This window comes from Streptomyces sp. NPDC093089 (genome assembly GCF_044754405.1).
Classification (GTDB): domain Bacteria; phylum Actinomycetota; class Actinomycetes; order Streptomycetales; family Streptomycetaceae; genus Streptomyces.
In genome coordinates this window covers 142370-197739 of record NZ_JBIVPA010000014.1, presented here as the reverse complement: position 1 = coordinate 197739, position 55370 = coordinate 142370, and the positions used below count along the sequence as shown (strand labels likewise).

The 55370-nt window shown below is 74.1% G+C and carries 54 protein-coding genes and 1 pseudogene; 18 read left to right on the top strand and 37 right to left on the bottom strand.

Going from position 1 to position 55370, the window contains the following annotated elements; all coding sequences use genetic code 11:
- Window positions 1-78: 78 nt before the first annotated feature.
- Window positions 79-936 (bottom strand): LysR family transcriptional regulator substrate-binding protein, encoded by an 858-nt coding sequence (locus ACIQFX_RS30190; protein WP_402469804.1) that lies wholly within the window; start codon window positions 934-936, stop codon window positions 79-81.
- Between the two features lie 64 nt (window positions 937-1000).
- Between ACIQFX_RS30190 and ACIQFX_RS30185 the strand changes: the two genes are divergently transcribed.
- The 4 genes from ACIQFX_RS30185 (at window position 1001) to ACIQFX_RS30170 (ending at window position 4238) form a co-directional block, all read left to right on the top strand.
- Window positions 1001-1399, top strand: coding sequence for a DUF5997 family protein (locus tag ACIQFX_RS30185; protein ID WP_402469802.1), 399 nt, complete (start codon window positions 1001-1003; stop codon window positions 1397-1399).
- Window positions 1400-1485: 86 nt separating this feature from the next.
- The gene (locus ACIQFX_RS30180; RefSeq protein ID WP_402469799.1) at window positions 1486-2454 is read left to right on the top strand and encodes a universal stress protein; all 969 of its coding nucleotides are present in this window, start codon (window positions 1486-1488) and stop codon (window positions 2452-2454) included.
- A 356-nt stretch (window positions 2455-2810) separates the two neighbouring features.
- Window positions 2811-3311 (top strand): NUDIX hydrolase, encoded by a 501-nt coding sequence (locus tag ACIQFX_RS30175; RefSeq protein ID WP_402469797.1) that lies wholly within the window; start codon window positions 2811-2813, stop codon window positions 3309-3311.
- Between the two features lie 132 nt (window positions 3312-3443).
- Window positions 3444-4238 carry a VOC family protein gene (locus tag ACIQFX_RS30170; protein ID WP_402469795.1) on the top strand — a complete coding sequence of 265 codons (795 nt, stop codon included), beginning with the start codon at window positions 3444-3446 and terminating at the stop codon, window positions 4236-4238.
- Between the two features lie 88 nt (window positions 4239-4326).
- Here the strand turns inward: ACIQFX_RS30170 and ACIQFX_RS30165 are convergent, their stop codons facing one another.
- From ACIQFX_RS30165 to ACIQFX_RS30110, 12 genes are all read right to left on the bottom strand, one after another.
- Window positions 4327-5916, bottom strand: coding sequence for a hypothetical protein (locus ACIQFX_RS30165; RefSeq protein ID WP_402469793.1), 1590 nt, complete (start codon window positions 5914-5916; stop codon window positions 4327-4329).
- A gap of 256 nt (window positions 5917-6172) precedes the next feature.
- The gene (locus ACIQFX_RS30160) at window positions 6173-6367 is read right to left on the bottom strand and encodes a hypothetical protein (protein WP_402469791.1); all 195 of its coding nucleotides are present in this window, start codon (window positions 6365-6367) and stop codon (window positions 6173-6175) included.
- A 119-nt stretch (window positions 6368-6486) separates the two neighbouring features.
- The gene (locus ACIQFX_RS30155; protein ID WP_402469788.1) at window positions 6487-7116 is read right to left on the bottom strand and encodes a hypothetical protein; all 630 of its coding nucleotides are present in this window, start codon (window positions 7114-7116) and stop codon (window positions 6487-6489) included.
- On the bottom strand, window positions 7113-7784 hold the full coding sequence (locus ACIQFX_RS30150; RefSeq protein ID WP_402469784.1) for an ABC transporter ATP-binding protein: 672 nt from the start codon (window positions 7782-7784) through the stop codon (window positions 7113-7115). The genes ACIQFX_RS30155 and ACIQFX_RS30150 overlap by 4 nt, the downstream gene beginning before the upstream one ends.
- Entirely contained in the window at window positions 7777-8787 is a 1011-nt protein-coding gene (locus ACIQFX_RS30145; protein ID WP_402469975.1) for an ABC transporter ATP-binding protein, read from the bottom strand. Before ACIQFX_RS30145 ends, ACIQFX_RS30150 begins: the two co-directional genes overlap by 8 nt.
- A 5-nt stretch (window positions 8788-8792) precedes the next feature.
- Window positions 8793-9629: an ABC transporter permease gene (locus tag ACIQFX_RS30140; RefSeq protein WP_402469782.1), complete on the bottom strand. Its 837-nt coding sequence runs from the start codon at window positions 9627-9629 to the stop codon at window positions 8793-8795.
- A complete protein-coding gene (locus tag ACIQFX_RS30135; protein ID WP_402469779.1) occupies window positions 9622-10614 on the bottom strand; it encodes an ABC transporter permease in 993 nt (330 codons plus the stop codon). Before ACIQFX_RS30135 ends, ACIQFX_RS30140 begins: the two co-directional genes overlap by 8 nt.
- On the bottom strand, window positions 10611-12209 hold the full coding sequence (locus ACIQFX_RS30130) for an ABC transporter substrate-binding protein (protein WP_402469777.1): 1599 nt from the start codon (window positions 12207-12209) through the stop codon (window positions 10611-10613). The genes ACIQFX_RS30135 and ACIQFX_RS30130 overlap by 4 nt, the downstream gene beginning before the upstream one ends.
- A 112-nt stretch (window positions 12210-12321) precedes the next feature.
- Window positions 12322-13422 carry an acyl-CoA dehydrogenase family protein gene (locus ACIQFX_RS30125; protein ID WP_402469774.1) on the bottom strand — a complete coding sequence of 367 codons (1101 nt, stop codon included), beginning with the start codon at window positions 13420-13422 and terminating at the stop codon, window positions 12322-12324.
- A complete protein-coding gene (locus ACIQFX_RS30120; protein ID WP_402469973.1) occupies window positions 13419-14600 on the bottom strand; it encodes an acyl-CoA dehydrogenase family protein in 1182 nt (393 codons plus the stop codon). Before ACIQFX_RS30120 ends, ACIQFX_RS30125 begins: the two co-directional genes overlap by 4 nt.
- A 14-nt stretch (window positions 14601-14614) precedes the next feature.
- The gene (locus tag ACIQFX_RS30115; protein ID WP_402469772.1) at window positions 14615-15583 is read right to left on the bottom strand and encodes an NADPH:quinone oxidoreductase family protein; all 969 of its coding nucleotides are present in this window, start codon (window positions 15581-15583) and stop codon (window positions 14615-14617) included.
- A gap of 69 nt (window positions 15584-15652) precedes the next feature.
- The gene (locus ACIQFX_RS30110) at window positions 15653-16240 is read right to left on the bottom strand and encodes a helix-turn-helix domain-containing protein (RefSeq protein ID WP_402469769.1); all 588 of its coding nucleotides are present in this window, start codon (window positions 16238-16240) and stop codon (window positions 15653-15655) included.
- A gap of 67 nt (window positions 16241-16307) precedes the next feature.
- On the opposite strand from ACIQFX_RS30110, the gene ACIQFX_RS30105 reads away from it, so the two are divergent.
- Window positions 16308-17276 carry an NAD(P)/FAD-dependent oxidoreductase gene (locus tag ACIQFX_RS30105; protein ID WP_402469767.1) on the top strand — a complete coding sequence of 323 codons (969 nt, stop codon included), beginning with the start codon at window positions 16308-16310 and terminating at the stop codon, window positions 17274-17276.
- 98 nt (window positions 17277-17374) lie between these two features.
- Window positions 17375-18148 carry a VOC family protein gene (locus tag ACIQFX_RS30100; protein ID WP_402469764.1) on the top strand — a complete coding sequence of 258 codons (774 nt, stop codon included), beginning with the start codon at window positions 17375-17377 and terminating at the stop codon, window positions 18146-18148.
- A gap of 61 nt (window positions 18149-18209) precedes the next feature.
- Here the strand turns inward: ACIQFX_RS30100 and ACIQFX_RS30095 are convergent, their stop codons facing one another.
- From ACIQFX_RS30095 to ACIQFX_RS30040, 12 genes are all read right to left on the bottom strand, one after another.
- Window positions 18210-18962, bottom strand: coding sequence for a PIG-L deacetylase family protein (locus ACIQFX_RS30095; protein ID WP_402469761.1), 753 nt, complete (start codon window positions 18960-18962; stop codon window positions 18210-18212).
- Window positions 18959-19891: an SIS domain-containing protein gene (locus ACIQFX_RS30090; RefSeq protein ID WP_402469758.1), complete on the bottom strand. Its 933-nt coding sequence runs from the start codon at window positions 19889-19891 to the stop codon at window positions 18959-18961. The genes ACIQFX_RS30095 and ACIQFX_RS30090 overlap by 4 nt, the downstream gene beginning before the upstream one ends.
- 216 nt (window positions 19892-20107) lie before the next feature.
- Window positions 20108-21415, bottom strand: coding sequence for an alpha/beta fold hydrolase (locus tag ACIQFX_RS30085; protein WP_402469756.1), 1308 nt, complete (start codon window positions 21413-21415; stop codon window positions 20108-20110).
- Window positions 21416-21510: 95 nt separating this feature from the next.
- On the bottom strand, window positions 21511-22341 hold the full coding sequence (gene nadE, locus ACIQFX_RS30080) for an ammonia-dependent NAD(+) synthetase (protein WP_402469753.1): 831 nt from the start codon (window positions 22339-22341) through the stop codon (window positions 21511-21513).
- 266 nt (window positions 22342-22607) lie between these two features.
- A complete protein-coding gene (locus ACIQFX_RS30075) occupies window positions 22608-23744 on the bottom strand; it encodes a sulfite oxidase (RefSeq protein ID WP_402469750.1) in 1137 nt (378 codons plus the stop codon).
- A 40-nt stretch (window positions 23745-23784) separates the two neighbouring features.
- On the bottom strand, window positions 23785-25983 hold the full coding sequence (locus tag ACIQFX_RS30070; RefSeq protein ID WP_402469748.1) for an ATP-binding protein: 2199 nt from the start codon (window positions 25981-25983) through the stop codon (window positions 23785-23787).
- 58 nt (window positions 25984-26041) lie between these two features.
- The gene (locus ACIQFX_RS30065; protein WP_402469745.1) at window positions 26042-27631 is read right to left on the bottom strand and encodes a molybdopterin-dependent oxidoreductase; all 1590 of its coding nucleotides are present in this window, start codon (window positions 27629-27631) and stop codon (window positions 26042-26044) included.
- Between the two features lie 151 nt (window positions 27632-27782).
- Window positions 27783-28685, bottom strand: coding sequence for an amino acid ABC transporter permease (locus ACIQFX_RS30060; RefSeq protein WP_402469742.1), 903 nt, complete (start codon window positions 28683-28685; stop codon window positions 27783-27785).
- Window positions 28682-29347, bottom strand: coding sequence for an amino acid ABC transporter permease (locus tag ACIQFX_RS30055; protein WP_402469740.1), 666 nt, complete (start codon window positions 29345-29347; stop codon window positions 28682-28684). Before ACIQFX_RS30055 ends, ACIQFX_RS30060 begins: the two co-directional genes overlap by 4 nt.
- A 10-nt stretch (window positions 29348-29357) precedes the next feature.
- Window positions 29358-30203 (bottom strand): glutamate ABC transporter substrate-binding protein, encoded by an 846-nt coding sequence (locus tag ACIQFX_RS30050; protein ID WP_402469738.1) that lies wholly within the window; start codon window positions 30201-30203, stop codon window positions 29358-29360.
- Window positions 30204-30246: 43 nt separating this feature from the next.
- Entirely contained in the window at window positions 30247-31002 is a 756-nt protein-coding gene (locus ACIQFX_RS30045) for an amino acid ABC transporter ATP-binding protein (RefSeq protein WP_402469736.1), read from the bottom strand.
- A gap of 165 nt (window positions 31003-31167) precedes the next feature.
- Window positions 31168-31863 (bottom strand): alpha/beta hydrolase, encoded by a 696-nt coding sequence (locus ACIQFX_RS30040; RefSeq protein WP_402469733.1) that lies wholly within the window; start codon window positions 31861-31863, stop codon window positions 31168-31170.
- Window positions 31864-32091: 228 nt separating this feature from the next.
- On the opposite strand from ACIQFX_RS30040, the gene ACIQFX_RS30035 reads away from it, so the two are divergent.
- Window positions 32092-32550 carry a Crp/Fnr family transcriptional regulator gene (locus tag ACIQFX_RS30035; protein WP_402469731.1) on the top strand — a complete coding sequence of 153 codons (459 nt, stop codon included), beginning with the start codon at window positions 32092-32094 and terminating at the stop codon, window positions 32548-32550.
- A gap of 53 nt (window positions 32551-32603) precedes the next feature.
- Here ACIQFX_RS30035 and ACIQFX_RS30030 read toward each other — a convergent pair whose 3' ends face one another.
- On the bottom strand, window positions 32604-33272 hold the full coding sequence (locus tag ACIQFX_RS30030) for a Tat pathway signal sequence domain protein (RefSeq protein ID WP_402469728.1): 669 nt from the start codon (window positions 33270-33272) through the stop codon (window positions 32604-32606).
- 427 nt (window positions 33273-33699) lie between these two features.
- Between ACIQFX_RS30030 and ACIQFX_RS30025 the strand changes: the two genes are divergently transcribed.
- From ACIQFX_RS30025 to ACIQFX_RS30005, 5 genes are all read left to right on the top strand, one after another.
- Window positions 33700-34374, top strand: coding sequence for a TetR/AcrR family transcriptional regulator (locus tag ACIQFX_RS30025; protein WP_402469726.1), 675 nt, complete (start codon window positions 33700-33702; stop codon window positions 34372-34374).
- A 196-nt stretch (window positions 34375-34570) separates the two neighbouring features.
- On the top strand, window positions 34571-35230 hold the full coding sequence (locus tag ACIQFX_RS30020) for a DUF6230 family protein (protein ID WP_402469723.1): 660 nt from the start codon (window positions 34571-34573) through the stop codon (window positions 35228-35230).
- A 2-nt stretch (window positions 35231-35232) separates the two neighbouring features.
- On the top strand, window positions 35233-35685 hold the full coding sequence (locus ACIQFX_RS30015) for a DUF6114 domain-containing protein (protein WP_402469720.1): 453 nt from the start codon (window positions 35233-35235) through the stop codon (window positions 35683-35685).
- A 382-nt stretch (window positions 35686-36067) separates the two neighbouring features.
- Entirely contained in the window at window positions 36068-37405 is a 1338-nt protein-coding gene (locus ACIQFX_RS30010) for a carboxyl transferase domain-containing protein (protein ID WP_402469717.1), read from the top strand.
- A gap of 155 nt (window positions 37406-37560) precedes the next feature.
- Window positions 37561-38082 carry an SgcJ/EcaC family oxidoreductase gene (locus ACIQFX_RS30005; RefSeq protein WP_402469714.1) on the top strand — a complete coding sequence of 174 codons (522 nt, stop codon included), beginning with the start codon at window positions 37561-37563 and terminating at the stop codon, window positions 38080-38082.
- On the opposite strand, the gene ACIQFX_RS30000 is transcribed toward ACIQFX_RS30005, so the two are convergent.
- The 5 genes and pseudogenes from ACIQFX_RS30000 to ACIQFX_RS29980 form a co-directional block, all read right to left on the bottom strand.
- Window positions 38045-38440 (bottom strand): sensor histidine kinase, encoded by a 396-nt coding sequence (locus ACIQFX_RS30000; protein ID WP_402469711.1) that lies wholly within the window; start codon window positions 38438-38440, stop codon window positions 38045-38047. The two genes, ACIQFX_RS30005 and ACIQFX_RS30000, sit on opposite strands and share 38 nt — an antisense overlap.
- A gap of 188 nt (window positions 38441-38628) precedes the next feature.
- Window positions 38629-38886: pseudogene (locus ACIQFX_RS29995) on the bottom strand (histidine kinase dimerization/phospho-acceptor domain-containing protein); the annotation flags it as partial.
- Window positions 38799-39386 carry a response regulator transcription factor gene (locus tag ACIQFX_RS29990; protein WP_402469708.1) on the bottom strand — a complete coding sequence of 196 codons (588 nt, stop codon included), beginning with the start codon at window positions 39384-39386 and terminating at the stop codon, window positions 38799-38801. The gene ACIQFX_RS29990 and the pseudogene ACIQFX_RS29995, both read right to left, overlap by 88 nt.
- A 63-nt stretch (window positions 39387-39449) precedes the next feature.
- Entirely contained in the window at window positions 39450-39938 is a 489-nt protein-coding gene (locus ACIQFX_RS29985) for an SAM-dependent methyltransferase (protein WP_402469705.1), read from the bottom strand.
- 116 nt (window positions 39939-40054) lie between these two features.
- Window positions 40055-40537, bottom strand: a complete 483-nt coding sequence (locus tag ACIQFX_RS29980; RefSeq protein WP_402469702.1) for a hypothetical protein — start codon at window positions 40535-40537, stop codon at window positions 40055-40057.
- Between the two features lie 157 nt (window positions 40538-40694).
- On the opposite strand from ACIQFX_RS29980, the gene ACIQFX_RS29975 reads away from it, so the two are divergent.
- Window positions 40695-42404, top strand: coding sequence for an FAD-dependent monooxygenase (locus ACIQFX_RS29975; protein ID WP_402469699.1), 1710 nt, complete (start codon window positions 40695-40697; stop codon window positions 42402-42404).
- On the opposite strand, the gene ACIQFX_RS29970 is transcribed toward ACIQFX_RS29975, so the two are convergent.
- The 4 genes from ACIQFX_RS29970 to ACIQFX_RS29955 all read right to left on the bottom strand — a co-directional run bounded on the left by ACIQFX_RS29970 (window position 42345) and on the right by ACIQFX_RS29955 (window position 46200).
- Window positions 42345-43991 (bottom strand): glycosyl hydrolase family 8, encoded by a 1647-nt coding sequence (locus tag ACIQFX_RS29970; protein ID WP_402469696.1) that lies wholly within the window; start codon window positions 43989-43991, stop codon window positions 42345-42347. The genes ACIQFX_RS29975 and ACIQFX_RS29970 overlap by 60 nt on opposite strands.
- A 275-nt stretch (window positions 43992-44266) precedes the next feature.
- Window positions 44267-44989 carry a 4'-phosphopantetheinyl transferase family protein gene (locus ACIQFX_RS29965; protein WP_402469693.1) on the bottom strand — a complete coding sequence of 241 codons (723 nt, stop codon included), beginning with the start codon at window positions 44987-44989 and terminating at the stop codon, window positions 44267-44269.
- Between the two features lie 10 nt (window positions 44990-44999).
- On the bottom strand, window positions 45000-45257 hold the full coding sequence (locus ACIQFX_RS29960) for an acyl carrier protein (protein ID WP_402469690.1): 258 nt from the start codon (window positions 45255-45257) through the stop codon (window positions 45000-45002).
- Between the two features lie 82 nt (window positions 45258-45339).
- Window positions 45340-46200 (bottom strand): hypothetical protein, encoded by an 861-nt coding sequence (locus ACIQFX_RS29955; protein WP_402469687.1) that lies wholly within the window; start codon window positions 46198-46200, stop codon window positions 45340-45342.
- Window positions 46201-46644: 444 nt separating this feature from the next.
- Here ACIQFX_RS29955 and ACIQFX_RS29950 point away from each other — a divergent pair, with 444 nt between their 5' ends.
- The 4 genes from ACIQFX_RS29950 to ACIQFX_RS29935 are packed head-to-tail and all read left to right on the top strand — an operon-like array spanning window position 46645 to window position 52265.
- Window positions 46645-47847 carry a phytanoyl-CoA dioxygenase family protein gene (locus ACIQFX_RS29950; RefSeq protein WP_402469684.1) on the top strand — a complete coding sequence of 401 codons (1203 nt, stop codon included), beginning with the start codon at window positions 46645-46647 and terminating at the stop codon, window positions 47845-47847.
- Window positions 47829-49133, top strand: a complete 1305-nt coding sequence (locus ACIQFX_RS29945; RefSeq protein WP_402469681.1) for a DUF6271 family protein — start codon at window positions 47829-47831, stop codon at window positions 49131-49133. The genes ACIQFX_RS29950 and ACIQFX_RS29945 overlap by 19 nt, the downstream gene beginning before the upstream one ends.
- Window positions 49130-50905, top strand: coding sequence for a condensation domain-containing protein (locus ACIQFX_RS29940; protein WP_402469679.1), 1776 nt, complete (start codon window positions 49130-49132; stop codon window positions 50903-50905). Before ACIQFX_RS29945 ends, ACIQFX_RS29940 begins: the two co-directional genes overlap by 4 nt.
- A 1-nt stretch (window position 50906) precedes the next feature.
- Complete coding sequence (locus ACIQFX_RS29935; protein WP_402469677.1) at window positions 50907-52265, top strand: MFS transporter; 1359 nt, start codon at window positions 50907-50909, stop codon at window positions 52263-52265.
- A 10-nt stretch (window positions 52266-52275) separates the two neighbouring features.
- On the opposite strand, the gene ACIQFX_RS29930 is transcribed toward ACIQFX_RS29935, so the two are convergent.
- Together ACIQFX_RS29930 and ACIQFX_RS29925 are read right to left on the bottom strand one after the other, a co-directional pair.
- The gene (locus ACIQFX_RS29930; protein ID WP_402469675.1) at window positions 52276-53691 is read right to left on the bottom strand and encodes an amidase; all 1416 of its coding nucleotides are present in this window, start codon (window positions 53689-53691) and stop codon (window positions 52276-52278) included.
- 93 nt (window positions 53692-53784) lie between these two features.
- On the bottom strand, window positions 53785-54582 hold the full coding sequence (locus ACIQFX_RS29925; RefSeq protein ID WP_402469672.1) for a polysaccharide deacetylase family protein: 798 nt from the start codon (window positions 54580-54582) through the stop codon (window positions 53785-53787).
- A 220-nt stretch (window positions 54583-54802) separates the two neighbouring features.
- Here ACIQFX_RS29925 and ACIQFX_RS29920 point away from each other — a divergent pair, with 220 nt between their 5' ends.
- Window positions 54803-55237: a hypothetical protein gene (locus tag ACIQFX_RS29920; protein WP_402469670.1), complete on the top strand. Its 435-nt coding sequence runs from the start codon at window positions 54803-54805 to the stop codon at window positions 55235-55237.
- Window positions 55238-55370 lie beyond the last annotated feature (133 nt).

Sequence of the window (55370 nt, the reverse complement as noted above, 5' to 3'; positions counted from 1 at the left end):
CAGCGGGCCCCGCCTCGCGGGCAGGGGCCCGGCCGCCGCGGGACCTCGCGGCCCGGCCCGGCCCGTACGGGAGACGGTTCAGCCGCGGCCGCGGCGGGGCTTGGCGCTCTTGCCGCGAGCCGCACCACCGGTGGCGCCGCCGCCCTTGCGGGCCGCCCCGCCCTTCCCTGCCGTACGGGCTCCGCCCTTGGCGCCGCCCTGCTTGGCGCCGCCCGACTTCGCACCGCCGGGTCGCGCGGGCTTCCGCTGGTCCTTGCGTGGCTGCTTCTGGCCCTTCATCTCCTCGGCGCGGCGGCCCCGGGTGCTGTTCACCGTGCGGCCGCGCACGATCCCGATGAACTCCTCCACCAGGTCCGGGGCCTCGTCGGCCGCCGGCCACGAGAGGGCCACGCGCGACTGCGGGACGCCGTCGAGCGTGCGGTACGTCAGGTCCTTGCGGTGGTGCAGCCGGGCGAGGGACTGTGGGACGGCGAGCACGCCGACGCCCGCCGCGACCAGCTCGATCGCGTCGGCGGTCGTCTCGGGGCGCTCCATCGCGGGGCGGCCCGGCGGCTGCTCCCAGCCGAGGGTGTCGTCGAGGGGGTGGAGGACGAGCTCGTCGGCGAGGTCGCCCACCGAGATGAGCTCGACCTGCGCGAACAGGTGGTCCTTGGGGACGACGACGACCGTGGTCTCCTCATAGAGGGGAATGGCGCTGAGGTCGTCCCCGTCGACGGGCAGCCGGACGAGTCCGGCGTCGGCGGCACCCTCCCGCAGCAGCCCGAAGGCCTCGGCGGGGGTGGCCGACAGAAGCGTCAGGGGTACGTCGGGAAGGCGCTCGTTCCAGATCCGCACCCACTTCGAGGGCGTCACGCCCGGCACGTACACGAGCCGGAAGGAGGGGGTCGAGGGGGATTCCGCGGGGGAATCCGGGAGGGAAACGTCCGAGCCTGTCACCCCGCAAGGCTACCGGTAGCGGACGTGGTCGGAGGTCGCCCGCATGCTCGATACCCTTGACACCATGACGTCGCACCAGAACACCCAGACGATGAAGCCCGCGACCGCGGCGAAGAAGCTGGGTGTGTACCTCGAGGCCACCCCCGCCGACTTCCAGGAGGGTGTGGTCTCGCGCGCCGAGCTGACCGAGCTCCAGGCCAACCCGCCCGCCTGGCTCCAGGAGCTGCGCGAGAAGGGTCCGCACCCCCGCCCGGTCGTCGCCAACAAGCTCGGCGTCTCCATCGCCGGTCTCGCGCGCGGCGGGATCACCGAGCCGCTCACCACCGAGCAGATCGAAGCGATCAAGCAGGAACTGCCCGAGTGGCTGAAGAAGGAGCGCGCCACCCAGTCGGAGGTCCGCAAGGAGACCGTCCGCATCAAGGAGCGCGACGCGGAGCGCGCGCGCCGCAGCCAGGACGCCTGACCCGCACCCACGCCGTGCCACGCCGGTCCGGACCGAGGAGGTCCGGACCGGCGTGGCGCGTGTCCGGGTGAGGGAGGCATCCCCCCATGAGTGACACGAGCAGCACGTACGGCGCGAACACCGCGGCCGAGCCGCCGGTGGTCGTCGGCGTGGACGGGTCCGAGCACAGTCTGCGCGCCCTGGAATGGGCCCTGAGCGCGGCGGAGAGCCTGGGGGCTCCCCTGGTCGTCGCCCACGTGCGGTCCGACGCGCTGCAGCTGGGCGCGGCCCGGATCGCCTCCCTCGGCGCGGACCCGGAGCTCCCCGACACCGTCCTGAAGGGCGTGCGGAACGTCGTCGAGGGGCGCGGGCACTCCGCTCCGGTGCGGTACGCGTCCCTGGACGGGTCCGTGACCGACGCCCTGCCTGCGGCCGCGCGCGGCGGCCGGCTCCTGGTGACCGGCTCACGGGGGCACGGCGGCTTCGCGAGCCTGCTACTCGGCTCGACCAGCCGGACCCTCGCCACGACCGCGCCCTGTCCGCTCGTCGTCGTGCCGCACGAGGCGCGGGCGGCCGCCCTGGAGGGCGGGGCGGAGGCGGGCCGGGTGCTGCTCGGCCTGCACCCGGAGGAGACCCCGGACGAGGTGGTGGACTTCGCCTTCGAGGCGGCGCACCACCGGGGCGTGCCGCTGGAGGCGGTGACCGCGCTCCGGCTGCCCCCTCAGCCCGGCGCCCTGATGGCGGCTCCGTCCCCGGCGCTCCAGGTGCCGCCGCCGCTCCCGATGGCCGACGACGGCGCGGAACTCGTACGGGAGGCGGAGCGGGAGCAGGAGGATCGGCTGCGGCCGTTCGCCGAGCGGTGGCCGGGGGTCCGTCTCGTCCCCGTGGTGGAGCCGGGGGACGCGGCGGGGCGGCTCGTGGAGGGTTCGCGGGACGCCGGCCTGCTGGTGGTGGGGCGGCATCACCGGCACCACCTGGGTTCGCTGCTCATCGGTTCCGTGGCGCACGCGGTGCTGCACCACGCGCACTGCCCGGTGGCGGTGGTGCCGTCGGCGTCGGAGGGCTCCGGCGGGTGACCGGGAATACCGGTGGATGACCGAGGCGACCGGTGGGTGACCGAGGTGACCAGTGAGACCAGTGGGACCGGCGGGTGACCGGGGGCGGCAGGCGACCGGGGACATGACAGTCCCCGGCGGTCCGGGTCGGTTCGCGCGGTCGTCGGCCGTCGCCGACGGCTCCGCTCCCGACCGGCCCCGCCGGGGGCCTGGCCAGAGCCTGCTGAAAGGGTCACGCGGGCCTTCGAACGTCTTCTCGGGCGGGTGCGGCTCTCTCCGGTTGTCCGGTGTAAAACATGATTCTCCTCCTTTTTTCGCCCGATTCAAGAGGTTCCTCACTTTTATTACGCTTCAGTGGTGCCTGGTACACAGGGGTCATGACCACCGAAGAAAACGCCGCCACCGCCCGCCGCAACGTCGAGCCGCCGCCCGCCCAGGCCTCCCTGGGCGCGGGGGTCGTGGTCGTCGACGACTCCGGACGGGTCCTGCTCGGCCTCGACCCGTCCGGAGTGTGGGAACTGCCCGGCGGGAAGGTGGAGCCGGGCGAGTCGATCGAGGCCGCGGTCGTCCGCGAGCTGGCCGAGGAGACCACGCTCGTCGCCGACCCCGCCGACGTCGAGGTGCTCGGGCTGGTCCTGGACGCGGTCACCTCGTCGCTGCTGACCCGGATGACCGTGGCGACGGTGGTGCGGACCTTCGGCGGGGCCCCCGCCGTGGCCGAGCCGGACAAGATCGACCGCTGGGAGTGGACGGACCCGGACCGGCTGCCGACGGCCCTCTTCCTGCCCTCCGCCCAGGTACTGCGGATGTGGCGGCCCGAACTCCCGCTGCCCGACGGACCGTTCCACCGGTACGCGATGGGGCGCCTGCCGCACTGACCCTCCGGGGCCCACCTGGCACCGGCTCGCACCGACCACCGGTCACGCTCCGTCACCGAGCGGGGTCCGGCGGCCCTGGTTAGCGTGGCTCACAGGAAACACGTCCTCGACCGGAAGAGAGAGAGTCACGTCATGGCCGCACGACCTGAAGGCACGCCGGTCTGGACCGACGCGATGTTCACCGACGTCGAGGGCGCCAAGACGTTCTACGCCGAGGTGCTCGACTGGACCTTCGGCGAGTCCTCCTCGGAATACGGCAACTACACGCAGGCCTACAAGGGCGGCAAGGCGGTCGCGGCCGTCGTCCCGCCGATGCCGGGACAGGACGGTGAACCGCAGTCGGCCTGGTGTCTGTACTTCGCCTCGCCGGACGTCGCCGCCACGGCGGAGAAGATCCGGAGCGCGGGCGGCACGGTCGTGATGGAGCCGATGCAGGTCGGCGACTTCGGCTCCATGTGCATCGCGCAGGACCCGACGGGCGTGACGTTCGGCGTCTGGCAGGCAGGGTCGCACGAGGGCTTCGAGCTGGAGGGCGAGACCGGCTCGTTCGCCTGGGCCGAGGTCTTCACCCGGGAGCCCGAGAAGTCCGACGCCTTCTTCACCACCGTCTTCGGCTACGGCTCCGAGAAGATGAAGGACATGGACTACCGGGTCTTCGACCTCGGTGGCGAACAGCCCGTGCTCGGCCGGATGAAGATGACGGCGGAGGACTTCCCGCCGGAGATCCCCCCGTACATCCAGCTGTACTTCGCCGTCGACAACTGCGACAAGGCCGTCGAGAGGGCCGAGGCGGTCGGCGGTCGCAAGGTCTTCGGCCCGATGGACAGCCCGTACGGCCGGTTCGCCGCGATCCTGGACCCGCAGGGCGCCGCGTTCGCCGTCATCGACCTGCGGACCACGGTCGGCGACATGCCCGAGATGGAGTGACCGTACGGGACACCGCCTTCGCGCGCCCGCCCCGGGACCCCATGGGCCCGGGGCGGTTCCATGAAACCCCGGGGCAGTTCCGTGCGGGTCAGGAGCCGTCGCGTACGGCGACGATGCCGTTGAACACCCCGACGTACGCGGTACCGTCGGGACCGATGGTGATCGGCGCCCAGTTGTTGTCGTACGCGAGGCCGGTGCCGGTGAAGCGCTTGAAGACCCGCCGCCCGGTGCGGAAGTCGACGGCCGTCAGGTACCAGGCGTCGATGCCGAAGGCGTTGGGCTCCTTCTCGTAGAAGTACAGCAGCCCGTTCGCGGTGGAGAGCTTCGGGACGGTGGAGGGCGAGCGGACGTCGCTCTCCCAGACGGTGTCGCAGCCGCTGCCGTCGGCGCGGACGTCGATCCGGGTCGCTCCCCCGACGACACTGCGGCCGAGGGCGAGCGTGCTCGGGTTCCCGTATCCGTAGTTGTTCTCCACGACCAGGCTGTTGCCCCAGCTGATCAGGGAGTTGTCGGTGGTCGACGCCCCGGCGCGGAACACCGGCACCTTGCAGACGAGCCGCTCCCCGGCGGGCACGTCGGCCCCCCGCCGGTAGACGAGCACGTTCATGCGGTCGTCGGCGTTGTCGGTGACGGCGACGTACTGGTCCCGGTCGCCGAACAGGTCGGGCGTCGTGCCCGAACCCTGGTTCACGGAACCGGGCTTGGTCCCGGTCCCCCGGTCGTACGCCTCGCGCCACCGCACCCGCGGAGTGCCGTCGGCGTCGACACCGAAGGCGTACAGGGCGTGGTCGGTGACGATGGAGACACCGTCCTCGGCGACGGAGAACGAGTTCTGGATCTCCTCCCCGTCGAGCCGGATCGCTCGCAGGGCACCCGTCGCCGGGTCGACGGTGCCGACGCGGCCGAGCCGGGTCACCCACCAGACGCGGCCGCCCCAGTCGGGCATCACGGAGGTGACGGGGTCGCAGACGCCGCTGGGGAAGAGGTTCGTCCAGGTGACGCAGTCGTGCGGGACCAGGGACGCGAGGTCCCAGTCGTCCTCGACGACGAACTCCCAGGCGCCGTCCGCCCGCTGGCGGTGGGCGATGCGCAGGACGTGCTGGCGCGAGTCGGCGAGCACCACCCGGTCCCGGTCGTCGAGGTAGAAGTAGGCGCCGCCCGAGGTGTCCTTGAAGATCTTCTCGAAGTCGAGGCGGGTGACGGCCTCGACGGTCGAGGACCGCTGCGGCAGCTTGTACTCGGCGAGCGTGTCCAGGGTGCGCGGGTCGAGCAGCTTCAGGAGGAAGCCGCTGAACGTGCCGCACACGGTGACGAGCCGCCCGCCCGCGTCGAAGGTGACGGTGGCGCACTCCCCGCCGATCGGGGCGATCTTCTCGCTGACGACCTCCGGATCGCGACCGAGGGGCCCGGAGTACGGGTGGGTGCCACTGCCCGCGCCGTCGGCGTGCATGCCGCTGCGCCCGTTCGGCGCGAGGTACGGGTGCTGGGCCGGAGCCCGCCCGGGAACCGGCCGCGCGGTCGCGGGGGCGCCCTCGTAGTGGTCGACGAGCCGGTGCCCGATGGCCAGGGGTATCTCCTCGGCCTGGGCGACGGGCGCCGCGCCCGCCGACAGGGTCGCCGCCAGCGCGGTGACCAGCACGAGCGCGCGCCTCCTCCCGCGGGACGATGGGGTGGTCAAGGCTTCTCCTCGGGGTCCGTACGTGCGTCGCGCCGGCGCCCGACGGTAGGCCGGGGCAGCGGAGAAGTACATGGAACCGCCTCTGTTCTCATGCGCCGTTCACGAGGTGCGCGCGTCTCCGCCCGAGATCACGAAGCCGATAATGGTGCGATGGCCGGCACAGACCTGCGCGTGGTGCCGGCCGAGGACTCCGTCGTCCTGCGGGACGGGATGGTCGAGTTGCTCACCGCCCGCGGCTGCACACCCGGCGGGGAGGTCAGGGCTTGAGGCTGGAGACCACGTTGGCGGTGGCCGCGACGCCGTTGTGGATGGTGGGCGCCATGCTGGTGCCGGCCAGGAAGAAGCCGAGCAGGGCGCAGACGATCGCGTGGGTGAACTTGAGTCCGCCGCTGCGCAGGAAGATCACGGCCAGCACCAGCAGCAGCACCACGACAGAAATGGAAACGGCCATCGGGTTCACGTCCCTCCGTCGCCGCACCGGAATTGCGGCGTTCGGCGGACAGTGTGGCGGAATGGGCGGTCCGTCCGGGCGTATGGCGGGGCGGCCATACGGGTGAGATTCGGGCGGTGTCAGCCGCGCAGGGTCTCGGCGATGCCTGGCCGGCGCACGGCGTCGACGTCCGGGTCGGCGAGCAGTCCCGCGATCAGCGCCGTGTCGCCGAAGACCTCGGTGGCGCAGAGGTCCCAGTTGGTGAGGATCAGCCAACTCCCGTCGGCGGCCCACCAGGTGGCGGGAAACCAGAGGTCCGGTGCGTCGTCGTGGTGGGCGAGCGCGTCGCCGAGCCGGCCGCGCCGGGCGACGAGCGTTTCCCCCGGCGGGGTCGACACGGGTGCCTGCGCCGCTCCGCACGGGGTGTCCGCACCCTTCGGGCCGTTCCGCACCAGGTGCTCGACGAGGCGGGCCAGGCACGCCCGGTCCATCTCCGCCGGATCGGGCCCTTCGAGGTCGTCCGCGCCCGGCACGCCTTCGAAGACCAGGTGCGAGAGGGTGCCGGGCCAGTCGGCCAGCCGACGGCCCGCCCGGGCGAGCACCTGGTCCCAGCGGAGCCGTACGGGACCGTCGTGGACGGTGTGGAGGATCCAGCAGCTGTCCTCGTAGCCGTCCTGCTGGGGCTCGTAGCCGCAGTCGGCGGCGGCGAGGGCGGCGCGCAGACCGTCGAGGGGGTCGTCCTCGGCGACGCGGGTCCACGGAGGGTTCACGGGTGCTCCTCGGCGGGCAGGCAGTCCTTCCATTCCACCGTACGGTCGCACCAGCGGTGCAGCAGGGTGCGGTCGTGGCCCACGGCGAGGAGGCCGGCGCCGGTCTCCGCGCGGTAGGCCTCGACGGCGGCGACGAGGGCGGCCGTGGTGGAGGCGTCCAGCATGGCGGTCATCTCGTCGCAGATCAGCCAGCGGGGGCGGAGGACCAACGCCCTTGCGAGGCAGGCGCGTTGGAGCTGCCCGTCGCTGACCTCGTGGGGCCGGCGGGCGAGCAGGTCGGGGGTGAGGCCGACGGTCGGGGCGAGTGCGGCGAGGCGCTCCGGGACCTCGGCGCGGCGCCGTCCGGCACGGAGGGGTTCGGAGATCAGGTCCGCGAGGGTCAGCCGGGGGTCGGCGGCGGTGCGGGGCTGCTGGAACACCACGCCGACGGCGGTGCGCTGTTCGCGCGGGGCCCGGTGGCGCCAGGCCCGCACCTCGGTGCCGTCGAGGACCAGTCGGCCGGCGTCGGGGCGGTGCAGGAGCGCGGCGACCCGGGCGAGGGTCGACTTCCCGCAGCCGCTGGGGCCGAGGAGGCCGACGGACTCGCCGGCCGCGACGGTGAGGGTGGCGCCCCGGAAGACGGGGGTTCGGCGGTCGTATCCGGCGGTGACGGCGTCGAGTTCAAGCACGGTGCTGCTCCGGGTGGTGGCAGGCCACTCCGGCCGCCGGCTCGGGTCGGGTGGCGCAGAGGCCGGTGGCGCGGGCGCAGCGCGGGGCGAAGGCGCAGCCGTCGGGCAGGTCGGTGAGTTCCGGCGGCATGCCGGGGACGGGGGTGAACGCCCGGTCGGGCAGGGCGTCGAGGAGGCCGCGGGCGTAGGGGTGGCGGGGTCCCGTGGGGCCGAAGAAGCGGTGGGCGGGGGCGACTTCGACGATCCGTCCGGCGTACATGACGGCGACCCGGTCGGCGACGCGCGCGGCGGCGGCGAGGTCGTGGGTGATGAGGAGCAGGCCGCGGCCCTCGTCGACGTGGCGGCGCAGTTCGTCGACGGTGCGGTCGACGAGTGCGCGGTCGAGGCCGGTGGTCGGCTCGTCGGCGAGCAGCACGCGGGCGTCGCCGATGAGGGCGAGCGCGGTGGCGGCGCGCTGCGCCAGGCCTCCGGAGAGCTCGTGCGGGTACCGGTCGAGGTGTCCGGCCGGGAAGGCGGCCCGCGCGGCGGCGTCCTCGGCCGCCCGGCGGCGGGCGCGGCGCGGGGCCGCGGTGAGGGCCCGTACGGTTTCCTCCAGGTGCGACCGCACGGTCCGCACCGGCGTCAGGTGTGCCGCCGGGCTCTGCGGTACGAGGCCGACGCGTCGGCCCCGCACGGTGCGGGCCAGGGTCTGCTCGCCGGCGGCGAGCAGGTCGGTGGCTCCGTGGCCGTCGCCGGCCGCGAGGACCGCCGTGCCGGAGGCGTCGGCGTTGCCCGGCAGCAGGCCGAGCAGCGCCGAGGCCAGGACGGACTTGCCGCAGCCGCTCTCCCCGACGAGCGCGAGGCACTCCCCCGCCGCGAGGTCGAAGTCGGCGTCGGCGACGGCTTCGACGGTCCTCCCGCCGCGCAGCCGGAAGCGGACCGAGAGGCCGCGGACGCTGAGGAGGGCGTCCTCGGCCCGCTCGGCGGTGACGGCCTCCAGGGCGCGCAGGACCTTGCCGTGCACCGGGTTCACAGCGACAGCTCCGATCGGCGGCGTGGGTTGAGGTGGTCGCGCCAGGCGCCGGCGAGGCCGGCGAGGGCGAGGGTGGGGACGATGAGGAGGAGGCCGGGGTAGACGGTGGGCCACCAGTGGCCGGTGAGGAGGGAGGAGCGGGCGTTCTGGACGAGGTTGCCGAGGCTGGCCTGATGGCTGGGGAGGCCGAGGCCGAGGAAGGAGAGCGCGGACTCGTGCCACATGGCGTGCGGGACCATCAGGACGGCGGCGAGTCCGGCCTGCGGGAGGACGGCGGGCAGCAGGTGCCGGACGGTGACGCGCCACCGGGTGGCGCCGCCGGAGACGGCGGCGTCGACGAAGGGGCGGGTGCGCAGCGAGAGGACCTCGGAGCGGACGATGCGGGCGGTGGAGAGCCAGTGCGTGACGGCGACGGAGGCGATGACGGGCCAGACGCCGGGGCGGAAGAGGGCGACGACGAAGATGCCGAGCAGCAGGTGCGGCACGGAGGAGAAGGCGTCGACGAGCCGCATGAGGGTGCGGTCGGTCCGGCCGCCGAGCGCGCCGGCCGCGGCTCCCACGGCGGTGCCGGCGACGGCGGCGACGAGCGCGGCGACGAGTCCCACGAGGAGGGAGATCCGCAGGCCGTGGACGCAGCGCAGGAGGAGGTCGCGGCCGAGGTCGTCGGTGCCGAAGGGGTGGTCCCAGGACGGCGGGAGGAGCTTGCGGGAGAGGTCGACGGCCTGTTCGTCGAGCGGGACGAGCGGGGGCACGAGCAGGACCGCGAGGGCGACGGCGGCGACCGTCGCTGCGGAGGTCCACAGCCGGACGCGATGGCTGCGGGGGTCAGCCATCGAAGCCCACCCTCGGGTCCGCGAGCCCGTACAGCAGGTCGGAGAGGAGGTTGCCGAGGAGTACGGCTCCGGTGGCGAGGACGGTGAGCGCGGCGAGCAGCGGGAAGTCGACGGAGGTGGCGGCCGTGACGGTGGCCGCGGCGATCCCGGGCCAGCTGAAGACGGTCTCCACCAGCAGGGCGCCGGTGATGAGTTCGGGGACGCGGGAGCCGACGAGGGTGAGTACGGGCAGCATGCCGGAGCGGAGGGCGTGCCCGGTGAGGACGGTGCGTTCGCGCAGGCCGCGGGCGCGGGCGCCGCGGACGGGGTCCTCGTCGAGGGCGTCGCCGACGCCTTGGCGGACGTAGAGGAAGAACCACGGCAGCTGGGAGGTCCCGAGGACCAGGGCGGGCAGCACGAGGTGGCGGGCGACCTGGTCGGCGGTGACGGTGTCGGTGGCGGTGTCGGTGAGTCCGCCGGCGGGCAGCACGCCGAGTTCCAGGGCGAAGAACCAGACGGCGAGCAGGCCGAGCCAGTAGGCGGGGGCGGCTTCCAGGGTGTACGCGGCGGAGCTGACGGCCCGGTCCAGGAGGCCGCCGCGGCGGCGTCCGGCGAGGACGCCGAGGAGGGTGCCGAGGGCGAGGGCGATCAGGAAGGCGGTGGCGGCGAGGAGGACGGACCAGCCGAGGCGTTCGCCGATGACGTCGGCGACGGGCCGGCGCATGACCGCGGAGTTCCCGAGGTCGCCGGTGAGGGCGGCGGTGAGCCACTCCCACCAGCGGGTGAGGAGGGGCAGGTCGGCGCCGAGGTTGGCGCGGAGCTGGTCGAGGTTCTCCTGCGAGGCGGTGAGTCCGGCGGTGCCGGCGTAGGCCTTGACGGGGTCGAGGGGGGAGGCGTCGGCGACGGCGAACACGGCGAAGGTGACGGCGAGGAGGACGGGGACGGCGGCGAGGGCGCGGCGGCCCGTCATCCGCGCCACGGCCGCCCAGGGGAGGCGGCGGCTCACCGCTTCGGCTTCCAGTTCTCGACGTTCCACCAGGGGCCGGAGGCGAGGCCGTGGTCGTGCGGTTCGACCTGGGTGTCCAGGCCGTCCCAGCGGTCGTTCACGACGTACAGGTGGTCGATGTGGGTGAGGAAGGTGTAGCCGGGGTTCTTCGCCAGTTCGCGCTGGACGGTGTCGTAGGCGGCGCGGCGCTCGGCGGGGTCGTTCGTGCGGCGGCCGTCCTCCAGGGCCCGGTCGACGGTCTCGTCGTCGTACCGGGCCATGTTGTTGAAGCCGTCGCCGGCGAGGGAGGACTTCAGGAGGGGGTACTGGTCGAAGTCGGGGTCGCCGGGCGAGCCGCCGCCGGCGAGGACGGCGTCGGTCTTCATCCGGGGTTCGATGACCTCCCAGGTGCCGGCCTGGGTCGTGATGTCGATGCCGGCCTTCCTGGCGTCGGAGGCGTAGGCGAGGGCGTGGTCCTGCCGGAGCTTGTCGCCGGAGAGGTACCAGAGCGGGAACGCGGCGCGGACGCCGTCCTTGACGCGGACGCCGTCGGGTCCGGGCTTCCAGCCGGCCTCGTCGAGCGTCTTCTGCGCGCCGGCGAGGTCGTGGCGGCGTTCGGTGCCCTTCGCGAACCAGGGGCTGTCGGTGGGGACGGGTCCGTAGGCGGGCTTTCCGGCGCCTTCGAGGATCTTGTCGACCATGGCCTGCCGGTCGACGGCGAGGTCGAGGGCGCGGCGGACGGCGGTGTCGCCGGTGACCCGGTGGTGGGTGGGGAGGGTGACGGTGCGGTAGTCGTAGGTCTTCGCGGTGTACGTCTTCTTCGCCGGGTCGTTCGCGAATCCGGCGGCGAGGTCGGGCGGCAGGACGGCGCCGTCGAGGTCGCCGGCGCGCAGCCGGGTGGCGCGGACGTCGTCGTCCTTGACGACGGCCATGGTGAACCTCTTCACCGCGGGCGCGCCGTCCCAGTAGGCGGGGTTGGCCTTGAAGGTGAGCTTCTCGCCCTTGGACCAGCCGGTGAGGACGTACGGTCCGGTGCCGATCGGCTTCGCGGTGAAGGCGCCGGTGTTGACGTCCTGCTTCGCGGCGACGTGTTCGGGGGCGATGGCGTGGACGGTGCGCTCGGCGAAGGGCGCGTAGGGGTACTTGAGGGTGAAGACGACGGTGTCGTCGCCGACGGCCTCGACCTTCTCGACCGCGTCGAGTTCGGTGCGGGAGGCGTTGTTCGTCTTCGGGTCGAGGATCGTCCGGTAGGTGAAGACGACGTCCTTCGCGGTGAAGGGCGCTCCGTCGCTGAAGGTCACGCCCCCGCGGAGGGTGTACGTGTACGTCAGCCCGTCCGCGCTGATGTGCGGCAGCTTCGCGGCGAGGGCCGGGCGCAGCTTCATGTCGGCGTCGAAGGCGAGCAGCCCGTCGAAGATCTTGGAGTTGCCGTCCTTGCCGTAGCCGAGGAGCGGGCTGAGGGTCTCGGGTTCGTGGGCGATGCCGACGACGGCGGAGTCCTCGGGCCCGGCGGAGCCGCCGGCGGTGGCGCCGGGGTTCGAGCAGGCCGCGGTGGCGAGGGCGAGCGCCCCGGTCACGGTCACTGCGGTGGCTCGGCGGACGGGTCGGGCGGCCATCGGGTCCACACCCCTTTTGAAGATCGACTGCTATTGCGAACAGCTCGCAATTAAACAGCAGGCAAAAGGGGTGCGGACACCGGGGGCCCCTTACACGGAGGGTCCGGCTCCGTTACTCGGGTGCCGGAAGGTCCACCATCGCGGCGACCGCGTCCTGGTGGCGGCCCGCCGAACCGAGCGCGATCTGATCGGACTTGGCCCGCTTGAGCGCCAGGTGGGCCGGGTGCTCCCAGGTCATCCCGAGCCCGCCGTGCAGCTGGACGCACTCCTCGGCCGCGCGGACCGCGACCTTCGAGCAGTAGGCCTGGGCGATCGCCACGGTGAGCGGCGCGTCCGGACTGCCGGTGGCCAGGGCGTCGGCGGCGGCCCTGGCCACCGCCCGGGCGCCGACGACGTCCAGCCAGAGCTGGGCCATCCGGTGCTTGAGCGCCTGGAAGGAGCCGACGGGGCGGTTGAACTGGTGGCGCTCGCGGGTGTGCCGGACGCTCTCCTCCAGACACCACTCGGCGAGCCCGAGCTGCTCGGAGGCGAGCAGGCCCGCCCCGGCCAGAAGGCCGCGCCGCACGGCCGCGCGCGCCGCCTCGGCCCCGGCGAGCCGGGTGCCGCTCCCTTCCGGCGCGGTCACCCGGGCCAGCGGCCGGGTGAGGTCGAGCGGCGTCTGCGGCTCGACCTCGGCCTCCGCGGCCGGGACGGCGTACAGCCCGTCGGCGCGCGGCACCAGGAGGACGTCGGCGGCGACCGCGTCGGCGACGCCGGTCACCGAGGGGCCGGACGGCGGCTCCGCGCCGGGCCCCGCCGAGAGGGGCGCCGCGAGCACCGCGACCGTGCCGCCGCCCGCGACGCGGGCGAGCAGCTCGGGGACGGCCGGGGAGCCGGCCTCGGCGCCGTCCTCGACCAGGGCGAGGAGGGTCTCGGTGGCCACCACCGCGCTCGTCAGGTACGGCACCGGGGTCACTGCGCGGCCCAGCTCCTCCAGGACGACCGCCGCCTCGCGGTGGCTCGCGCCCTGGCCGCCGAGCTTCTCGGGGACGAGCAGTCCGGCGGCGCCGATGTCGGTCGCGAGGGCCGTCCACACGCCCGGCACGTAGGGCTGGTCCGCCTCGACGCGGTCGAGCACCGCCCGGTGGTCCGCCCGGTCGGCGAGCAGGGCGCGGACGGCCGCCCGCAGGTCGTCCTCGGTGTCGGAGTAGAGGAGGTCCGGAGAGTGCGTCATCGGGCGAGGTCCTTCCAGGCGACGTCCTTGTCGTTGCGGGGCTCGGGGGGCAGGCCGAGGACCCGTTCGGCGACGATGTTGAGGAGGACCTCGGTCGTGCCGCCCTCGATCGAGTTGCCCTTGGAGCGCAGGTAGCGGTAGCCGGCGTCGCGTCCGGTGAAGTCGACGAGTTCGGGGCGCACCATCTCCCAGTCCCCGTACAGCAGCCCCTCCTCGCCGAGGAGTTCGACCTCGAGGCCGCTGATGGCCTGGTTGAGCCGGGCGAAGCCGAGCTTCATGGCGCTGCCCTCTGGGCCGGGCTGGCCCGCGACGAGCTGCTGGCGCAGCCGTTCGCCGGTGAGGCGCGCCACCTCGGCGTCGACCCAGAGGTCGAGGAGCCGCCGGTGCAGGTCGTGGGTGCGCAGCTCGGGGCGTTCGCGCCAGGTGGCGGCCGCCTTCCCGATCATGCCGCCCTCGCGCGGGATGCGGGCGCCGCCGATGGAGACCCGCTCGTTCATGAGGGTGGTCTGCGCCACGCGCCAGCCGTCGCCGACCTCACCGAGGCGGTGCGCGTCGGGGATGCGCACGCCGGTGAGGAAGACCTCGTTGAACTCGGCCTCGCCGGTGATCTGGCGCAGCGGCCGGACCTCGACCCCGGGGTCGGTCATGTCGCACACGAAGTAGGTGATGCCCCGGTGCTTGGGGACGTCCGGGTCGGTGCGGGCGATGAGGATGGCCCAGCGGGCGACGTGGGCGCTGGAGGTCCACACCTTCTGCCCGTCGACCACCCAGGAGTCGCCGTCCCTGACGGCCCGGGTGCCGAGCGCGGCGAGGTCGGAACCGGCGCCGGGCTCGCTGAAGAGCTGGCACCAGACCTCCTCCCCCACCCACAGGGGCCGGAGGAAGCGGCGCTTGACCTCCTCGGAGCCGTAGGCGAGAAGGGTGGGGGCGGCCATGCCGAGGCCGATGCCGATGCGGCGCGGGTCGTTGTCGGGGGCGCCCGCGGCGGCCAGCTCGGAGTCGACGACGGCCTGGAGGGCGCGGGGCGCGGCGAGTCCGCCGAGGCCCACGGGGTAGTGCACCCAGGCGAGTCCGGCGTCGAAGCGGGCCTTCAGGAAGTCGGTGCGGTCGGTGGTGGCGGGCGGGTGGTCGTCCAGCAACCGCCGGACGAGGGAGCGGAGTTCCTCGGCGTCCGTCACGCGTTCGGTGTCGGTCATGCGGAAGCTCCTTCCGGGAGGACGACGAGGCGGCCGGTCGTGGTGCCGTCGGCGACCCGCTGGACGGCGTCGGCCGCGCCCGCGAAGGGGACGCGTTCGCCGATGAGCGGCTTGATCAGGCCCTTGGCCGCGTAGGCGGTGAGGGTCTCGTGGCAGCGGCCGATGGAGGCCGGGTCCTTCGCGGCGTACAGGCCCCAGTGGAGGCCGAGGACCGAGTAGTTCTTCACCAGGGCGTGGTTGAGGGCCGGGGCGGGGACGGTGCCGCTCGCGAAGCCGACGATCACGATCCGGCCCTCGAAGGCGACGCACTTGGCGGACTGCTGGTAGGCCTCGCCGCCGACGGGGTCGTAGACCACGTCGGCGCCGCGGCCGCCGGTGACGGCCTTGACTGCGGCGACGACGTCCTCGGTGCGCCGGTCGATCACGAGGTCGCAGCCGAGGGCACGGGCGACGGCCGCCTTCTCGGGGCCGCCGACGACGCCGATGACGGTGGCGCCGGCGGCCTTGCCGAGCTGGACGGCGGCGCTGCCGACGCCGCCGGCCGCCGCGTGGACGAGGAGGGTCTCGCCCTCCTGGAGGGCGGCGCGGCGGTGCAGGCCGAACCAGCCGGTCTGGTAGCCGATGTGGAGCGCGGCGGCCTCGGCGTCGTCGAGCGCCTCGGGGGCGGGGAGCAGCCCGGCGGCGTCGGCGAGGGTGTACTCGGCGAAGCCGCCGTGCGGGAGGGCGGTGGTGGTGATGACCCGGCGGCCGTCCTCGGTCTCGGCGCAGACCTCGACGCCGGGGGTGAAGGGCAGCGGGGGCCGCACCTGGTAGTGGCCGCGGCAGAGCAGCGCGTCGGGGAAGTTGACGTTCGCGGCGCGGACCTTCAGGAGGACCCGGCCGTCTCCGGGCACGGGAGGCTCCACCTCCTCGCGGCGCATCACCGCGCCCGGTTCGCCGTTCTCGTACACACGCCATGCCTGCATCCGGAATGCCTCCTCCGTACCGAGCGGTCGGTGGCATACTAAGCGGTCGCTTGCTCCGGAGGGAACGGGTCAGCCGGACTTCTTGGGGCGCGCCCTGACGTGCATCCGCTCCCCCTGCGGCCCGAACAGGCTCAGGAACTCCACCGGCCCGTCGGCCGTCGGCCCGAACCAGTGCGGCACCCGCGTGTCGAACTCGGCCGCCTCCCCCGCCGCCAGGACCACGTCGTGCTCGCCCAGCACCAGCCGGAGCTTCCCGGAGAGCACGTACACCCACTCGTACCCCTCGTGCACCCGCGGCTCCGGGGCCTCGTGCGGCTTCTCCTGGACCACCTTGTACGCCTGGAGGCCGCCGGGCTGCCGGGTCAGCGGGTACATCGTGCGGCCGTGGCGCACGATGGGCTTCGCCCTGACCCGGGGGTCGCCCACCGCCGGGGCGCCGACCAGCTCGTCGAGCGGCACCTGGTGGGCGCGGGCGAGCGGCAGCAGCAGTTCCAGGCTGGGCTTGCGCTGCCCGGACTCCAGCCGGGAGAGGGTGCTCACGGAGATGCCGGTCGCGGCGGACAGCTCGGCCAGGGTCACTCCGCGGTCGCGGCGGACCCGGCGGAGCCGGGGGCCCACCTCGTTCAGCACGGCGTCGATGCGATCGTCTTCGGTCATGCCTCCAGTGTTGCAGAAACGGCAACATTCCTTGCCGCACCCATCCGTCCTGACCGACGCTCGGCCCATGGACACACGCACGAACGACATCGAAGGCCCCTACGACGCGGTGGTGGTCGGCGGCGGCGCGGCCGGACTCAGCGCGGCGCTGATCCTCGGCCGGTCACGGCGCCGGACCCTGGTGGTCGACGCCGGCGAGCCGCGCAACGCGCCCGCGGCGCACATGCAGGGCGTCCTGTCCCGGGACGGGGCGAGCCCGGCGGAGTACCTGGCGGCCGGGCGGGCGGAGATCGCCGCGTACGGGGTGGAGTGGCGGGCCGGCCGGGTGACCGGCGCGGCGGCCGACGGACGCGGCGGCTTCACCGTCGACCTCGCGGACGGGACGGTCGTCGGCGCGCGGCGGCTCGTCGTGACGACCGGCCTCGTCGACGAGGACCTGCCGGACGTCGAGGGGCTCGCCGACCGGTGGGGGCGGGACGTGCTGCACTGCCCGTACTGCCACGGCTGGGAGGTCCGCGACCGGCCCTTCGGCGTGATCGCGCACCCGGAGTCGCCCGTCCACCAGGCACTGGTGGTCGCGCACTGGTCGAAGGACGTGACCCTCTTCCTGCACACCGCCGCCGAACCGTCCGCGCGGGACGCGGCGCTGCTCGACGCGGCCGGGGTCGAGGTCGTCCGGGGCGCGGTGGCGGGGCTGGTCGTGGCGGACGACCGGCTGACCGGCGTGCGGATGGCCGACGGACGGATCGTCCCCCGCTCCGTGGTCTTCGCCGCGGCCGCGCGCCTCGCGCCGCGCGACGGCGTCCTGCGCCGACTGGGCGCCGAGCTGCGGACGACGCCGTTCGGGGAGTTCGTCGCCGTCGACGAGACCGGCCGGACGAGCGTGCCCGGCGTGTGGGCGGCCGGGAACGTGACGGGCCCCCACGAACAGGTGGTCAACGCCGTCAGCCGGGGCTACCGGGCCGGCGTCGCCGTCAACGGCGAGCTGCTGCTCGCCGACCTGGAGGCGAAGGCGGCCGGTCGGCCGACCGGATGAACCCCCGCGGATGCGGCTGCGCCCTCCCGGCGGAAGGACGAGGATCGGTCATGGTGGCCGCACTCGGCCGGCGACGACGGAAGGACGGAACACCTCCCATGCTCGGTACGCAGTTCACCCAGGGCTCCCCCAACTGGATCGACCTCGGCAGCCCCGACACCGTGGCGGCCGCCGCCTTCTACGGCTCCGTCTTCGGCTGGGACTTCGAGTCCGCCGGTCCCGAGGCGGGCGGCTACGGCTTCTTCCGACAGGACGGGATGACCGTCGGTGCCCTCGGCCCGCTCACCGAGGAGGGCGCGCACAGCGCCTGGACGGTGTACTTCCAGACCCCGGACGCCGACGCCACCGCGAAGGCCGCCGAGGACGCCGGCGGCACCGTGCGCGTCGCGGCCTTCGACGTCATGGAAGCCGGCCGCATGGCCTGCCTCACCGACCCGGGCGGCGCCGAGTTCGCCGTCTGGCAGCCGGCGGCCGTCCGGGGCCTGGAGCGGACCTCGTCGACCAACACCCTCGTCTGGGCCGAGCTGCACGTCGCCGAACCCGAGTCCGTACTCGGCTTCTACCGCACCCTGTTCGGCTGGCGCTGGGCGGAGATGGAGGCGCCCGGCATGACGTACCGGGTGATCTCCACCGCCGACGGCGACCAGGAGGACGCCTCGTTCGGCGGCGTCGCCGAGCTCCAGGGCCCGACGCCGCACTGGGTGCCGTACTTCGCCGTCGAGGACGCCGACGCCGTCGCCCGGTCGGCGCAGGGCAACGGCGGCTCGGTGCTCATGCCCGCGGCCGACATCCCGGACGTCGGCCGGATCGCCTGGCTCGCCGACCCCTTCGGCGCGACCTTCGCGGTCCTGAAGCCCGCGCCGATGGGCTGACCGTCCGCCGGGGCGGGCGGGCGCGGCGGCACCGGGTTCACCCGCTCCGGCGCGCGGTCCGTCAGCGGGCGAACAGCTCGAAGGCCACCGCGGGGCGCCCGCCGAACCGGTCCGCCGCGCGCCCCGTCGCCGAGGTGAGGAACGACCTGACGTACTCCTCCGGATCCTGGTCCGTCAGGCCCTCGATGTACGCGCGGTGGCAGAGCAGCGAGCGGACCGCGCGGTCCAGGCCCGGGCCAGCGTCGACGGCGTGCGTCGGGGTGGCGGACGCGGCCACCGCCACCCAGCGCACTCCGCCCCAGGGCTCCAGGCCCTGCTCGGTCAGCTCGGGGAAGATCCAGCGGTTGCCCGCGTCGGCGGCGGCGTCCAGGGTGGCGCGCCCGACGGCGAGGTGGTCCGGCGTGTTCCAGGGGGCGCCCGGGCCGCCGCCCCAGGTGTCGCGGTGGTTGAGGGTGAGGACCAACTCCGGGCGGTGGCGGCGGATCGCGGCCGCGATGTCGCGGCGCAGCCCGAGCCCGTACTCGATCACCCCGTCGCGGTGGTCGAGGAACTCGACCGTGTCCACGCCGACGACGGCGGCGCTGTCGCGCTGCTCCCGCTCGCGCAGCGGCCCGCAGACGTCCGGGGCGAGCGCGTCGATGCCGGCCTCGCCCCGCGTGGCGAGGACGTACACGACCTCCTTCCCGGCATCCGTCCACTCCGCGACGGCCGCCGCGCAGCCGTACTCCAGGTCGTCGGGATGGGCGACCACGGCGAGCGCGCGCTGCCAGTCGCCGGGCATCTCCAGGAGGTCCGTGGCATGGGTGTCGATCATGACCGCAGGATACGGGCCGCGTCCGCCGCCGTCGGGCGGAACGAACCGGAGAGGATCACCGACCGCGAGACGTGCCGGGGGCGGTCGGGGTTGAGGCCGCGCCGGGACGCCAGCGCCACGGCGAGCCGCTGGGCGCGGACCAGCGCGGCGACCGGGTCGATGGCGTCGGCGGCGAACAGGGCGCCCGTGGACTCCACTTCCTCCCGCAGGCCCGAGGGCGCGGGACCGAGGCACCACACGAGGCTGGCCCGGTCGCTGATGCTGATCGGGCCGTGCCGGTACTCCATCGCCGCGTACGACTCCGTCCAGACGCGGGCCGTCTCGCGGAGTTTGAGGGCCGCCTCGTCGGCGAGTCCGACGGTCCAGCCGGTGCCGAGGAAGGTGAACTGGCCGCGCCGCTCCCAGAGCACGGGCAGCCGCTCGTACAGCACGAGTTCGGCGTCCGCGATCGACGGCCCGAGGTCCACCCCGAGCCCCGCCCGCAGGAGTTGGAGGGCCGTGGTGGCGAACCGGGTCTGGACGACGGAACGTTCGTCGGCGAAGCCCAGGTCGACGATCCGGTCGGCGAGCCGCCCGGCGGGGCTCTCCGGCACCCCGGTGAGGACGAGGGCCGGGACGCGGCCGGCGGCCGCGGCGAGCAGGTCGAGGACCTCCGTGGTGGTGCCGGAGCGGGTGAGGGCGACGATCCGGTCGTAGCCGCGGCCCAGCGGGGTGGTGTCCGAGGCGGGGAAGGCGTCGGTCTCCCCCGCCCCCAGGGACTCGCGCAGGGCGGCGTAGGCGCGGGCGATGAAGTACGAGGTGCCGCAGCCGACGACCGCCACGCGCTCGCCGCGGGCCGGCAGCAGGCCGCCGTGCCGGCCGGCGACGTCGGCGGCGCGGCGCCAGCAGTCCGGCTGGCCGGCGATCTCCGCGCTGACGTGGGTGCTCATGTCCGGGTCCTCTCCTCGCGGGCTCCCCTCACGGGGTCCGGACCGAGTTCTACCGGCATCCGTCGGGAGCACACCATGTGCATCGGGTGGTCACCGCTTGGACTTTTGCGCGGCCGTGCCCCGCGGGGTCGGACCCGCCGCGGGTCAGGCCTCGCCGCGGGGTCGAAGCGCGCCGCGGGGTCAGGCCTCGCCGCGGGGTCGAAGCGCGCCGCGGGGTCAGGCCTCGCCGCGGGCCAGGGACAGGAGCCGGTCGAGCACGCGCGGCCCGCCGGCCCGCACCCCGTCGTGCTCGAACTCGTCGGTCACCCAGGTCCGCAGTCCGCGCACGGCCCGCGCCGTCTCCAGGGAGTGCGCGGTGTCCACGTACATGTCGTCGTGGTAGACGGCGGCCGCGACCGGGACCTCGTTGGCGGCGAGGCGCTCCGGGTCGTAGAGCGGTGTCCAGTCGTCGCGTTCGGCGAGCCGCTCGGCGGTCTCGCGGAGCGGGCGCAGGGCGGGGTCGGTGGTGAAGTGCCAGGGGTGGACGGTCTCGCCGGTGAAGAGGAGCGGCGCGCCGGACGCCAGGGCCGCACGGGCGTCGAACTCGGGGTACTCCGCGCGGACGCGTTCGGCGGCCCAGCCGGTGGGCCCCAGGCCCTGGGCGTAGATGGCCTCGTGGAGCACGGCGTAGAGCGGGTGCCCCGCGTACGAGAGGTGCGCCTGGACCTGCTCCAGGAAGGCGTCGGCGAGCGCGGGGCCGGCCGGGGTGGGGACGAAGGCGCCCTCCAGGAGCAGGTGGAGCTGGTGGGTGCCGTCGCCGGAGCCGAGGAGGATGCCGAGGGACTGGAAGGCCTCGGCGGTGAGGAGGCCGCCGCCGGGCAGGGTGACCTCGCGGTCGAGGAGGTGGGCGACGATCGCGCGGGCCCGTTCGGCGTCCTGCGGGTAGCGGGCGAAGTGGGCCTCGTTCTTGCGCCGGACGCGGGGGTAGGCGGCACGGTAGACCTCGTCCGCGGTGGCGTCCAGGGAGGGCAGGCCGCCGGTGACGAGGACGGTGTCGAGGCCCTCGGGCGCGGTGGAGAGGTAGTGGGTGGCGCAGAAGCCGCCGAAGCTCTGGCCGAGGACGGTCCAGGGGGCGCCGCCGGTGAGCCGGCGGCGGATCAGCTCGCAGTCCTTGACGATGGAGTCGGCGCGGAAGTGGGCGAGGTAGTCGGCCTGCTCGGCCGGGGTGCCGCGGAGCGGCAGGGTCTGGCGGTTGGCGGGGGTGGAGCGGCCGGTGCCGCGCTGGTCGAGGAGGAGGACGCGGTACTCCCGGACCGCCCGGCCGAGCCAGGCCTGCGGTCCGATGAAGCGACGGGCGCCGAAGCCGGGTCCGCCCTCCAGGTAGACCAGCCAGGGCAGCCGTTCGCGGTCCTTCTCCGCCGGTCCGCTCGCGACGACCTCGCGGCCGTAGACCTCGATCCGCTCGCCGTCGGGGCGGGCGTGGTCGAGGGGGACGGGGAATCGGTGGTCGGTGAGGACGAGTCCCGGCTGCCGGTAGGTGGTCACGCTGTGCCTGCTCCTGTTCGGTACGCCCCCGCGAGGACAGTGGATCACACGGCGGGGGCGTACCGGGGGCCGGGAGGCCCGGGGAGCCGGGAGTGTCAGGGGGCGATCGGCAGCTGTCGCTTGTGCTCGGTGAGCTCGTAGCGGCGGACGATCGTCGCGTAGGCGGCCTCCGCGACCGGCTTGCCCTCCAGGAAGTCGTCGATGTCGTCGTACGTGACGCCGAGCGCGTCCTCGTCGGCCTTGCCCGGGTCGAGGGTCTCCAGGTCGGCCGTGGGGGTCTTCCACACCAGCTCGGCCGGGGCGCCCAGCTCGTCGGCGATCGCGCGGACGCGCCGCTTGGTCAGGCCGGTGAGCGGGACGACGTCGGCGGCGCCGTCGCCGAACTTGGTGAAGAAGCCGGAGACGGCCTCGGCGGCGTGGTCGGTGCCGACGACGAGGCCGTCGTGGGCACCGGCGACCGCGTACTGGGCGATCATCCGCTGGCGGGCCTTGATGTTGCCCTGCACGAAGTCCTGGTGGTGGGCGTCGCGGAAGGCGACCCCGCCGGCGAGGCCGGCCTCCAGGGCCGCGTCGCTCGCCGCCTTGACGTCGACGGTGAGGACCCGGTCGGCGCGGATGAAGCCGAGGGCGGTCTGCGCGTCCTTCTCGTCGGCCTGGACGCCGTACGGCAGCCGCATCGCGTAGAAGGTGGCGTCGTGGCCGGCGGCGCGGGCGCGTTCCACGGCGAGCTGGCAGAGCCGGCCGGCGGTCGTGGAGTCGACGCCGCCGCTGATGCCGAGGACGAGGGAGCGCAGGCCGGTCGAGGTGAGCCGCTCGGTGAGGAAGGCCACCCGGCGCTCGATCTCGGCAGCCGGGTCGAAGTCGTCGGAGACCTGGAGGTCCCGGGCGATCTGCTGCTGGAGGGCGGTGGGCGCCGGGTCGGTCACGGAGGTCTCCTCGTCAGGGGCGGTCGGCGGCGGACCGGGGTGTTCGGGGCGTACGGGGCGGGCGCGCCGGGTGTACGGCGTGCACCGGGGTCGACTCTACGCGCCGCGCCCGATCGGCCGGCCGACGCGTCCGGGTGCCCGGCGGCGGGCCCCCGGTCCACGGAGGGGTCGCCAGGCGGAGCCGGCGGCAGCGGCGGGCGGAGGTGGGCGGGGCGCACCGCCGACCGGTACGGCGGGCGGAGGCGGTCGGGGCGCGTCCGTCGCCGTCAGTCGGCGGACGCCTCCGGGGTGCACAGCACCTCGACCCGCTGGACGAGGTTGTTGGCGAAGCCGCCCCGGTTCCAGGGCGCGGTGAGCGGCTGGACGTTGCCGTCGGCGTCGGTGGCCCGGACGGTGAGGTGGCGCAGCCCGGGGGTGGCGTTCCAGGTGGTGTGCCAGGCGGACCAGGCCCAGGGGTGGGCGGGGTCCGGTGCGAGCGCGGCGCCGGTCCAGGCCGCCCCGCCGTCCTCGCTGACCTCGACGCGGGTGACCGGGCCGTGGCCGGACCAGGCGCGCCCGGTCAGCGTGACGGGGCCGGGGCGGACGACCCGGGTGCGGGACATGAAGTCCGGGAAGCCGGGAGGGACCATCAGGGCGCGGGGCGCGATGAGGGTGACGGGCTCCCCCGGGTCGGCCGCCTCCTGGCGCAGGCGGTAGGCGACGCTCTGCTGGAAGCCGGTGTACGGGGTGGTGGTGAGCGTGATGTCGTGCAGCCACTTCACGTGGGCCATGCCGTACCAGCCGGGGACGACGAGCCGCAGCGGGCTGCCGTGCTGCGGGGGCAGCGGGGCGCCGTTCATCGCGTAGGCGACGAGGACGTCCCGGGCCGGGTCGGCGGCCGCCGAGAGGGGCAGGGCGCGCCGGTAGTCCTGCTCGACGCCCCGCTCGACGCCGTGGTCGGCGCCCGTGAACACCGCTTCGACGGCGTCCTCGGCGGTGCCGGCCTCCGCGAGGAGCTCGGCCAGCGGGACGCCGGTCCAGTCGGCGGTGCCGACGGCCTCGACGAGCCAGGGCTGGCTGACGGGCCGGGGCGTGAGCCTGGCCCGGCCGTTCCCCGCGCACTCCAGGGTCACCCGGCGGGTGACGGCGGGCCGGGCGCGGAGCGCGTCCAGGTCGAGGGAGAGCGGTCGGAGCACCCTGCCGCCGACGGTGAGCCGCCAGCCGTCGGCGTCCGTGGCGGGGATGTCGTAGTGCACCAGGACGTAGTGCAGTCCGGGCGGGGTGACGTCGTACCGCAGCGCCTCCAGCGGGAGTCCGTGGTTGCGGGTGGCGAGGGCCAGCTCGTGCTCGCCGACGCCCTCCTCGGGGTCGGCCACGCGCCCCGGCGCGCTGATGTCGCCCAGGCCGCTGAGGGATCCGTCCATGCCTTCATGGTGCGCCGCGCCCCCGGGGGTGTCTTGTCGATCAGGCCGTGGGCCGGGCGTGATCGGCGGGACGCTCCCCGGGGCGCGGCGCGCCGGATCGCCAGCCGTGCAGGGGGCCGCGCAGGGCGCGGTCGAGGCCGTCCTGGGGGAGGCCGGTGAGGGCGCGGACGAAGATCTCCTCGTAGACGGGTTCGCCGATCGACGCGCGCACGGTGTCCGTGTACTTCTCGTGGAGGGCCCGCAGGCCGGGCAGGCCGCGCCGGGGCTGGCCGGTGGAGCGCCAGTAGGCCTCGCCGGTGCCGGAGACGTCGGCCGCGCTCTCGCCGTCGCCGGCGGCGGCGAGAGCCGTGGCGAGGACGTCGAGGCCGAGGGCGACGCCGAGGCTGGCGCCGAGGCTGCGGGTCCCTTCGAGCATGGCGCGGGCGTGTCCGGAGGCGGCCGCGGGGTCGCCCTCCAGGAGGCCGGTGAGGGCGAGCTGGTACTCCAGGGCGGTGCGGGTCCAGTGCTCGTCGAGCTCCCGGCACCGGTCGCGGAGGGCGAGCGCCTGGTCCCGGGCCTCGTCGAGCCGGCCGAGGCCGGTGAGGGCGAAGACCCGCACGAGGTGGCAGCGGAGCCGGGCCGCGGAATCGGCGGGGCCGCCCGGCGCGGCGTCGAGGACGTGGCCCACGACGACGTGGGCGGCCATGGCGCGGCCGGTGGTCAGGGCGAGGAGCCCGGCGAGGGCGGCGGCGTCGAGGGTGAGGTCGCCGGGCCGGTCGCGCCCGCCGCCGCGGCCCGGTCCCGCGTGGTCGTCCCAGCCCGTGTCCGGCGCGTGGTCGGCCCGCTCGGCGGATTCCGCGTACCGCGCCTCGCGGGCGCACCGTTCGCTGACTTCCTGGGCGGGCCCGAACTCTCCCTGGAGGACGAGGGTGACGCCGAGGGCCCACAGCGCGCGGGCCCGGACGCGGCCGCGGACGCCGCTGAGGAGCAGGGCCTGTTCGAGGCCGTCGCGGGCCTCCCTGAGGCGTCCTCGGCAGGACCAGGCGAAGGCGACGGAGCCGATGAGGTCGAGGGCGGCATCGGGGTCGGTGCGGAGCAGGCGGTCGAGGGCGGTGCGCAGGTCGGTGTGGTGGGCGTCGACCGTCCGGTACCAGCGCAGCTGGCGGGCGCCGTGCCACTCGGTCTCGGCCCGGCGGGCCAGGCCCCGGAAGTGGGCGGCGTGCCGTTCGGCGACGGCTCCCGTCTCGCCGGTGCGGTCGAGCCAGGTCGCGCCGTACTCGCGGATCGTGTCGAGCATCCGGTGCCGTCCGGCCGCGTCGGCCGCCCGGACCACGGAGGCGCGGACGAGCCCGTCGAGGGCGCCGGGCAGGGTCGCACGGTTCAGCGGGCCGCCGACGCACACGGCGGTCGCCGAAGCGAGGTCGAACGGGCCGCGGAAGACGGAGAGCCGGGCCCAGAGGAGCCGTTCGAGGGGCGCGCTCAGTTCATGGCTCCAGCCGATCGCGGCGCGCAGGGTCTGGTGGCGGCTCGGCCACACCCGTTCCGTGTGGGCGAGCAGGTCGAAGCGGGTGCCGGGCGGGGCGTCGAACCGGCTGCCGAGCTGGTCGCGGACGGCCTCGGCACCCTGGAGGCGGATCTGGGCGGCGGCCAGTTCCAGGGCGAGCGGGATGCCTTCGAGGCGTACGCAGATCTCTCCGGCCGGTCCCGCGGCGGGGAAGTCCTCGCCGGCGGCCCTCCGGAGCAGTTCGAGGGCGTCCTGGCCGGCGGGCGGCAGCGGGTCGAGGGCGATGACGTGCTCGCCGTCGACGCCGAGGGGGCGCCGGCTGGTGGCGAGCACGGTGAGTCCGGGTGCGGCGGCGAGTAGTTCGGCGACGAGCCGCGCGCAGGGTTCGGCCAGGTGCTCGCAGGAGTCGAGGACGAGCAGCAGCCGGTCGTCGGCGAGCCGCCGGCAGAGTCCGGTGGTCGCCATGCCCGGTGTGTGGTCCGAGAGGTCGACGGAGTCGGCGACGAGCGCGACGAGCAGCCGGTCGCCGTCGAGTGGGGTGAGGTCGGTCCACCACGCCCCGTCGGGGTACCGCTCGGCGGCGCGGTGCGCGGCCCGGAGCGCGAGGCGGGTCTTCCCCACTCCGCCGACGCCGGTCACGGTGACGAGGCGGTGTTCCGTCAACGCGACGGATATTCGCTCCAGTTCCGTGCGGCGCCCCACGAAACCCGGGTTCTCGTCCGGCAGATGTCCACGCACGGGAGCAGTGTCCCTCATGAACGGCGCGAACGGGGGTGCGGAGTCCGTTCGTTACCCAGCCTCGACCCTGACTTCGTCACCCGCCCTCGACCCTGACGCCGACCGAGTGCCAGCCCTGTGCCCCGTCCGGCATGGTGGAGGTGCGCCGTTCGGGCTGGGTGGTGCCGGTGCCGTCGGTGGCGCGGACGGTGAGGGTGTGGCTGCCGGGGGTGGCGGCCCAGGGGTAGGTCCACTGGCGCCAGGTGTCGCGGTTGTCCTCGGCGGCCAGGGTGGCGTCGTGCCAGGGGCCGTCGTCGATCCGCACCTCGACGCGGCGGATGCCCCGGTGCTGGGCCCAGGCGACGCCGGCGACCATCACGGTGCCGGCGGCGGGGCGGGCGAAGGGGCGGGGGGTGTCGATGCGGGACTGGGTCTTGACGGGTGCCTGGGCGGCCCAGCCGCGGGGGACCCAGTAGGCGTCGTAGGCGTCGAAGGTGGTGAGCTCGATGGACCGGATCCACTTGCAGGCGGAGACGTAGCCGTAGAGGCCGGGGACGATCATGCGGACGGGGAAGCCGTGGGCGAAGGGCAGGGGCTCGCCGTTCATGCCGAAGGCGAGGAGGGCGTCGCGGCCGTCCATGACCTCCTCGACGGGCGTGCCGATGGTCATGCCGTCGACGGAGCGGGCGACGAGCTGGTCGGCGGGACCGCCTTCGGAGGGCGGGCGGACGCCGGCCTCGCGGAGCAGGTCGGCGAGGCGCACGCCGAGCCAGCGGGCGTTGCCGACGTAGGGGCCGCCGACCTCGTTCGAGACGCAGGCCAGCGTGATGTCCCGCTCGACCGTGTCGCGGGCCGTCAACTCCTGGAGGCTGTACGTGCGTTCCTCGCGCACTCCGCTGCCGTGCAGGCGCAGCCGCCAGCGGTCGGCGTCGACCTTCGGGACCACGAGCGCGGTGTCGACGCGGTAGAAGTCGCGGTTGGGGGTGAAGAAGGGGCCGATGCCGGGCACCCGGAGCTGCGTGCCGGGGGGCACGGGGGGCGCGGGTGAGTCCGGTCGGGGCAGTCGCAGCGCCGCGCGGGAGGCCTCCGCGTGCTCCTGTACGGGGGTGCCGACCGTCCTGCCGAGTGCGGCGGCGCCGGTCGCGGCGAGCCCGGCGGAGCCGGCGACGATCAGGAAGCCGCGCCGGTCCGCGTGGTCCGCGCCGGGCCTCGGGGTGCGGAGGCGGCCGGCCAGGACGTACAGCAGGGCCGCGCCGGCGGCGGCCCCGACGAGGGAGGGCACGGCGTCCAGGGCGGAGTCCGAGTCGGGGCGGGTGACGGCGGCGAGGGCCCCGAGGACGCCGAAGGCGCCGACGGCCGCCGCGCCGAGCGGGCGGTGGCGCAGGGCGAGCAGGCCGACCCCGAGGGCGAGGAGCCCGAGGAGGACCAGGATGCCGAGTTGGAGGACGGCCTTGTCGCTCTCGCCGAAGGCGCGGATCGCCCACTCCTTCAGGCCCGCGGGCGTCCGGTCGACGACGGCGCCACCGACGGCCGGCACGGGGCCCGCCTCGGGCCGTACCCGGGCGGCGACGACGTCGGCGACGGCCAGCGACACGTACGCGGAGACGAGGCCGCCGAGCGCGGCGAGGAGCCGGTCGGTACGGGTGGGTGCGTACTCCGGCTCGCGCGCGGTCCTGGTGGCGTTCATGGTGGGTTCTTCGGCACGGCGGGCCGTCCGGACCGCTCCTCGGGGGGTGCTTCACCCGGGTGGCGGAGCGACCCGGTCGGGCCCGCCCGCCGAGGGGTGTCCTGGCGGTCGGGCCCGCGCGCGGGCCCGGTCCGATCGGCGGGGATGTCCGCTACGGCTTGTCGAGGTGCTCGCCGGGGGTCGCCAGGTCTTCCACCGCTTCGGCTCCGACGACCGCGCCGGTGGACTTCCGGCCGCGGCGGAGCCGGCCTTCGAGCCAGGAGGCGAAGGTGGTGAGGGCGAAGTTGAGGATGACGAAGATGACGGCGACGACGGTGAAGCAGGCGATGGTGTTGGCGCCGTAGTTGGCGCTCATCGGGCGGACGGAGGCGAGGAGTTCGGAGAAGCCGAGCATGGCGCCGCCGAGCGCGGTGTCCTTGACGATGACGACGAGCTGGCTGACCAGGGCGGGGAGCATGGCCGTGACGGACTGCGGGAGGAGGACGTACGTCATGGTCTGGCCCTTGCGCATGCCGATGGCCTTGGCGGCGTCGGTCTGGCCGGCGGGGAGGGCGAGGATGCCGGCGCGGACGACCTCGGCGAGCACGGAGGCGTTGTAGAGGACGAGGCCGGTGACGACGGCGTAGAGGGGGCGGGTGTCCGGGCTGATGTCGGTGAACTCGGCGTACGCGGCGTTGGCGAAGAGCATGAGGATCAGCACGGGGATGGCCCGGAAGAACTCGACGACGACGCCGGCCGCGCCGCGCACGGATCGGTGTTCGGAGAGCCGGGAGATGCCGAGGAGGGCGCCCATGGGCAGCGCGATCACCATGGCGAGTCCGGCGGCGATCACCGTGTTCTTCAGGGCGGGCAGGAGGTACGTCTCCCACACGCGGGCGTCGGTGAAGAAGGGCGCCCACTTGGACCATTCGAGCTGGCCCTGGTCCGCGAGGCTCGCGGCGACCCACCACACGACGGCGGCGAGGGCGGCGAGGAACAGCAGGGTCCACAGGACGTTGCGCCGCCGGGCGCGCGGCCCGGGGACGTCGTAGAGGACCGTCGGCGTCTCCTTCACCGTTTCACCGCCACCTTCTTGGCGACCCAGCCGAGGAACAGTCCGGTGGGCAGGGTGAGGCAGAGGAACCCGACGGCGAAGATCACCGAGATGAGGATGAGTTGGGCCTCGTTCTCGATCATCTCGCGCATCAGCAGGGCCGCCTCGGCGACGCCGATGGCGGCGGCGACGGTGGTGTTCTTGGTGAGGGCGATGAGGACGTTGGCGAGGGGGCCGACGACCGAGCGGAAGGCCTGCGGGAGCACGATGATGCGCAGGACCTGCGGGAAGCCGAGGCCGATGGCGCGGGCCGCCTCGACCTGGCCGAGGGGGACGGTGTTGATGCCGGAGCGGAGGGCCTCGCAGACGAAGGCGCTGGTGTAGGCGGTGAGGCCGAGGACGGCGAGCCGGAAGTTGATGACGGTGAACCGGTCGGCGCCCAGGCTGACGCCGAGGGTCTGGAAGAGGCCGAGCGAGGTGAAGACGATGATGACGGTGAGGGGGATGTTGCGGACGATGTTGACGTAGACGGTGCCGAAGCCCCGCATGAGGGGGACGGGGCTGACGCGCATGGCGGCCAGCAGCGTCCCCCAGACGAGGGAGCCGATCGCGGAGTAGACGGTCAGCTGGACGGTGGTCCAGAAGGCTCCCAGCAGGTCGTAGCCTTCGAGGAAGTCGAACACGACGGCCGGCTCACTTCACGACGACGCCGATCTGCGGGGCCGGTTCGTTCTGGTAGCCGGCGGGCCCGAAGTTCTTCTTGACCGCCGCCTCCCAGGAGCCGTCGGCGACCATCTTCTCCAGCGCCGTGTTGATCTTGGCCTTCAGCTCGCTGCCCTTCTGGACGCCGATGCCGTAGTTCTCGTTGCTCATCTCGAAGCCGCCGAGCTTGAACTTGCCCTTGAACTCGGGCTGCGCGGCGTATCCGGCGAGGATCGAGTCGTCGGTCGTGACGGCGTCGATGACACCGTTCTCCAGTCCGGTCAGGCACTCGCTGTAGCCGCCGTACTCCTGGAGCTGGGCGTCGGGGGCGATCTTGTCCTTGACGTTCTGCGCGGAGGTCGAGCCGGTGACCGAGCAGAGCTTCTTGTTGTTCAGGTCGGACGGCTCCTTGATCGAGTCGTCATCGGCCCTGATCAGCACGTCCTGGTGGGCGAGGAGGTACGGGCCCGCGAAGTCGACCTTCTCGGCGCGCTTGTCGTTGATCGAGTACGAGGCCGCGATGAAGTCCACGTCGCCGCGCTGGAGCAGCGTCTCGCGGTCGGCGCTCTTGGCCTCCTTCCACACGATGTCGGACGGGTCGTGGCCGAGCTGCTTGGCGATGTAGGTCGCCACGTCGACGTCGAAGCCGGTGTAGGTGCCGTCGGGGGTCTTCAGGCCGATGCCGGGCTGGTCGTACTTGATGCCGATGGTGATCTCGTCACCGCCGTGGTCGCGGGGCGCGTCGGCGGCGCCGTGCGCGAAACCGGCGGAGGTGAAGGAGAGGACGACCGCCGCGGCGACGGCCACGGTGGCCTTGCTGGTCCTGAGAGGGTTCATGAGGATCACCCCTGGGGCTGCTGGTCGGGCGGCTTCCGCCGGCTCAGTGGTGGAGGATCTTGGAGAGGAAGTCCTTGGCGCGCTCGCTGCGCGGGTTGCTGAAGAACTCGTCCGGGGTCGTCTCCTCGACGATCTTCCCGTCGGCCATGAAGACGACCCGGTTGGCGGCCGAGCGCGCGAAGCCCATCTCGTGCGTGACGACCACCATCGTCATGCCGTCCCTGGCCAATTGCTGCATGACCTCCAGGACCTCGTTGATCATCTCGGGGTCGAGCGCGGAGGTCGGCTCGTCGAAGAGCATCACCTTCGGTTCCATGGCGAGGGCGCGGGCGATGGCCACGCGCTGCTGCTGGCCCCCGGAGAGCTGGGCCGGGTACTTGTCCGCCTGGTTGGCGACCCCGACCCGGTCGAGCAGGGTGCGGGCCCGCTGCTCGGCGGTCTTCCGGTTCTTCTTGCGGACCTTGATCTGCCCCAGGGTGACGTTGTCGAGGACGGTCTTGTGCGCGAAGAGGTTGAACGACTGGAAGACCATGCCCACGTCGGCCCGCAGGGCGGCGAGTTCCCGTCCCTCGGCGGGCAGCGGGCGTCCGTCGACGACGATCTCGCCCGCGTCGATGGTCTCCAGGCGGTTGATCGCCCGGCAGAGCGTCGACTTGCCGGAGCCGGAGGGGCCGATGACGACGACCACCTCGCCCCGGTGGACGGTGAGGTCGATGGACCGCAGGACGTGCAGGGCGCCGAAGTGCTTGTCGACGCCGCGCAGCACGACGAGCGCGTCACCACCGTCCGGGACGGGCATGGCACCCTCCTGCGTCACGCCCCCGCTCTGCCGCTCCCTCCCACGTTCATGCTCCGCCCTCCCCCCGGCCCGCGCACGCCGGGCGGCGGATGCGGAGGGTGAGCGCGCGGACGCGCGCGCGTGACGCCCGGGAGGGGTTCACGCGCGCGCGGAGGGCGCGGCGGGTCAGCCGGCGGTCGCCTGGACGGCCCGTTCGATGAGGTCGCAGACCTCGGAGGGACGGGAGGCCAGGGAGGCGTGGCTCGCGTCGAGCTCGACCACCTCGCGCGCGTTCGCGCGGCGGGCCATGCGCCGCTCGTTGTCCGGGTGGATCATGCGGTCCTCGGTGGAGACCTGGTACCAGCACGGCTTGGTCCGCCAGGCCGGCTCGGTGACCGCGTCGCCGAAGGTGGAGGCGAGGGGGGCCTTCTGCGTGACGGCCATGACGAGGGCCTCGTCCTCGGCGAGGTCCTGGGCGAAGCTCTCGTGGAACCTGTCCTGCGCGACCCAGAGGTAGCCGTCGGAGTCGGGCGCGATGCTGTCCAAGGCGGCCGGCGGGTTCTCCTCGCTGATCCGGCCGGGGCTCTCGCCCTCGGCGGGGGCGAAGGCGGCGATGTAGACCAGGGCGGTGACGTTGGGCAGGCCGCCCGCCTCGGTGATCACGGCGCCGCCGTAGGAGTGGCCGACGAGGACGACGGGCCCGTCGACCTGCGCGACCATCTTCCGGGTGCGTTCGGCGTCGTCGGCCAGGGACGTGAGCGGGTTCTCGACGGCGTGCAGCTTGTCGTAGCCGCGCTTCCTCAGCTCGACGATGACCTTGGCCCAGTGGGCGGCGCCGCCCCAGAAGCCGTGCACCAGGACGATCGTGGGCTTGTCTGCCATGGGTTCCGTACCGATCTGCGCGAGGGATGGATCCCGCCCCTGGCCCCTCCCCGTGACCCCGGCGGCCACGCTACGGGCAGGGCGGAGGAGCCGCACGCCCGGTCGCCTCCCCGGGCGACCGGGACCCGCCGCCGCACGCTCCCGGGCGCCGCGCCGCCGGATCCCTGCGCACCTGGGCGCCCTGGCGGACACTGGGGGTGGGAATCGAGTGTGCGAGGAGGGTCCGCCATGAGCAGTGCCGCACCCAAGGTCAGCACGTTGCCGCCGGAGCACCGGGAGCGCCTGATGGCGTTCGCCGTGGACGTCTACTTCGATTCCGGCCACCGGCTCTTCGAGGAGCAGCAGTACGCCGACCGGTTCTGGATCGTGAAGACGGGCGCCGTGACGCTCGACGCGAAGGTGCCGGGTCGCGGGTCGCCCGTGATCGAGACCCTGCACCACGGGGAGCTGGTGGGGCTCTCCTGGCTGTTCCCGCCGTATCTCTGCCAGTCGGGGGCCGAGGCGATGACGCCCGTGCGGGCGTACGAGTTCGACGCCCCCGCCGTCCGGTCGATGTGCCGCTCGGACGCCGAGTTCGGCGCGTCGGTGGTGTTCTGGGTGGGGTCGATCCTGGCCCATCGCCTCCATGTGACCCGGGTCCGGCTCCTGGACCTCTACGCCCCGCACGGGAGCGGCGTCCTGGCGTGAGCCGTGCCCCCTTCCTCGTACGCGGAAGGGGGCACGGCCCGGGGCCGGGCGGGTCAGTTCACGAAGACGGCGGGGCTGCCGGCCTGGCTGGTGTCCAGGACGGGCCCGTACTTCGCGGAGAAGTAGCCGCTGCCGGGACAGGTGCCCGGTCCGCTGGTCTTGGTGAACAGCTGGTCGGTGAAGGTGAGCGAGTTGTCGGTGTTGGAGGGCGTGGCGGTGAGGCTCGTGGCCCGGTAGACGCAGGTCGTCAGGCCGAGGATGGTGTTGATCTTCAGGGTGGTCTGGATCGGGCCCGCGGCGCCCGCGGTGACGGTGAGGGACCCGCCGGAGGTGACGGCGGCGGCGAAGGGCAGGTTGTTGACGGTGATGCTCTGGACGCCCGTCGCGCCGACGATGTTGGTGGTGCAGCTGCTCAGCGTGTGAGCGGTGACGGACTCGGTGGCGGTGCCGGGTGCGGCGGGGTTGCCGGTGACGGTGGCGGTGAACGCCGAGGTGTTGCAGGTGATGCCGGTGCTGCCGCCGGCCGTGGTGGCGATCCTGGCCTTGGTCCCGGTGGAGAGCGAGGCGGAGAGGACGTCGCCGACGGCGACGGCGGTGCCGCCCGCGCCGCCGGTGGTGAGGACGTTGCCGGCGGCGGCGCCCGAGGCGCCGGCCTGGGCGGTCGCGGCCAGCGTGGCGGTGACGGCGAGGCCGATGGACACGAGGAGAGCGCGCTTGCGCATGGGGGTGCTTCCTTCCGTACGGAGTGGGGGTGCGGAACTCGGCTGTGCTCGGCGGTGCGCGTGGGTACGCGGGGAGTACGGGGGGCAGCGCGGACCGGTGCGGGGGTGGCACCGAACGCACGTGGGGATGCCCGTGAAGGGGGCCAGCACGAGGGTGCGCGGCTCGACGAGGTGGTGCGCGGCGTGACGTGACGGTGTGCCGCTCTACGGGGTGGTGCGCGGCCGCCGCCGGACGATCCGGCGCCACGGATGTCCGGCAGCGGTGTCGCGAGAGGTGCGGGAGCGTGATACTCGGTGCGGTGCGCGGTGGGGACGCGCCCCGTCCCGCGGGGAGCGGCTCCCCCGCTCGGCGCACCAAGAGGAAAACCCATGAGGGTTGTAATCCTGTCGAGTATGTGACGTCAACAACCCCGGGAGGATGTGGCCGATGACGAGTGCTCGCGGAACCGAGGAGGATCTCGTCCTGCCGGGCGCCCGCTCCGGACGCGAGCCGGAGCGCTCGCTCCGCCCCGGACCGCGCCGGCTGACGCCCGAGGAGGTGGCCTCGCGACAGCGGGAGCGACTGCTCGACGGGATCGCGAGGACGGTCGCGGCGAACGGCTACGCGGGCGCACGCATCAGCGACATCTGCCGGGCCGCCGGAGTGACCCGACCCGTCTTCTACGAGCTGTTCTCCGGCAAGGAGGACGCCGTCCTCGCCGCGTACCGGGGCGGTACGCAGCAGGTGGTGCGGGCCATGCGGAAGGCGTACGAGGAGGCGGGCGGCGCGGCGGACTGGCCGGCCGCGGTGCGCGCCGGACTGCGGGTGCTCCTGACCCTGCTCACCCAGACCCCGGCGTTCGCCACGATGGTGGTCGAGATCGAGTCCCTGGGGCCGGCGGGACGCCGGGCCCGCGCCGAACTTCTGGCCAGTTTTCGCTGGTTCTTCACCGACGCCCCGCCGGGTCCGGCCTGGGTGCCGCGGGGCGAGCTGGTCGACATCGTGGTGGGTGCCGTGCACGCCGCGGTCCACCGGGCGGTCGACGAGGGGCGGTTCACCGACATCCCGCTCCTCCTCGACAGTCTGGTACACGTCGTGGTGGCCCCCTTCACCTCCGAATGATCGATCGCCGACTGCCCAGAAGGCCGTCGATGCAAGGGAGTTGACCCCGGGTAACAGCAAGCCTTACGGTCCGATCGGTCCCCTGCGGCACGTCTGCCTCCGCACCACGCGAGGAAGACCCGGGCGGGTTGGGGGACGGTCCGCGCCAGGACGTCGCCGCGCAGGTCTGTTTCCTCACTCATGTCAGGAGCACCGCATGGCCCTGTCCGAAGGCTCCCCCGACCAGCACACGAACCCCGCCGCGACCGGGGACGGTCCCGGCAGGCGCGGCCGGGTCCGCTACCGCCGCGCGGCGCTGATGGGCGGCCCCGCCCTGGCCGTCGCCGCCACCCTCGTCGTCCTCACCGCGCAAGGGGCGCTCGCCGCCCAGTTCGCCATCTCCGGCATGCCGTTCACCGTCACCGCCGACTCCATGGAGGGCACCGGCTTCGGCCAGTTCGGCGCCCTCGACAACATGGCCGAGGGCAGCCCCAACGCCGGCGACACCGGAGGTCAGGTGCTGGTCATCGTCACCGCGATCCGCGAGGCGAAGCTCACCAACCTCTGCCAGAGCGTGGAGCTCGGCGGCACGTACCTGCACATCACGGCGGGCGGCGAGGGGACCCCGGTCAAGGCCTCGGGGCTCACCACCGACTCCACCGACATCAGCGGCAAGGTCGCCGACTTCGACAACATCGAGATCGGCGGCGACGCGAGCACCTTCGAGAAGCCGCCGATCAAGGGCCCCCTCGGCTCCTTCGGGCAGCAGGCCGACACCGTCACCATCAAGGACCTGCGGCAGACCAACTACGCCACGACCGCCGTCCGGTTCACCCTGCCCGACCTGCACATGCGCTTCAGCTCGAAGGGCTGCTGAGCGTGGCGCCCGGCCGTCCCCGGCACCCCTGGCGAACCTTCCGGCGCTGGCGGCACCGCCGCCCCTTCGGCGCCGGCGTCGCGCTCGCCCTGGGCGGGGCGGAGATCCTGCTGACCCAGCGGGCGAGCATCAACGTGATCCTCACGGCGGGTGCCGACAGCCTGGTGGGCTACGTCCTGCCCGGCCTCATGGTGATCTGCGGACTGCTCGTCGTCCTCAACCCCCGCCAACGGCTCTTCTACTCGGTCGTCGGAGTCCTGGCGTCCCTCGGGAGCTGGGTGACCTCCAACCTGGGCGGGTTCTTCGTGGGGATGATGCTCGGGCTGATCGGCAGCTCGCTCGCCTTCGGCTGGCTCCCGGACCGGCCGCCGCGGCAGCGCCGGCTCTTCCGGCGCCGGAAGCCGGGGACGGCCGGACGCGCCACGGAGGCACCGACGGCGGCCGGGACGGCCTGAACGACCCGCCCGCACCGGTCCGGCCGGGTCCACGCCCGGCCGGCGCCCGGCCTTCGGTGACGACCGACGAGCTCGCAGCCCGCCGCGAGCTGCCACCGCGGACGGACCCGGCCGGGCCCCCGCCCGAGGAGGCGGCCCCGGCGGGGGGGAGCGAGACGGCCTTGCCCGGGGACGGCCTTGCCCGGGGACAGCCCTGTCCGGGGACGGCCCTGTCCGGGAGGGTCTCCGGGGTCGCGCCTCCGCACTCGAACGCCGTACGACCGGCGCGGCCCGGCCCTCGCCCGACCGGGCGGTACGGTGGGAACGCACGACCGGGCCGTGCCTCCGCGCCGGCCCCGACCCCACCCGTACGCACACTCCGGCGACGAGCGGCGAGGCCCCCATGAGCGACCCGAGGACGGCACGCGAGGCGATCGCCCTCGTGGCGGACGACTTCACCGAACTCCCCTACGGGGAGGAGCCTTTGGACGGCGACGGACCGATCGGCTGGCCCGGCTACGCCGACGCCCACGCGCGCGCCGCCGAACGCACCGGCGAGACCGAGTCGGTGGTCTGCGGCACCGGCACGGTGTGCGGGGTACGGGTGGTGCTGATCTCCTTCGAGTTCCGGTTCCTCGGCGGCTCCCTCGGCGAGCGGACGGGAGCGCGCACGGCGGCCGCCCACGCGCTGGCCCGCGCCCGCCGGCTGCCCGTGGTCGTCCTGCCGGCGACGGGCGGCAGCCGGATGCACGAGGGCATGCGGGCGCTCCTCCAGCTCCAGTACCTCGCCCGCGAGTCGGCGCTCACCCGGGCCGCCGGGCTGCCTCAGATCGCGGTCCTGCGGAACCCGACGACGGGCGGTGGCTGGGCGACGCTGGGCGCCGGATCCGACGTCGTGCTCGCCCTGCCGGGGGCCCAGGTCGGCTTCGCCGGCTCGCGGGTGCGCCCGCCGGACGCGGACCCCGCCGCCTACACCGCCGAGGCCCAGCTCGCCCACGGCCACGTCGACGCGATCGTGCCGCCCGAAGCGCTGCGCGCCGCCCTCGGGCGCTGGCTCGGTCTGCTCACCCGGCCCGCCGAGGGACCGGTCCCGCCGCCGCACGCCCTCTCCGCCCCGGGCACCGAGCCCGCCGCGAGCGGCCGGGAGGCCGTGGCGGACGCCCGGCACCCCGACCGGCCCCGGGCCCCCGCGTACCTCGACGCCCACTTCACGCTGCGCGAGGAGATCTCCGGCGACCGCTGCGGCGGCGTCGACCCGGGGATGCGCTGCGGCTTCGGGCGGCTCCCCGACGGCCGTACCGTCGCGTTCGCCGCGCAGTGCGGCACCGCGACCCGCCCGGCCGGCTTCCGTACCGCCGCGCGGCTCGTCCGGCTCGCGGACCGGCTGGGCATCCCGGTCCTCACCCTCGTCGACACCCCGGGCGCCGCCAACGACCCGGCGGCGGAGCACGCCGGAGCCGGCCCCGCGATCGCCGACCTGTTCGCCGCCGTCGCCACCGCCCGCGTCCCCCTCACCTCCCTCCTCATCGGCGAGGGCGGCTCCGGCGGCGCCCTCGCCCTCGCCGCCCCCGACAACCTCTGGGCCACCCCCGACAGCTACTTCTCGGTCATCGCCCCCGAGCTCGCGGCGTCGATCCTGAAGCGCGCGCCGGAGGAGGCCGACGCGACGGCGGACCAACTCCGGCTGCGGCCAAGGGACCTGCTCGACCTGGGGGTCGTCCGCGGCATCGTGAAGCCCTGACGCCGATTCGGTCGGCGCCCGCCGACGGGGATCCTTCCCGAGTCCTGTCCGGGCCCTGGCCGTCCGCTGTGCGGGGCCTGGCCCGGCCGCGGCGAGAGTGGCACCACCCGAACGCGTCCGCGTCCGGGGGAAGTCCCCTCACCTCAGGAGCCCCGATGAACCGTAGGCCCCGTATCCGCGCCGCCATGGCCGGCGGTGCGGCCGTGACCGCGCTCGGCGCCCTCGCCGCCGGCGTGGGCGTGGCCCAGGCCGGCGAGGAGGACCGCGGCGGCGACCGGCAGGGCAGGGTGACCGAGCGCGGGATCGCCGGGCTGTTCGACCGGTGGAACGCGGCGCTGCCGGCCGGCGACCCGGAGAAGGTCGCCGACCTGTACGCCGACGACGCCGTGCTGCTGCCGACCTCGTCGCCCCGGATCCGCACGAACCACGCGGAGATCGCGGACTACTTCGAGCACTTCCTGCGGAAGAAGCAGCGGGGCGAGAAGGTCCGCTCGGTGATCCACGTCCGCGACCGGAACTCGGCGCTCGACGCCGGCGTCTACCGCTTCCACCTCACCGACCCGAGGACCGGGGTCACCCGGGCCGTCGACGCCCGGTACACCTACGAGCACGAGAAGCGGAAAGGCACCTGGCCGATCGTCAACCACCACTCCTCGGTGCTGCCGGCCGAGGGCTGATCCGCCGCGGCGCGTCGGCGTCGGTCCGCAGCACGATCCGCACGCGCAGTCCGCCGCCGGGCGCGTCCCGCAGGGCGACCCGGCCGCCGTCGTCCGTCACCAGCCGTCTGACGATGGCGAGGCCGAGGCCCGAGCCGGTGCGGCCGGTCAGTCCCTGACCGCGCCAGAACCGGTCGAAGGCGCGGGCCTGTTCGGCGGCGGACATCCCGGGGCCCTGGTCGAGGATGTCGATAACCGCCTCCTCGGGGCCGCCCTGCTCCACCCGCACGGTGATGGTGCCCCGGTCCGGGGAGACCTCCAGGGCGTCGGAGAGCACGTTGTCGAGGACCTGGTCGAGGTCGCCGGGCCCGGCCAGCACCCGGGGCGGGCGTCGGGGTCGCCGGTGAGGACGATCGTCACGCCGCGCTCGTCGGCGGCCGGGCGCCACACGTTCAGGCGCTCCTCGACCAGTTCGCGCAGCGCCAGCGGTTCGGGCGCGGACACCTTCGCCTCGGCCCTCGCCAGCACCAGCAGGCCGCTGACCAGGCGGCTCATCCGTACGACCTCGGCGGTCGCCTGGTCGACGTCCTCGCGTACGAACTCGTCCTCCACGCCGTCCGCGATGTTGTCGAGCGAGAGCCGCAGGGCGGTCAGCGGGGTGCGCAGCTGGTGCGAGGCGTCCGCGACGAAGGTGCGCTGCGAGGCGACGAGGGTGTCGAGGCGTTCGGCACCCTGGTTCAGGGTGCGGGCGAGCGTCCGGGTCTCCTGCGGTCCCGTGACGGGGGACCGGGCGGTGAGGTCGCCGTCGCCGAACCGGCTCGCCATGTCGTCGAGTTGCCGCAGCGGCTTGGTGAGGAGTCGGGCCACGATCGCGCCGAGCCCGGCGGCCACCGCGAGAGCCGGACCCGGGCCGCCTTGCGGTCGACGGTGAGCCTGGCCCCGTACCGCTGCGGCCCGGAGGACTGCTCGGCGGGCCGGACCCTGCGCATCACGGCGCGGATCCGGGCGATGACCTCGCGCACCCCGAAGGGCTTGGAGACGTAGTCGTCGGCGCCGATCTCCAGGCCGACCACCCGGTCGGTCTCGTCGCTGCGCGCGCTGATCACGATGATCGGGACGTCCCCGCGGCGCCGCAGCGCCCGGCAGACGTCGGGCCCGTCGGTGTCGGGCAGCCCGAGGTCGAGGAGCACGGGGCCGTACGGGGTGGTGACGGCGAGCCCCGCCGTCCCCGTCGTGACCCACTCCACCTCGAACCCGTAGCGCAGCAGCCCGCGTCGAAGGGATTCCGTAACCGGCTCGTCGTCTTCCACCAGCAGTACGCGCACGGGCAAACCCTGGTTCGCGTTCCGTACGCCGGTGCACCGGGCCGTCCGGCCCCGGACGGCCGCTCAGTAGTAGCGGCGCATGATCTCGTCGGCCCACGCCGGCTGCTCGGTCGGCCCCTGGGGGCCGAACTCCGCCATGTACGGCTTGATGTCGAGCACCGGGGTGCCGTCGACCGCGTCGAGGCCCCGCACGTGGAGGTCGAGGCCGTCCGCGCGGATCAGACGGCAGCGCGAGACGCCGATGCGGTTGGGGCGGTTCTTGCCCCGCTGCGCGAAGATCCCGACCAGCGGCCAGTCCTCGTTGCCGCGCGGGTGACGGGCGCCGGTCTGGACGGCGTCCGGCCGCACCCGGTCGAAGTGGTAGACGACCTCCAGGTGCGAGAAGGCGTCGAGGCCGGCGAGCGCCTCGGGGCCGAAGGCCTCCGCGTCCAGCCGCACGACCGACTCGACGTCGCCCCACTCGTCGTCGCGCACCTCGACGCGCCCGCCGACGACATGACCCACCGGGTACGAGACGACCGCCACCGGGGGGTGCCGCTCCTGTGCCGTCATGGGCTTCCTCGCTCTTCTCTCACGGATCCCGTGGGATGCTCCGGCCGCGCCGCGGCCAGGGGTGCGGCCGCGCCCCCGCACCGTACCCCTTCCGGCGAACGGACCTCGAAAGACCGTCAGATTCCGGGCCCGTAACCGGGATCGGGCCCCTGCGGCGGATTCCAGCCGGCCGCCAGCCCCCAGAGGCCGAGGCCGACGACCGCCGCGCAGAGGAGCGCCGCCTGCCACGGCCGCAGCCACCGGGTGGCCGCCGTGTAGGTGAGCGGCGGTACGACGAGGCCGGCGCACAGGATCAGCGGCAGTTCGACGAGGATCACTCCCCAGTCCCTGGCGTGCGCCTCGAAGCCTCCGTCGATCGTGTACGCGGCCCGGGTCAGTGCGAACGCCCCCACGACCGCGACGCCGGCGACGGCGAGCAGACAGCCGACGGCACTCTCGGCCCGGCCGTCCTCGTCGTCCTCGTCCTCGTTCCCCTCGCCCTCGTCCCCGTGGTCCTCGTACCCCGGCTCCTCGTCCTCGTACGCCCAGCCTCCGTGCTCCTCGGACCCGTGTTCCTGGTCTCCGTGCCGCTCGGCCCCGGGTGAAGGGTTCTCGCTCATGCCGGTGACGGACGCCGGAGGGTCCCGTCCGGTTCCGCACCTCCGGGGCCTCCGGGGCCCGTGGGTACCCCGCCGGGCTCGCCGGGCGGGCGCCACCGGGCGACCATGGACGTACGGGATCCGCACCGGAGGCCGGGAGGCGACACGGGAGGCAGCGATGGTCCACTCCCCCACGGACACCCACGGCGTCGGCGCCGGCACGGACGTGCTCGTCGTGGGCGCGGGGCCGGTCGGCCTGAGCGCCGCCGCCGAGCTGCGCCGCCGCGGGGTGCGCTGCCGGCTCGTCGACCGGCTGCCGGAGCGGCTGCCGTACGCGAAGGCGGTCGGGATCCAGCCGCGCACGCTGGAACTCTGGGACCGGATGGGTCTCGTCAGGGACGTCCTGGAGGCCGCCGTTCCGCTGCGCGGCCAGCTGATCTACGCCGACGGACGGGAGCGGGCGAGGATCGAGCTCGCGCTGCCGCCCGAGGTGCCGTACGGATTCGCCGCGCTGCCCCAGTACGAGACCGAGCGGCTCCTGGAGGCGTACGTCGCCGGTCTGGGCACGGCGATCGAGCGCGGCACCGAACTGCTGTCGTTCGCCCAGGACCCGGACGGGGTCACCGCGCGGCTGCGCACCGCCGCGGGCACCGAGGAGGAGCTGCGGGTGCGCTATCTGATCGGCTGCGACGGCGCGCACAGCGTGGTCCGCAAGACGCTGGGCCTGGCCTACGAGGGGTCGGCGTTCCCGGAGACGTACATGCTCGGTGACGTCGAGGCGGACTGGGACCTGCCCCGGGGGTACGGCGTGCGCTCCAGCGGCCCGTCGCCGGACGGCACCGGCGAGGACCTCCTGGTGTGCATCCCGCTGCCGGGCGCGGGGCGCTACCGCATGTCGATGAAGGCGCCCGCCGCGTCCGCGTCCCCGGACGGCGCCGGGGACGGTGTCGCGCACGGCCTGGAGGGCGGCACCGGTCCTTCGCTCGCCGAGCTCCAGGCCGTCGTCGACCGCCTGGCGCCCCGGCCCGCGCGGCTCTCCGCGCTGCGCTGGTCGTCGGTGTTCCGCATCAGCCACCGCATCGTCGACCGCTACGGGAAGGGGCGGGTGTTCGTCGCGGGGGACGCGGCGCACATCCATCCGCCGGTCGGCGCCCAGGGCATGAACACCGGCGTCCAGGACGCCTGCAACCTGGCCTGGAAGCTGGCCCTCGTCCTCCGCGGCGCCGGACCCGCCCTGCTGGACAGCTACGACGCCGAGCGTCGCCCGGTCGGGGAGGAGGTCGTGGGGCGGACCGTGCGGCATGCCGTCCAGGGCATGGAGCCCGGCCCCGACCAGCGACGGGCCCTCCTGCTCCGCGAGGCCCAGCTGCTCGTCGGCTACCGCGGCGGCCCGCTGTCCGGCGCCCCGTACGGGCCGGACGAGGCGCCCCAGCCCGGCGACCGCGCCCCGGACTGCGCGGGCCTGACGACGCCCGTCGCCGTGTACCCGCTGCGTCTGCTCGACGTCCTGCGCGGCCGGGTGGGACACGTGGTGATCCTGTACGGGGACGACGCGACCGCGCTGGCCCGGGCGGCCGAGGCGGCCAGGACCGTGAGCGCCGTGCCGGTGGTCGCGGTCCTGGCCAGGGACGCGCGGGACGGCGCGCCCGGCGGGCCTCCCGCGGCCTGCTACCGCGACGCCGCCGGGGAGTTCGCACGGCTCTACCTCCCCGACGGCGCGACCGGTCTCGTGGTCCGTCCGGACGGACAGCTCGGCGCCCGGTTCCCGCTCGCGGGGACCGCGGCCGCGCTGTCCGCCTATCTCAGGGGCCTGTCCGTCCCCCGGGGGCTACGGGACCCAGTGGTTGCCCGAGACGGTGATCATGACCTGGAGCTGGATGCTCGCTGAGAAGTAGCTGCTCGTGTCGATCGGCGTGGCCACCATCTTGTTCCAGAGGGCGTCCAGCCAGGCCTGGCTGCCGGAGTCGGTCATCGCCGCCACCGCGAACGGGGCGAAGAAGGCGGCCTCGCTGCCCGAGGAGATCTGGGTGCCGTTGAGCTTGTAGCCGATGGCGATCTTGTTGGGGTCGCCGCCGGTCTTCGTCTTGATCCAGCCGTTGAGCTTGCGCGCGGCCGCGAGGGAGGTGGCGTCCCCGCTGGTCACCGCGTCGTCGGCGATGCGCCACGGGGTGCGGCAGGCGTTCCACCAGTAGGCGCCGTCGTTCGGGTCCTCCAGGACCTGGCCGGGGGCCGGCTTGGGCGTGGTGTTGGTGTCGACGACGAAGTCGGGCAGGAGTCCGGTGCCGGAGGCGTAGGTGGACTGGAGCCGGGAGATCTGGTTCTGGTGCGCGGTGCGCACGGCGTCCCAGGTCGTGTCGCCGGAGGCCGTGCGGAAGGCACGGAAGTGGTCGACCATCCAGTCCGACGTGCGGGTGATCCAGTAGTACTGGTCGCCGGAGCTGCTCCAGTCGCCGAGCTTCAACAGCTTGGTCGTGGGGTTGAGTTCGTCCTTCTTGATCGCGGCGATGTGCTTGAGCGCGAGGTCCTTGTAGTTGTACGTGCCGGTGCTGCCCCACTGCTTGTCGGCGAGGAGCAGGCCGTAGGCCACGTCCATGTCGCCGTCGGTGGCGCCGTCACCGCCGTTGACGCTCCTGCAGGCGGTGTCCTGTTCGGCGGCGAGCAGGTTGGGGTTGATGGACGACGGGTGGTCGATCTTCCACTTCACCAGGCCGTCGAAGATCTTCTTGGCGTCCGGGTCGGCGCCCGCCATCGTCGCGGTCACGACCATGCCGTAGCCCTGCGCCTCGGCGACGTACGGGTGGTCGGCGTCGGGCGAGATGATCTGGTACCAGCCGTTGCCGCAGTTCTGCCGGACGAAGGCGGACTTCCACCTGTTGTAGTAGTCGACCACCTTCTGGTCGTTCGACGCCTGCGTGCCGGAGGGCTTCAGCATGCCCGCGGCGTACGGCTTGAGGTGGCTGCCGAACGGCACGGCCGTCCCGCCGCCTCCCCCGCCGCCGGTCGGCGCGCCGTACACCTCGAACTCCCAGAGCGAGTAGCCGTACGCCGTCCCCCGGCCGGTCCCGTACATCCGCACGTAGCGGCCGCTGCCGGAGACGGTGAGGTCGTCGGTGGCGCCGTCGCCCGCGCTCGTCGAGTAGACGTCGGTCCAGTTCGTCCCGTCGGCCGAGGTCTGGATGCGGTACGTCTTGCCGTACGCGGCCTCCCAGTTGAGCTTGACCCGCGAGATCGCGTGGTTCGCCCCGAGGTCCACCCGGATCCACTGCGGGTCGATCCCTTCGAGGCTGGCCCAGCGGGTTGCCGTGTTCCCGTCCACCGCCAGTCCGGGCCCGAGGGCCGAGGTCTCGACGGACGAGGCCGTCACGGCCTTCCCGCCCGACACGAGCCCGTCCGCCGCCTCCGCCCGGGGCATGACCGTCAGGGGCAACGCCAGCAGACCCGCGAGTCCGAGAAGCGAGGCGCTTCGTCTCCTCATGACAACTCCCTTTCTCTCCCTGGACAATAGATAGGAAGTATTCCTAACCATTGGCGGAGACTAGAGAGCCCCGCAGCCGGGCGCAAGACCCGCGACGCGACACCCTGGTGAGGGTTTGGAGAACTCCCGCACAGTCCGGGAAATCGCACGGTCGACCTCAACGACACTTGAGGTTTCATGGTCGCCCCTGCCCCGCGGGGCCCACGACACCGCACCCGAGACACCGGAGGGGGGACACCTCATGACGAATCATCAGCTCTCCGGCGCCGACCGCGTCACCACCCCGAAGACGCTCCGGCGGCCGATCCTCGACGCGGGCGGGACGGCCCCCTGACGGACCCGGGGACCCCGGCGACCCGGGACCAGGCGCCACCGGGCGCCGGGGAGTAGACGGCGACCGGGGCGGTGGCGGCGACGGCGACGACGGCCGCGCGGCGGGGGTCGGTCCACTCCAGGAGCCGGAGGGCGGGATCCCCGGCCTTGAAGAGGGCTTCGTGGCGCACCCACAGGCGGAGGAGGGCCGCGTCGCGGTCGGGACGGGCCGCGGCGGCCCTGACGTCGACCTCGGGGAGGAGGCGCCGCAGGACGGACACGGGGCCGGGCCGCCGCGCCGAGGGTTCCACGTCGACGCCGACGGCGCCGGGGCCGACGGCCGCGGCGACGAGGCCGTCGGCATGACTGACGCTGAGCCCGAGCCCGGGGCGGCCGGGCAGGAAGGGGCGGCCGTGCCCGGCCCGTCCGCACGCGGCGCAGGACTGGGCCGGGGCGGACGCGTGCGGAGGCCGGCCGGTGAACCGGGCCGCGCAGAGCCGCAGCAGCAGCCGGGCCGCCAGGACGTCGTCGCGGCGGGAGGGCAGCCGGATCGGGTCCAGGCGTCGCAGTTCCCACGGCGCGAGCAGCCCCTCGTGCAGCTCGGGGTGGGCCAGCACCTCCGCGGTGGTCGCCAGCGCGGCCCACACGGGACGCCCCTCCCCCGGCACGGCGGGGCCGCTCGTCACCGGCGGGCGCTCATCCGGCCGCCGCCGGGGCCGCGGCCGGTCCGGTGGTGTCCAGGAAGCGCGCCCGCACCCGGTTCAGGGTGCGGAAGTCGTCGATGGTGACCTCCTGGAGGTCGATGGTGCTGCCGGACATGTCCTCGAGCAGGTCGATGAACTCCAGGAAGTCCATGGAGTCGATGAGCCGGGCCTCGATGAGGTCCTCGTCGGCGTCGATCGGGCCGTCGAGGCCGGGGTTCTTCTCGTGGAGCCAGTCGGAGATGCGTTCCATGGTGCGGGATTGCTCCTGTGTCGTCGTACCGGGGTGGTGCGTCGGATCGGGGGCGGGAGGGTGCGGTGGCCGGGGTCCCCGGTCAGAGCGCGGCGGCGTCGCGGACCCGGTCGAGGGCCCGCTCGGGGGTGCCGTGGGCGAGGACCATGGCGTGGACCCAGCGTTCGACGCCGAAGGCCACGCAGGCGCTGTACGCGGGGCCGTGGGAGCCGGCGCGGATGTCGAGGCGCTCGCCGAAGAAGTTGCGGTGGCGGTTGACGGAGGCGATGGCGGTGCCGTCGGGGGCGCTGAACTCGTGCTTGACCGGGTCGAGCGCCATGAGCCGGGCGCGGGAGCCGCCCTTGTCGTAGAAGGGGTCGTCGGCGGTGGCCCGGGTCAGGGAGAGGCCGAGCCGGCCGGCCAGCTCCCGGACGAACTCGGCGCCGCCCTCCAGGTGCTCGACCGCGCCCTGCTTGGTGCCGAGGTAAAGGACCTCGCGCATGTGGAAGCCCCACAGGCGGCGCAGTCCGTCGTAGTGGGTCTCGTTGCGGAAGCAGCGGCCGGCGGCCGACAGCCGCAGTCCGGCCTCGCCGACGTCCCGGCCCTCCAGGGAGAGGAGCAGTCCGTAGCAGGTGGCGGACGGCAGGAGGTACCCGGTCGGACGGAGCGGCAGCGCTCCCGGCTCCTCGCCGGCCGCGAGGCCGTCGACCGCCTCGGGGGTGAACCGTCCGGCGGAGACGCCGAGGTGGGGGAAGTTCCGGAAGAAGTCGAGGCGCGCGAGGCTCTCGACGGAGAGCAGCGGCGGCCCCGTCACCTCGGGGGCGGAGAGGCGCCCGGCCAGTCCGGTCAGCAGGTCGTCGAGGCCGCGCAGCAGGGCGGTGTGGACCGGGTCCAGCGTGATCAGGCCCGCACCGGGGCTCCTCAGGCCGCCGTCGGGCAGGGCCGTGGTGCCGGGTGTGCTCATGGAAACCGCTCCCTCAGGGCGTGGACGAACAGTCGGGGGCTTCGGAAGCCGGAAAGGGCGCCGGAAGGGCCGGCGCATGCCGGTCCGGCGCGCGGACGCGCTTGGCGGCACAGCGAATTGACGGCTCATCAGGTCAGGGTCCGCACACAGGACCCTAGGCCAGTCGTCGACGAGTTGTCTAGACCAAAGTCGGCCCATCCGGAACCGGCCCGACACCCCCTCACCCCACGCCCGCGCCACGCGAAAGCGACACAACTCCGCATGTCGACCCCCCACTTGACAGAACATATGGTCTACACCAATTCTGCTGAACGACATGGCTTCAGCACCCCGCCGCGGCACGGCCTTCCCCTCTCCGCGGCGCCGGCGCAGCGCCCGCGCGCCCGCCGAACCACCGCCGGAAGCGACCGCCCTCGGCCCTGAACCCCGCCCCGGAGGGACCCCGTGACGACACCCGCCGCCGACCGCCGACCGCGCCGCCCCCACCTCCACCGCGCAGCGACCGACCGCCCCTACTTCAGCGCCGACGGCGAGGCCTACCTGGCGCAGACGACCCTCCGGGAGCTGAAGAAGTCGAGGCCGCTGCGGGTCCTCTCCGAAGAGGACTTCGCGCACTGGCAGACGTACGGCTACGTCGTCGTGCGGGAGGCCGTCCCGGCCGAGACCGCACGGCGACTGCTCGACTTCACCTGGGACTTCCAGGGGCTCGACCCCGAGCAGCCGGACGGCTGGTACGAGGACCGGCCGTTCCGCTCCGCCCTGGACCGGCAGCTCCACGTGTACGGCTTCGTGGAGGCGTACCACCACCAGCTCCTCTGGGACAACCGCCAGGCGCAGCGCGTCTACGACGCCTTCGTCGACGTGTGGGACTGCGAAGAGCTGTGGGTGACCCTGGACCGGCTCAACCTCAACCCGCCCAACGTCCGCAACCGCGACCGCGCCCTGATCGACGCCCGCGACCGCGGCTTCGACATCGAGCTGCACTGGGACATCGACACCACGCTCGGCGTCCCGCCCCAGCGGGTGCAGGGCATCATCGCGCTCAACGACACCCGCCCCGAGACGGGCGGCTTCCAGTGCGACCCGGAGCTCTTCCGCCGGTTCGAGGAGTGGAAGCTCGGCCAGCCCGCCGACCGCGACCCCCTCCGCCCCGCCGTGGACCGCGCCGAGTTCCCCGTCGTCCGGCCCGACCTGCACCCCGGCGACCTGCTGATCTGGAACGGCCTCCTCGCCCACGGCGTCGCGCGCAACGTCTCCACGGACGGCGTCCGCGCCGTCCAGTACCTGTCGATGATGCCGGCGCTCGAAGAGCACGAGCGGCTGCGGAAGTCCCGCGTCGACTCCTGGCGCCACCTGCGCACCCCGCGCTGGAACCGCACCCTCGTCGGCGATCCGGTCCTCCACGAGTCCCAGCGCTACCCCACCGCCGAACTGACCGAACTGGGAAGCCGGTTGCTCGGACTCACGTCATGGAAGGACGCGGGCCGGGGCGCCGCCGCACCGGCCCCCACCGCGGCCGCCGCAACCGCTCCGGCCTCCTCGGCCGTCCCCGCCGCAACCGCCCCCGCCACCACCGCAGCCGTCCCCGCCGCGGCCTCCGCCGTGTCCGCGCAGAGCGGAGAACCGGCGTGCGCCGCGTCTGCCTGACCCTTCCGACCGACCGCGCCTGCGCGGACACGATCGCGGCCGTCGCCGAGGAGGCCGCCCACGGCGCCTCGCACTTCGGCGTCGAGGTACGGCTCCTGATCCTGGACTCCTCCGACGCGGCGGTACGCGCCCGGCACCGGGCGGTGGTGCGCGCGCTGCCCCCGGCCCCGGGCGTGGTCGTCCACCACCTCGACGAGGACGAGCAGCGCGCCTTCCTCCGCGCTTCGCTCGCCGCCTCCGGCGTGGCCGAACCCGAGCGGGTGCTCGGCCTGCTGCTGCCGGACCGGGTGTCCTACGGCGCCTGCACCGACCGCGCGTTCCTCGTCGCGGAGGCCCTCGGGTGCGCGTCGGTGCACCGCCGGGACTCCGACAGCCGCTACCAGTACCTGGACGGGAAGCCGGTCTTCCCCCTCCACCACGAGCTCGCCTCCCTCGGGCGCCGGGCCGCCGACGTGGCCGGCCTGGTGACCCGCGGCCGGCTCGACCCCGCGTGCGCGGACCGGCCGGTGTCCATGGTCGGCGGGTCGTTCGTCGGCGAGATGTCCGTGGACGTCGAGGAGATCCACCGACTCGACCCCGCCGTCTACCGCGACGTCATCGGCCTCTCGATCCCCGACGACACCCCCGGGATCTGGCGCGCGAACCTGATCCAGGAGTCCTTCCGCGGCGCCGGGACCGCCGCGTTCACGGCGGACCGGACCACGCTCACCAGCGTCAGCCCGATGCGGGTCGACATGTGCAACATCGGCTTCGACCGCGAGGTCTACGGCCGGGTCCCGCTCCCCCCGGCGACCGACACCATCGGCAGCGACTACTTCCTCATCCACCTGGTGTACGACGCCCGGCTGCCCGGCGTCCTGCACAACCGGCACATCGTCAACTACCACACCGGCGAACGCCGTTCCGACCAGGGTTTTCTCGCCTACCAGCTGCGGCTCGCGAAGTACCTGCTGTCCACCGCGTACTTCAATGCCGTGTACGCCCGCATGGCGGCGGCCGGCGACGCGCTGCTCGACGAGGCGGGGCACGTCCGCGCCTCCGCCGTCGCCGCGTTCGTCCGGGACAGCACCGGGCTCGACCCCGCCGAGAACGTCGCACGGCTCGACGTGCTCGACCGCTCCTACCGCAAGCTGGGCGGCCGCTACGCCGAGGCCGCGGACGTCTTCGCCGCGCGCGCCGGGCGGCTCCTCGACGAGGCCCGGCAGGACATGGAGGAGTTCGCCCTCCTGATCGACGCCTGGGAGCCCCTCGTCCGGGCCACGCACTCCGTGAAAGGCCTCGCATGAGCCGCCGCCCGACGACCGTCACCGTCCCGTACGCGGGAGGCGAGGCCCGACGGGGCCCCGTCACACGGGGGCAGGCCAACATGATCCGCTGCATCCTGCGCGACGAACCCGTGCAGATCAACATCCACGACGTCTGGCCGGTGCCGGCGGGGACCCGTACGGACGCGGCGATCGACGCCCTGCGCGCCCTGGTGATACGCCACGAGGCCCTGCGCACCACGTTTCCCGCACCCCCGGGCGGAGGCGTACCGCACGAGCAAGTGGTCTCTTCGGAGGGGGAGTTCACGCTCACCCTCCTCGACCACGACGAGCTGCCGCCCGACGCGGCGGGCTACGCGGAGTCGGTCGCCCGCGCGGCCCGCACCGACCGCTTCCACCTCGACCGGGACTTCCCCCTGCGGGTGTCCCTGGTATCCGCGGCCGGCGCACCGGCGTTCGTCGCCCTCGCGGCGAGCCACGCGGTGACCGACGTCGGGGCCCTCGCCGTGCTCCGCGAGGAATGGCTCGCGCTGCTGGCCGGCTCACACCTGCCGGACGTCACGGCCCTCACGCCGCTCGACCTGGCCGCCGAGGAGGCGACCCCGGCCGGAGTGCGCAAGTCCCTTGCCGCGCTCGCCCATTGGGAGCGGATCATCCGCGGCGGGCCGCAGGCGATGTTCGCGGAGCCGGGCGCCGAGGGCACCGACGTGAAGACGCCGTCGGTCGTCCTGAGGTCCCGGCGGGGCGCCCGGGCGCTGGCCCGCGTCGCGGAACGCACCGGCGGCCTGCCCGCCACCGTGCTCCTGACGGCCTGGTGCGCGCTCGTCGCCCACCGCGCCGGCCAGACCGCCTGCGTCACCGCCGTGCCGACCTCCAACCGGTACGAGCCCCGGCTGGCCCGCTCCGTGAACACGCTCTCGCAGGACGCGCTGCTCTGCCTCGACCTGCGCGTGCCGTCCTTCGACGCGCTCCTCGGCAAGGCCTGGGGCGCGGCGCTCAACGCCTACCGGCACAGCCGCTTCGACGCCGTGGCCCTGTGGGAGATGATCGGGCGGACCACCTTCGAGCGCGGCAGCGCGTTCGCGCGCGACGTCGTCTTCAACGACGTCAGCACGCTCCCCGCGAGCCTCGCGGCCCCGCCGGCGTCCCCGGTGGACGAACCCGGGCCCGACCTGGAGCTGGGCCGGGGCCCCGACCAGGTCCTGCCGACCCGACTCCTCGCCTTCGTCCACCAGGCCGACCCCCTGCTCCACCTCTCGCTGTGGGCGGACCCCGCGCTGTTCCCCCGCGCCGAGGCCGAGGCCTTCCTCACCGGACTCGTACGGCTCCTGGAGGCGGCGGCCGACGCGGACGTGCCGCTCGCCCGGCTCACCGACGTCACGGGCGTCCGCCCCGTCGAGCGCGGCCCCGACTGGAGCGTCGTCGACGGCTCCTGGGTCTCACCGCCGGCCGTGGCGGACGCCCTGGGCCGGGCCCTCGGCGGCCTGCCCGTCCACGTCGTCCTCGACGCGGCGCCCGGGGACGGCGACGGAGCGGACCGCGCGGCGCACGACGCTTCGTCCGGGGGCGGCGACGGGCCGGGCCTCACGGCGTACATCGCCGGCGGCGACGCGCCGCCGACCCCGGCGGACGCCCACGCGGCGCTGATGAAGACCCTGCCCGGCCGTCCCGGAGTACTGGCCCCGCGCCGGTACGTGATCGTCCAGGACCCGCCGGCGGACACCGAGCCGAGCAGCGCGTGGCTGCGTCGGCGGACACTCGTGGAAGGGACCGGCCGCGACCGGCGGATGTGACATGACGATGGACGACACGACCGTCCGGCGGAAGCCCGACGCTCTCCCCAGCCCCTGGCGGTCCGGCCTGTTCCGCCGCTTCTTCACCGCCCGCAGCACGTCGCTCCTCGCCGACGGCATGCTGATGGTCTCGATCACGACGACCGTTCTGGCCGCCGGATACGGCGCCGGCGGCGTCGGCTACACGCTGGCCGCGTGGATGGCCCCGATCGTGCTGCTGATCCTCTTCGGCGGGGCGCTGGCCGACAAGTTCACCCCCCAGGTGATGATGGTCGGCGCCGACGCGGTGCGGATGGCGACCATGCTCACCCTCGCCGGTCTGCTGGCGGGCGGCGGGATACGGCTCTGGCACGTCATGGCGCTGATGGCGGTCAGCGGCGCCGCCACCGCCATGTTCCAGCCCGGCCTGGCGGCCCTGGTCCCGCAGGTCGCCGAGGACATCCAGCGGGCCAACGCGCTGCTGCGGATCTCCGAGGCGATCTGCACCCTGCTCGGCCCCGGTCTCGCCGGCCTCCTCGCGGCCTACTGGAACGTGGCGGGCTCCTTCCTGGTCATCGCCGCGGCGTACGCGATCAGCGCCCTCGGCCTGCTGTCGCTGCGCCACCTGAGCGGCGCCGGGGAGAACGGCGACGACGGCGACGACCCGCTGCTGCGGCGGCTGGCCACGGGGTGGCACGAGTTCCGGTCCCGTTCCTGGCTCTGGGGCGTCATCGTCGTCTGGGCCGTCTACGGCCTGTTCGTCTTCGGCCCGTCGGTGCCGCTCGGCGCCGCTCTGCTCACCGAGCAGCACGGCGCGGGCGGCTACGGCTGGATCGCGTCCGCCGACGGCGCCGGCACGATCGTCGGCGGCCTGCTCGGCATGCGCGTCCGGCCCGCGAGGCCGCTGGTCGCGGGGGCCTGCGCGATGTTCTTCTTCACCCTCAACCCGCTGGCCCCCGCACTCGGCTGGTCGTTCACGGTGACCGCGCTCACCGGCGTCGTGGCCGGCTGCGGCTTCGCCTTCTGGGGGGTGATGTGGGCGACCAGCGTGCAGTCCCACATCCCGCTGGCCGTCCTCAGCCGCGTCTCCGCCTACGACATCGCCGGGTCCATCATCGTCATCCCGCTCGGCCGCGTCCTGGCCGGCCCGGCGGCGGACGCCTTCGGAGCCGACCGCGTGCTCCTCTTCTCCTCCGTCATGGGCGTCGTCTGCCTCACCGCCATGCTCGCCCTGCCCGCCGTCCGCGGCCTCGGCCGGGCCCCTGCCGAGGAGGCCGGGGATCCGGCGGGGACCACCGGGGCCCCGGCGGCGAGGACCGCGGGTGCGGAAGAGAAGGCCGCGCGACCGGCGGACCGGGCGGCGGAACCGGCCGGACCCTGAGGGCGTGCCGTCAGGCGTCCTGGACGCGCCGGAAGGGACGGTCGGCCTCCAGGGCGAAGGCCACCTCCAGGAGCGTGCGCTCGCTGCCCGGACGGCCGGAGAACAGGACACCGACGGGCAGCCCGTCCTCCGTCGCGTCGGGCGTCGGCACCGAGATCGACGGCGTGCCGACGATGTTGTCGACGGGGGTGAAGGCGACGTACCCCAGGATCCGTTCGACGAGCTCCGGGTACGGGACGGCGGGACTGAGCTGCCCGATCGGCGGTGCCGGGTGGGCGAGGACGGGCGAGAGCAGGAGGTCGAAGCCGCGGAACGCCGCCGCGTACGCCTCCTTCGTCCGCCTCAGCCGGCGCAGCACGCCCGGGGTGCCCCGCCAGTTCTTCACGTACGTCTCGTGGAGTCCGCGGCTCAGGCCGTCCATCCGGCGCCGGTCGAAGTCCGGGCCGAAGGTGCGGCCGGTGCGCCCGATGAGGAACGAGAGGAGTCCCCAGTAGGTGAGGAAGTCGTCGGTGAAGCGGGGGTCGATGGCCGGCGCCACCGGTTCCACGGTGTGGCCGAGCCGTTCGAGCGTCGCCACGGTGCCGGTGACGGCCGCCCGGGTGACGGCGTCGGACCGGACCCCGTTCGGCGAGTCCAGCATGAAACCGACGCGCAGCCGCCTCCCCGAGGGGCCTTCCACCAGGCCGACGGGCGGCAGCTTCGGGTTGCGCCAGTAGGTCTCGGCGGCGGCGAGGAAGGCGGCGGAGTCCCGCACGGAACGGCTCACGACGCCGTCGGAGACGATGTCGAGGGGCAGTCGGCGGCTCTGCGCGTTCGCCACCACCCGGCCCCGGGTCGGCTTCAGGCCGACGAGACCGCAGCAGGCGGCGGGGATCCGGATCGATCCCCCGCCGTCGTTGGCGTGGGCGATGGGCACCGCCCCGGCGGCGACGAGCGCCGCGCTGCCGCCCGACGAACCCCCGGCAGAGTAGCCCGTGTTCCACGGGTTGCGGACCGGCTCGGCGTCCTCGTACTCCGTCGAAGGACTGAACCCGAACTCGGGCAGCCGGGTCTTGCCCAGCACCGTGACCCCGCTGCTCAGGAACTGCCGGGTGAACGGCGCGTGCCGCCGCGCGTCCCTCGGCGTGAAGGCCGCGCTGCCGTGGCCGGTCGGCAGGCCCCGGTAGTCGGTGTTGTCCTTGACGAAGGTCGGCACTCCGACGAACGCGCCGCCCGCCCCGGCGGACGGCGTCGGGGCCTCGACGTACGCCTGGACCGCGTGCAGCCGCGCCTCCACCGCCCGCACCCGCTCGGCCGCGTCCCGCGCGACCTCCGCCGCGCCGACCTCACCGCGCCGGATCGCCGCCGCGAGACCCACGGCGTCGTGCTCCCCCAGGGCGTCGTCCCGGAACGCGTGCACCGTGGCCCGTTCCTCGAAAGTCGTCACAGCTGCCTCAGCCCCCGGCCGTATGGATGGATGCCCTCCATCATTCCGTACCAGCGAGTAACACGCGAGGGGTCGAACCAGGACGACGGCGGGTCAGGGAGCCGTCCGCACCGGGAAGCTGAAGGCGTGGCCCTGCTCCTTCAGCCACGGCAGCACCTGCCGCAGCGCCGACACGGTCTGGCCGCGGTCGCCGCCGCCGTCGTGGAAGAGGATCGTCGGCCCGTTGGAGAGCTCGCCCTTGACCGTGTTCACGATCGAGGCCGCCCCCGGCAGCTCGAAGTCCTTGGTGTCGACGTTCCAACCGAGGGGGCGCATCCCCGCCGCGGCGGCGATCCGCCGGCTGTCCGGGGTGAACGCGCCACCCGGGGCGCGGTAGTACTCGACCTTCGCACCCCCGGCGGCGTCCTCGATCATCTTCTTCGCGTCCAGGATCTGCTGCTTCTGGTACGCGACGGACTTCTTGTCCATCGACGTGTCGTGGGTCATGGTGTGGTCGCACAGCCGGTGGCCGTCCGCGACGACCTTCCTGACGAGCTCGGGGTGCGCCTTCGCCTGCGGCCCGATCATGCAGAACACCGCCTTGACGCCGTTCTGCCGGAGGACGTCGAGCACCTGGGGCGTCCACCGCGGGTCCGGCCCGTCGTCGATGGTGATGTTCACGGCCTCACCGCCCGCCTCCGCGGCGTGAGCGATGCTCTCGGGCATCCGCTGCGCCGGAACCCGCGCCGGCTTCTCCGCCTGGCTCGACGGCGTCCGCTCCCCCGGCCGCGCCCCCGCGTTCGCGGCGGCCTCCGTGTCCGTCAGCGCGGCAGCGGCCCACACCGCCAGGCTGATCCCCACCGCCGAGGCCACCACGGCTATGTGCGTCCTGTACGTGTTCTGCTGCCCCATGGAATGCCCACTCCCCGTGTGCTCCGACCATCTCCCAGGAGAGAGGACGGTACATACGCCGGGAAGGTTTCACTCCTCCCCGACCGTTCGGAAGGGCCCTCAGTTCACCCGCCTCCACCCGCGCCTGACCCGACGAACCACAATGAGCCCACACGTACCACCCGACCCACCGCCCCCCGTACCGATCGACCGATCGACCGACCGAAGAGATGAAGCATCGATGGCACTCCACGACGGCCAGCGCGTGAAGCTGGCGGCAGACGTCCGGCTCGCCGGCTCGCTCACCCTGGCCGGGGACTCTCCGCGCTCCTCCACCGGCTCCGCCGACTCCCCGGACTCCTTCGACCCGGCGGACGTCGTCGCCGGGTCCCTCTCCCTGGCCGCCGGCACCGAGGGCACGGTCGAGCGGGTCGACGAGCACCCCAAGCGGGAAAGCCACGAGGTCCGCGAGTACCTTCGGCTCAAGTCCCTCCTCGACGACTTCGGCCCGCAGATGCCCCCGGGCAGCCGGAGGCAACTCGAGGACCAGGTCGGTTCCCTGGAAGCCGACTGGCACGCCCACCAGTCCCAGCGCCTCCGCGTGACGGTCCGCGTCCGCCTCGACAACGGCTTCGTCCTCGACGAGGCACGCGAGGATCTGTTCACGGACGCCTGATCCCGCCCGGCCGTCCGACCGCCCGACCCGGGGCGGGGGGGGGGGGGGGTGGGGGGGGGGGCGGCCGCCCGCCCGCCCCCCGCCGCGGGGGGGGGGGGGCGGGGGGGGGGGGGGGGGGGGGGCCGCGCCCCCC

Coding starts and splice junctions, on each gene's coding strand:
- ACIQFX_RS30185 (WP_402469802.1), top strand. CDS start 1,001: ATGACGTCGCACCAGAACACCCAGACGATGAAGCCCGCGACCGCGGCG.
- ACIQFX_RS30180 (WP_402469799.1), top strand. CDS start 1,486: ATGAGTGACACGAGCAGCACGTACGGCGCGAACACCGCGGCCGAGCCG.
- ACIQFX_RS30175 (WP_402469797.1), top strand. CDS start 2,811: ATGACCACCGAAGAAAACGCCGCCACCGCCCGCCGCAACGTCGAGCCG.
- ACIQFX_RS30170 (WP_402469795.1), top strand. CDS start 3,444: ATGGCCGCACGACCTGAAGGCACGCCGGTCTGGACCGACGCGATGTTC.
- ACIQFX_RS30160 (WP_402469791.1), bottom strand. CDS start 6,367: ATGGCCGTTTCCATTTCTGTCGTGGTGCTGCTGCTGGTGCTGGCCGTG.
- ACIQFX_RS30140 (WP_402469782.1), bottom strand. CDS start 9,629: ATGGCTGACCCCCGCAGCCATCGCGTCCGGCTGTGGACCTCCGCAGCG.
- ACIQFX_RS30130 (WP_402469777.1), bottom strand. CDS start 12,209: ATGGCCGCCCGACCCGTCCGCCGAGCCACCGCAGTGACCGTGACCGGG.
- ACIQFX_RS30125 (WP_402469774.1), bottom strand. CDS start 13,422: ATGACGCACTCTCCGGACCTCCTCTACTCCGACACCGAGGACGACCTG.
- ACIQFX_RS30115 (WP_402469772.1), bottom strand. CDS start 15,583: ATGCAGGCATGGCGTGTGTACGAGAACGGCGAACCGGGCGCGGTGATG.
- ACIQFX_RS30110 (WP_402469769.1), bottom strand. CDS start 16,240: ATGACCGAAGACGATCGCATCGACGCCGTGCTGAACGAGGTGGGCCCC.
- ACIQFX_RS30105 (WP_402469767.1), top strand. CDS start 16,308: ATGGACACACGCACGAACGACATCGAAGGCCCCTACGACGCGGTGGTG.
- ACIQFX_RS30100 (WP_402469764.1), top strand. CDS start 17,375: ATGCTCGGTACGCAGTTCACCCAGGGCTCCCCCAACTGGATCGACCTC.
- ACIQFX_RS30095 (WP_402469761.1), bottom strand. CDS start 18,962: ATGATCGACACCCATGCCACGGACCTCCTGGAGATGCCCGGCGACTGG.
- ACIQFX_RS30090 (WP_402469758.1), bottom strand. CDS start 19,891: ATGAGCACCCACGTCAGCGCGGAGATCGCCGGCCAGCCGGACTGCTGG.
- ACIQFX_RS30075 (WP_402469750.1), bottom strand. CDS start 23,744: ATGGACGGATCCCTCAGCGGCCTGGGCGACATCAGCGCGCCGGGGCGC.
- ACIQFX_RS30070 (WP_402469748.1), bottom strand. CDS start 25,983: ATGAGGGACACTGCTCCCGTGCGTGGACATCTGCCGGACGAGAACCCG.
- ACIQFX_RS30065 (WP_402469745.1), bottom strand. CDS start 27,631: ATGAACGCCACCAGGACCGCGCGCGAGCCGGAGTACGCACCCACCCGT.
- ACIQFX_RS30050 (WP_402469738.1), bottom strand. CDS start 30,203: ATGAACCCTCTCAGGACCAGCAAGGCCACCGTGGCCGTCGCCGCGGCG.
- ACIQFX_RS30045 (WP_402469736.1), bottom strand. CDS start 31,002: ATGCCCGTCCCGGACGGTGGTGACGCGCTCGTCGTGCTGCGCGGCGTC.
- ACIQFX_RS30040 (WP_402469733.1), bottom strand. CDS start 31,863: ATGGCAGACAAGCCCACGATCGTCCTGGTGCACGGCTTCTGGGGCGGC.
- ACIQFX_RS30035 (WP_402469731.1), top strand. CDS start 32,092: ATGAGCAGTGCCGCACCCAAGGTCAGCACGTTGCCGCCGGAGCACCGG.
- ACIQFX_RS30030 (WP_402469728.1), bottom strand. CDS start 33,272: ATGCGCAAGCGCGCTCTCCTCGTGTCCATCGGCCTCGCCGTCACCGCC.
- ACIQFX_RS30025 (WP_402469726.1), top strand. CDS start 33,700: ATGACGAGTGCTCGCGGAACCGAGGAGGATCTCGTCCTGCCGGGCGCC.
- ACIQFX_RS30020 (WP_402469723.1), top strand. CDS start 34,571: ATGGCCCTGTCCGAAGGCTCCCCCGACCAGCACACGAACCCCGCCGCG.
- ACIQFX_RS30010 (WP_402469717.1), top strand. CDS start 36,068: ATGAGCGACCCGAGGACGGCACGCGAGGCGATCGCCCTCGTGGCGGAC.
- ACIQFX_RS30005 (WP_402469714.1), top strand. CDS start 37,561: ATGAACCGTAGGCCCCGTATCCGCGCCGCCATGGCCGGCGGTGCGGCC.
- ACIQFX_RS29985 (WP_402469705.1), bottom strand. CDS start 39,938: ATGACGGCACAGGAGCGGCACCCCCCGGTGGCGGTCGTCTCGTACCCG.
- ACIQFX_RS29980 (WP_402469702.1), bottom strand. CDS start 40,537: ATGAGCGAGAACCCTTCACCCGGGGCCGAGCGGCACGGAGACCAGGAA.
- ACIQFX_RS29975 (WP_402469699.1), top strand. CDS start 40,695: ATGGTCCACTCCCCCACGGACACCCACGGCGTCGGCGCCGGCACGGAC.
- ACIQFX_RS29970 (WP_402469696.1), bottom strand. CDS start 43,991: ATGAGGAGACGAAGCGCCTCGCTTCTCGGACTCGCGGGTCTGCTGGCG.
- ACIQFX_RS29960 (WP_402469690.1), bottom strand. CDS start 45,257: ATGGAACGCATCTCCGACTGGCTCCACGAGAAGAACCCCGGCCTCGAC.
- ACIQFX_RS29955 (WP_402469687.1), bottom strand. CDS start 46,200: ATGAGCACACCCGGCACCACGGCCCTGCCCGACGGCGGCCTGAGGAGC.
- ACIQFX_RS29940 (WP_402469679.1), top strand. CDS start 49,130: ATGAGCCGCCGCCCGACGACCGTCACCGTCCCGTACGCGGGAGGCGAG.
- ACIQFX_RS29935 (WP_402469677.1), top strand. CDS start 50,907: ATGACGATGGACGACACGACCGTCCGGCGGAAGCCCGACGCTCTCCCC.
- ACIQFX_RS29925 (WP_402469672.1), bottom strand. CDS start 54,582: ATGGGGCAGCAGAACACGTACAGGACGCACATAGCCGTGGTGGCCTCG.
- ACIQFX_RS29920 (WP_402469670.1), top strand. CDS start 54,803: ATGGCACTCCACGACGGCCAGCGCGTGAAGCTGGCGGCAGACGTCCGG.